The sequence below is a fragment of the Amycolatopsis sp. NPDC003676 genome (genome assembly GCF_053587275.1).
The window spans coordinates 1-53,193 of sequence record NZ_JBSFNS010000049.1; the positions used below are offsets into that span (position 1 = coordinate 1).

The 53,193-nt window shown below is 70.0% G+C and carries 43 protein-coding genes; 23 read left to right on the forward strand and 20 right to left on the reverse strand.

The features are described 5' to 3' along the window. Nucleotides 1-57: 57 nt before the first annotated feature. The 3 genes from ACWDNU_RS25955 to ACWDNU_RS25965 are packed head-to-tail and all read right to left on the reverse strand — an operon-like array spanning nt 58 to nt 2,135. Nucleotides 58-1,248: a cation:proton antiporter gene (locus tag ACWDNU_RS25955; protein WP_370936349.1), complete on the reverse strand. Its 1,191-nt coding sequence runs from the start codon at nt 1,246-1,248 to the stop codon at nt 58-60. Then, on the reverse strand, nt 1,248-1,730 hold the full coding sequence (locus ACWDNU_RS25960) for a cation:proton antiporter regulatory subunit (RefSeq protein WP_009079551.1): 483 nt from the start codon (nt 1,728-1,730) through the stop codon (nt 1,248-1,250). The genes ACWDNU_RS25955 and ACWDNU_RS25960 overlap by 1 nt, the downstream gene beginning before the upstream one ends. A gap of 36 nt (nt 1,731-1,766) precedes the next feature. Then, a complete protein-coding gene (locus tag ACWDNU_RS25965; protein ID WP_449670801.1) occupies nt 1,767-2,135 on the reverse strand; it encodes a DUF4267 domain-containing protein in 369 nt (122 codons plus the stop codon). A gap of 194 nt (nt 2,136-2,329) precedes the next feature. Between ACWDNU_RS25965 and cmk the strand changes: the two genes are divergently transcribed. From cmk to ACWDNU_RS26010, 9 genes are all read left to right on the forward strand, one after another. Then, a complete protein-coding gene (gene cmk, locus ACWDNU_RS25970; RefSeq protein ID WP_370940426.1) occupies nt 2,330-3,055 on the forward strand; it encodes a (d)CMP kinase in 726 nt (241 codons plus the stop codon). Next, on the forward strand, nt 3,052-3,708 hold the full coding sequence (locus tag ACWDNU_RS25975; RefSeq protein ID WP_378399885.1) for a lysophospholipid acyltransferase family protein: 657 nt from the start codon (nt 3,052-3,054) through the stop codon (nt 3,706-3,708). The genes cmk and ACWDNU_RS25975 overlap by 4 nt, the downstream gene beginning before the upstream one ends. Nucleotides 3,709-3,723: 15 nt before the next feature. Then, complete coding sequence (gene der, locus ACWDNU_RS25980; RefSeq protein WP_370936353.1) at nt 3,724-5,205, forward strand: ribosome biogenesis GTPase Der; 1,482 nt, start codon at nt 3,724-3,726, stop codon at nt 5,203-5,205. Between the two features lie 318 nt (nt 5,206-5,523). Beyond that, on the forward strand, nt 5,524-9,411 hold the full coding sequence (locus tag ACWDNU_RS25985) for a Pls/PosA family non-ribosomal peptide synthetase (protein WP_449670802.1): 3,888 nt from the start codon (nt 5,524-5,526) through the stop codon (nt 9,409-9,411). A gap of 76 nt (nt 9,412-9,487) precedes the next feature. After that, the gene (locus ACWDNU_RS25990; RefSeq protein WP_449670839.1) at nt 9,488-10,849 is read left to right on the forward strand and encodes a M1 family metallopeptidase; all 1,362 of its coding nucleotides are present in this window, start codon (nt 9,488-9,490) and stop codon (nt 10,847-10,849) included. Nucleotides 10,850-10,973: 124 nt separating this feature from the next. Next, nucleotides 10,974-11,396, forward strand: coding sequence for a VOC family protein (locus ACWDNU_RS25995; RefSeq protein WP_449670803.1), 423 nt, complete (start codon nt 10,974-10,976; stop codon nt 11,394-11,396). Then, the gene (locus ACWDNU_RS26000) at nt 11,393-11,974 is read left to right on the forward strand and encodes a dihydrofolate reductase family protein (protein WP_449670804.1); all 582 of its coding nucleotides are present in this window, start codon (nt 11,393-11,395) and stop codon (nt 11,972-11,974) included. Before ACWDNU_RS25995 ends, ACWDNU_RS26000 begins: the two co-directional genes overlap by 4 nt. A gap of 179 nt (nt 11,975-12,153) precedes the next feature. Further along, nucleotides 12,154-14,451 carry a glycosyl hydrolase family 95 catalytic domain-containing protein gene (locus ACWDNU_RS26005; protein ID WP_449670805.1) on the forward strand — a complete coding sequence of 766 codons (2,298 nt, stop codon included), beginning with the start codon at nt 12,154-12,156 and terminating at the stop codon, nt 14,449-14,451. 20 nt (nt 14,452-14,471) lie between these two features. Beyond that, nucleotides 14,472-16,760 carry a glycosyl hydrolase family 95 catalytic domain-containing protein gene (locus ACWDNU_RS26010; RefSeq protein ID WP_449670806.1) on the forward strand — a complete coding sequence of 763 codons (2,289 nt, stop codon included), beginning with the start codon at nt 14,472-14,474 and terminating at the stop codon, nt 16,758-16,760. A 1-nt stretch (nt 16,761) separates the two neighbouring features. Here ACWDNU_RS26010 and ACWDNU_RS26015 read toward each other — a convergent pair whose 3' ends face one another. The 5 genes from ACWDNU_RS26015 to ACWDNU_RS26035 form a co-directional block, all read right to left on the reverse strand. Then, nucleotides 16,762-18,492, reverse strand: a complete 1,731-nt coding sequence (locus tag ACWDNU_RS26015) for an FAD-dependent oxidoreductase (RefSeq protein WP_449670807.1) — start codon at nt 18,490-18,492, stop codon at nt 16,762-16,764. Then, a complete protein-coding gene (locus tag ACWDNU_RS26020) occupies nt 18,479-20,404 on the reverse strand; it encodes a maleylacetate reductase and hydroxyquinol 1,2-dioxygenase domain-containing protein (protein ID WP_449670808.1) in 1,926 nt (641 codons plus the stop codon). Before ACWDNU_RS26020 ends, ACWDNU_RS26015 begins: the two co-directional genes overlap by 14 nt. A 94-nt stretch (nt 20,405-20,498) precedes the next feature. Then, complete coding sequence (locus tag ACWDNU_RS26025; RefSeq protein WP_449670809.1) at nt 20,499-21,380, reverse strand: helix-turn-helix domain-containing protein; 882 nt, start codon at nt 21,378-21,380, stop codon at nt 20,499-20,501. Between the two features lie 42 nt (nt 21,381-21,422). Beyond that, complete coding sequence (locus tag ACWDNU_RS26030) at nt 21,423-22,247, reverse strand: NAD-dependent epimerase/dehydratase family protein (RefSeq protein ID WP_449670810.1); 825 nt, start codon at nt 22,245-22,247, stop codon at nt 21,423-21,425. Nucleotides 22,248-22,295: 48 nt separating this feature from the next. Then, nucleotides 22,296-23,093, reverse strand: coding sequence for an IclR family transcriptional regulator (locus ACWDNU_RS26035; RefSeq protein ID WP_449670811.1), 798 nt, complete (start codon nt 23,091-23,093; stop codon nt 22,296-22,298). A gap of 129 nt (nt 23,094-23,222) precedes the next feature. Here ACWDNU_RS26035 and ACWDNU_RS26040 point away from each other — a divergent pair, with 129 nt between their 5' ends. The 7 genes from ACWDNU_RS26040 to ACWDNU_RS26070 all read left to right on the forward strand — a co-directional run bounded on the left by ACWDNU_RS26040 (nt 23,223) and on the right by ACWDNU_RS26070 (nt 32,502). After that, nucleotides 23,223-24,155, forward strand: a complete 933-nt coding sequence (locus tag ACWDNU_RS26040; protein WP_370936364.1) for a 5-dehydro-4-deoxyglucarate dehydratase — start codon at nt 23,223-23,225, stop codon at nt 24,153-24,155. Further along, nucleotides 24,155-25,411, forward strand: coding sequence for a glucarate dehydratase family protein (locus ACWDNU_RS26045; protein ID WP_449670812.1), 1,257 nt, complete (start codon nt 24,155-24,157; stop codon nt 25,409-25,411). Before ACWDNU_RS26040 ends, ACWDNU_RS26045 begins: the two co-directional genes overlap by 1 nt. Nucleotides 25,412-25,415: 4 nt before the next feature. Further along, nucleotides 25,416-26,558, forward strand: coding sequence for a hypothetical protein (locus tag ACWDNU_RS26050; protein ID WP_449670813.1), 1,143 nt, complete (start codon nt 25,416-25,418; stop codon nt 26,556-26,558). 370 nt (nt 26,559-26,928) lie between these two features. Further along, nucleotides 26,929-27,054 carry a hypothetical protein gene (locus tag ACWDNU_RS26055; RefSeq protein ID WP_449670814.1) on the forward strand — a complete coding sequence of 42 codons (126 nt, stop codon included), beginning with the start codon at nt 26,929-26,931 and terminating at the stop codon, nt 27,052-27,054. A 23-nt stretch (nt 27,055-27,077) separates the two neighbouring features. Then, nucleotides 27,078-28,532: an aldehyde dehydrogenase (NADP(+)) gene (locus ACWDNU_RS26060; RefSeq protein ID WP_449670815.1), complete on the forward strand. Its 1,455-nt coding sequence runs from the start codon at nt 27,078-27,080 to the stop codon at nt 28,530-28,532. A 78-nt stretch (nt 28,533-28,610) separates the two neighbouring features. Next, nucleotides 28,611-30,929 (forward strand): polysaccharide lyase 8 family protein, encoded by a 2,319-nt coding sequence (locus ACWDNU_RS26065; RefSeq protein ID WP_449670816.1) that lies wholly within the window; start codon nt 28,611-28,613, stop codon nt 30,927-30,929. Between the two features lie 109 nt (nt 30,930-31,038). Beyond that, nucleotides 31,039-32,502, forward strand: a complete 1,464-nt coding sequence (locus tag ACWDNU_RS26070) for a flavin-containing monooxygenase (protein WP_449670817.1) — start codon at nt 31,039-31,041, stop codon at nt 32,500-32,502. Between the two features lie 613 nt (nt 32,503-33,115). Here ACWDNU_RS26070 and ACWDNU_RS26075 read toward each other — a convergent pair. Further along, on the reverse strand, nt 33,116-33,559 hold the full coding sequence (locus ACWDNU_RS26075) for a VOC family protein (RefSeq protein WP_370936370.1): 444 nt from the start codon (nt 33,557-33,559) through the stop codon (nt 33,116-33,118). An 81-nt stretch (nt 33,560-33,640) separates the two neighbouring features. On the opposite strand from ACWDNU_RS26075, the gene ACWDNU_RS26080 reads away from it, so the two are divergent. Then, nucleotides 33,641-33,778 carry a hypothetical protein gene (locus tag ACWDNU_RS26080; RefSeq protein WP_449670818.1) on the forward strand — a complete coding sequence of 46 codons (138 nt, stop codon included), beginning with the start codon at nt 33,641-33,643 and terminating at the stop codon, nt 33,776-33,778. 218 nt (nt 33,779-33,996) lie between these two features. Here the strand turns inward: ACWDNU_RS26080 and ACWDNU_RS26085 are convergent, their stop codons facing one another. Further along, nucleotides 33,997-34,377 (reverse strand): helix-turn-helix transcriptional regulator, encoded by a 381-nt coding sequence (locus ACWDNU_RS26085; RefSeq protein WP_449670819.1) that lies wholly within the window; start codon nt 34,375-34,377, stop codon nt 33,997-33,999. A 500-nt stretch (nt 34,378-34,877) separates the two neighbouring features. Next, entirely contained in the window at nt 34,878-35,621 is a 744-nt protein-coding gene (locus ACWDNU_RS26090; protein ID WP_449670820.1) for a maleylpyruvate isomerase family mycothiol-dependent enzyme, read from the reverse strand. 44 nt (nt 35,622-35,665) lie between these two features. Here ACWDNU_RS26090 and ACWDNU_RS26095 point away from each other — a divergent pair, with 44 nt between their 5' ends. Beyond that, nucleotides 35,666-36,556 (forward strand): MerR family transcriptional regulator, encoded by an 891-nt coding sequence (locus tag ACWDNU_RS26095; protein WP_449670821.1) that lies wholly within the window; start codon nt 35,666-35,668, stop codon nt 36,554-36,556. 201 nt (nt 36,557-36,757) lie between these two features. Here ACWDNU_RS26095 and ACWDNU_RS26100 read toward each other — a convergent pair whose 3' ends face one another. From ACWDNU_RS26100 to ACWDNU_RS26125, 6 genes are all read right to left on the reverse strand, one after another. Beyond that, a complete protein-coding gene (locus ACWDNU_RS26100) occupies nt 36,758-37,918 on the reverse strand; it encodes a VWA domain-containing protein (RefSeq protein ID WP_449670822.1) in 1,161 nt (386 codons plus the stop codon). Further along, nucleotides 37,915-40,095: a DUF5682 family protein gene (locus ACWDNU_RS26105; RefSeq protein WP_449670823.1), complete on the reverse strand. Its 2,181-nt coding sequence runs from the start codon at nt 40,093-40,095 to the stop codon at nt 37,915-37,917. The genes ACWDNU_RS26100 and ACWDNU_RS26105 overlap by 4 nt, the downstream gene beginning before the upstream one ends. Then, nucleotides 40,092-41,177 carry an ATP-binding protein gene (locus ACWDNU_RS26110; protein WP_354745875.1) on the reverse strand — a complete coding sequence of 362 codons (1,086 nt, stop codon included), beginning with the start codon at nt 41,175-41,177 and terminating at the stop codon, nt 40,092-40,094. The genes ACWDNU_RS26105 and ACWDNU_RS26110 overlap by 4 nt, the downstream gene beginning before the upstream one ends. Continuing rightward, a complete protein-coding gene (locus ACWDNU_RS26115; protein WP_449670824.1) occupies nt 41,174-42,616 on the reverse strand; it encodes a DUF5691 domain-containing protein in 1,443 nt (480 codons plus the stop codon). The genes ACWDNU_RS26110 and ACWDNU_RS26115 overlap by 4 nt, the downstream gene beginning before the upstream one ends. Then, nucleotides 42,613-43,926 carry an SWIM zinc finger family protein gene (locus ACWDNU_RS26120; protein ID WP_449670825.1) on the reverse strand — a complete coding sequence of 438 codons (1,314 nt, stop codon included), beginning with the start codon at nt 43,924-43,926 and terminating at the stop codon, nt 42,613-42,615. The genes ACWDNU_RS26115 and ACWDNU_RS26120 overlap by 4 nt, the downstream gene beginning before the upstream one ends. A 147-nt stretch (nt 43,927-44,073) precedes the next feature. Then, nucleotides 44,074-45,231: an NAD-dependent epimerase/dehydratase family protein gene (locus ACWDNU_RS26125; protein ID WP_449670826.1), complete on the reverse strand. Its 1,158-nt coding sequence runs from the start codon at nt 45,229-45,231 to the stop codon at nt 44,074-44,076. A 188-nt stretch (nt 45,232-45,419) separates the two neighbouring features. On the opposite strand from ACWDNU_RS26125, the gene ACWDNU_RS26130 reads away from it, so the two are divergent. Next, nucleotides 45,420-45,926, forward strand: a complete 507-nt coding sequence (locus ACWDNU_RS26130) for a GtrA family protein (RefSeq protein WP_449670827.1) — start codon at nt 45,420-45,422, stop codon at nt 45,924-45,926. Here ACWDNU_RS26130 and ACWDNU_RS26135 read toward each other — a convergent pair. Next, complete coding sequence (locus ACWDNU_RS26135) at nt 45,856-48,030, reverse strand: glycosyltransferase (RefSeq protein WP_449670828.1); 2,175 nt, start codon at nt 48,028-48,030, stop codon at nt 45,856-45,858. The genes ACWDNU_RS26130 and ACWDNU_RS26135 overlap by 71 nt on opposite strands. Continuing rightward, on the reverse strand, nt 48,027-48,971 hold the full coding sequence (locus tag ACWDNU_RS26140; RefSeq protein ID WP_449670829.1) for an NAD-dependent epimerase/dehydratase family protein: 945 nt from the start codon (nt 48,969-48,971) through the stop codon (nt 48,027-48,029). Before ACWDNU_RS26140 ends, ACWDNU_RS26135 begins: the two co-directional genes overlap by 4 nt. A gap of 236 nt (nt 48,972-49,207) precedes the next feature. Between ACWDNU_RS26140 and ACWDNU_RS26145 the strand changes: the two genes are divergently transcribed. The 3 genes from ACWDNU_RS26145 to ACWDNU_RS26155 are packed head-to-tail and all read left to right on the forward strand — an operon-like array spanning nt 49,208 to nt 51,340. Further along, nucleotides 49,208-49,651, forward strand: a complete 444-nt coding sequence (locus ACWDNU_RS26145; RefSeq protein ID WP_354745888.1) for an XRE family transcriptional regulator — start codon at nt 49,208-49,210, stop codon at nt 49,649-49,651. Beyond that, nucleotides 49,648-50,256, forward strand: a complete 609-nt coding sequence (locus tag ACWDNU_RS26150; RefSeq protein WP_370936382.1) for a hypothetical protein — start codon at nt 49,648-49,650, stop codon at nt 50,254-50,256. The genes ACWDNU_RS26145 and ACWDNU_RS26150 overlap by 4 nt, the downstream gene beginning before the upstream one ends. A 7-nt stretch (nt 50,257-50,263) precedes the next feature. Beyond that, the gene (locus ACWDNU_RS26155; protein WP_449670830.1) at nt 50,264-51,340 is read left to right on the forward strand and encodes an MAB_1171c family putative transporter; all 1,077 of its coding nucleotides are present in this window, start codon (nt 50,264-50,266) and stop codon (nt 51,338-51,340) included. Here ACWDNU_RS26155 and ACWDNU_RS26160 read toward each other — a convergent pair. Then, nucleotides 51,282-51,803 carry a 2'-5' RNA ligase family protein gene (locus ACWDNU_RS26160; RefSeq protein ID WP_449670831.1) on the reverse strand — a complete coding sequence of 174 codons (522 nt, stop codon included), beginning with the start codon at nt 51,801-51,803 and terminating at the stop codon, nt 51,282-51,284. The two genes, ACWDNU_RS26155 and ACWDNU_RS26160, sit on opposite strands and share 59 nt — an antisense overlap. A gap of 455 nt (nt 51,804-52,258) precedes the next feature. Between ACWDNU_RS26160 and ACWDNU_RS26165 the strand changes: the two genes are divergently transcribed. Then, the gene (locus ACWDNU_RS26165) at nt 52,259-53,059 is read left to right on the forward strand and encodes an alpha/beta fold hydrolase (RefSeq protein WP_449670832.1); all 801 of its coding nucleotides are present in this window, start codon (nt 52,259-52,261) and stop codon (nt 53,057-53,059) included. Nucleotides 53,060-53,193: the final 134 nt, after the last annotated feature.

A 53,193-nucleotide genomic window follows, 5' to 3' on the forward strand; every position in this document is an offset into this window, starting at 1 on the left:
AAGCCGTGAGGGGAACCCTGAGGGAATCAGATTCCCTCAGGGTTCCCCTCACGGAAGTCAGTTGGCGGTGACGGTTTCTTTCGAGGCTGCCTTGCGCTGCAAGGCTTTCGCGACCGGCTCGACCACTCGCGCCGCGGTCGGGCCGAGGATCGCCATCAGCAGCACGTACGCCGTAGCGAGCGCGGCGAGTTCGCCGTCCACTGCGCCAGCGGTGACCGCCAGTCCGGCGATGACGATCGAAAACTCGCCCCGCGCCACCAACGCCGCCCCGGCACGAGCCCGGCCCAACCGGCCGATCTTCTGCCTTCGCGCGGCCCACCATCCGGTGGCCACCTTCGTCAGCGTCGTCACCACGGCGAGCACCGCGGCCCAGCCGAGCACCGGCGGGATCGACGCCGGGTTGGTGTTCAGCCCGAAGACCACGAAGAACATCGCCGCGAACAAGTCCCGCAGCGGCTCCAGCAACCGCGTCGCGTTGTGCGCGGTCGAGCCGGACACCGCGATGCCGAGCAGGAACGCCCCAACGGCCGCGGAAACCTGCAGCGCGGACGCGATCCCGGCCACCAGCAGCGCCGCGCCGAGGATCTTGAGCAGGAACACTTCCCGGTCGTCGCTGTCCACCAGCGCCGAGACGTACCGGCCGAACTTGAGCGCGATCACCAGCACCACGGTGATCACCAGCAGCGAGATGCCGACCGCTTCCAGCCCGCCGAGCAGGCTGACCCCGCCGAGGATCGCGGTGAGGATCGGCAGGTACAGCGCCATCACGAGGTCCTCGAACACGAGGATCGACAGCACCACCGGCGTTTCCCGGTTGCCGAGCCGGCCGAGGTCGCCGAGGACCTTCGCGATGATGCCGGAGGACGAGATGTACGTGACGCCCGCCATGACGAACGCGCCGATCGGGCCCCAGCCGAGGATCAGCGCGACCGCCGCGCCGGGGGCGGCGTTGAGCACGATGTCCACCAGCCCGGCGGTCCACGACCGCCGCATGCCGGTGAACAGTTCGGCCGCGGAGTACTCCAGGCCGAGCAGCAGAAGCAGCAGCACCACGCCGATTTCGCTGGCGAGGTGGGCGAAATCGCCGATGTCGGCGAGCGGGATCAGGCCGCCGGAGCCGAAGCACAGGCCGCCGAGGAGGTACAGGGGGATGGGGGAGAGGCCGATCCGGCCGGCGAGCCTGCCGAGCGCGCCGAGCACGAAGAAGACCGCGCCGAGTTCGACCAGGGAGAGTGCGGTGTGATCCATCAGCCGTGCTTGAGGATCTTGGCGGCGGCTTCCAGGCCCTCGGACGTGCCGACCACGACGAGCAGGTCGCCCGCGGTGAAGAGGAAGTCCGGCGTCGGCGACGGGTGCACCTGGCCCGCCCGCATCACCGCCACGATCGAGACGCTGGTGCGCGTGCGCATCGCGGTGTCGCCGAGCGAACGGCCGTCGAACGGGCTGTCCGCGGTGATCGGCAGCTGCTTGGTGTTGATGCCCGGCAGCTCGCGGTGCTCCTCGTTCAGCTGTGCCACCAGCTGCGGCGCGCCCAGCAGGTTCGAGAGCGCGCCCGCCTCGTCCGCGGTCAGCGGCAGCGAAGCGAGGCAGGCGTCCGGATCGTCGGATTTGGAGACGATCAGCTCGATCTTGCCGTCCCGCTGGGTGACGACGCCGATGCGGCGGCCCGCGCGGGTGGCGAAGTCCTTGCGGACACCGATTCCGGGAAGAGGGGTGACTTCGACGTTCACGTCAGCCACGGTAACTCATTGTCCGATTCGCGGAGTTCAGCCCAGCAGGAACAGCACCGCCGTCACGGCCATGAACGCGGCGGTCGCGCCGTGCACTCCGTAGGCCATCCCCTTCTTGCCCTTGTGCCGCAGGATGATCAGCATGTCGCAGAGCGGCATGACGGTCGCGGCCAGCAGCAGCCAGCCGACCAGTTGCGGGCTGCCCGCCAGCATCGCGACGCCGAGGATCAGCCCGGTGCCGAGGTCGCGGTCGCCTTTGATCTCGAAGAACGCCGTCGAGCCGGTGGGGATCTCCCGCAGGCCGAACGTGGCGGCGCTCTTCGCCGGAGCGAACAGGTAGCCGAACCCGACGTAGATGATCCCGAGCACGGGGATGGCGGCGAGGACGTAAGCGGTGATCAGCATGGGAACCCCAGTGAGTTAGCAGTGCTAGGAACAAGTGCAACGCTAACTTAGCGACGCTAGCTTGTCTAGCGCCGCCTGACCCTTGCGCCGCGGACACCGCCTGAGGTGGCGCGACCGGCTACCGGCAGAATGAACCGGACCGGGAGTGCGGGACGAACGTGAGGAGAACATCGGTGACGGGAGCCCTACGTGGGGTGGTCGCGCTGGACGGCCCGTCGGGAACCGGCAAGACCACGGTCGCGCGCAAGCTCGCCCGGCGGCTGAGCGCCCGCTACCTCGACACCGGAGCGATGTACCGCGTCGTCACGCTGGCCGTGCTGCGGGCCGGGGTCGACCTCGCCGACGAACACGCGATCGGCGCGCTCGCGCACGACGTCGACTTCGCGCTCGGCACCGACCCGGAGCGACCCGACGTGCGCCTGCACGGCGAGGACGTGGCCGCCGAGATCCGCGGCCCCGAGGTGACCGGAGCGGTGTCGCCGGTGTCGGCCGTGCCGCAGGTGCGCGAGGTGCTCGTCGCCCGCCAGCGCCGGATCATCGCCGACGCGATCGAGGACGACGGCGGGATCGTCGTGGAGGGCCGCGACATCGGCACCACCGTCGCGCCGGATTCGCCGCTCAAGATCTACCTGACCGCCTCGGCCGAGGTCCGCGCCGCACGGCGGAACACCCAGGACTCCGCGGCGGGCCGGGCCTCGAGCGTCGAATCCGCCCGCGAATCGGTGGAGCGCCGCGACCGGATCGACTCCACCCGCGCCGCCTCGCCGCTGCGCGCGGCCGGGGACGCGGTCCAGGTCGACACCTCCGAGCTGACCATCGACCAGGTGATCGTCGCGCTGGCCGAACTCGCCCGCGGCCGGGGCCTGCTGGGCGACTGCCCGGCCGAACCGGCCGCCGCCGAGGCCGGGGTCAGCCGGTGAGCGGGGCCCTCCCCGAGGGGGCGAACGGCCTCCTGCTCGACATCGGGCGCACGGCGGGCCGGTATTATCTGCGTCCGGCCTTCCGGATCCGGGTGCACGGGCGCGACCGGACACCCGCGGACGGCCCGCTCGTGGTGATCGCGAACCACAGCTCGAACGCCGATCCGCAGCTGGTGATCGGAATGCTTCCGAGGCGCAGCGCGTTCTTGGCCAAGGCCGAGCTGTTCAAAGGGATCGGAGGCTGGTTCCTGCGGGCGATCGGCCAGATCCCGGTCCGCCGGGGCGAGATCGACCGGACGCCGCTGACCACGGCGGTCGGGGTGCTCAAGGCGGGCGGGGCGGTCGGGATCTTCCCGGAAGGCACTCGCGGCGAGGGCGACGTCGGGGCCGCCGAGCGCGGCGCGGCGTGGCTGGTGCGCGCTTCGGGAGCCACGGTGCTGCCGATCGCGATCCGCGGGACGCGCAAGCCGGCTGACGGCAAACGCCGCTGGCGCCCGCGCGTGGACGTCCTCTTCGGGGAGCCGTTCGCGATGAAGGTCGGTCCGGGTCGCAAGGGCCTGGACCAGGGCACCGAAGAGCTCCGCGCGCAGCTCGCGGCGCTCGTGCAGGCTTTGGACGACTGGCGCGGCGAACACGGGTTCGCCACGCCGTAGGTGAAGTGGGAAACGATGACAGGGTTTGACGCCGCCGACAGTGCGGTGGACGGTCTCGGCGAAGTCGACGGAAGCTGGTCGGACGAGTCCGAGTTCGCCGCGCTCGACGCGCAGATCGAGGCCGAGGAAGCCGACGGCCGGGCGGCCGCCGCGCAGCCGGTGCTCGCCGTGGTCGGGCGGCCGAACGTGGGCAAGTCCACGCTGGTCAACCGCATCCTCGGCCGCCGGGAAGCGGTCGTGCAGGACGTGCCGGGCGTGACGCGCGACCGCGTCGCCTACGACGCGTTCTGGGCCGGTCGCCGGTTCACGCTCGTCGACACCGGCGGCTGGGAGCCCGACGCCACCGGCCTGCAGGCCTCGGTCGCGACGCAGGCCGAGATGGCCATGCAGACCGCGGACGCGGTGCTGCTGGTCGTCGACGCGACGGTCGGGGCCACCGCCACCGACGAGGCCGTCGCGCGCGTGCTGCGCCGCTCCAAGAAGCCGGTGCTGCTGGCCGCGAACAAGGTGGACGACGACCGGCTGCTGGCCGACACCGCGTCGCTGTGGTCGCTGGGCCTCGGCGAGCCGCACCCGGTCAGCGCGCTGCACGGGCGCAGCTCGGGCGACCTGCTCGACGCCGTCATGGCCGCGCTGCCCGAGGCGCCGCGCGAAGCCGGCACGGTGACCGCCGGGCCGCGCCGCGTCGCGCTGGTCGGCAAGCCGAACGTCGGCAAGTCCAGCCTGCTCAACAAGCTCTCCGGCGAGCAGCGCTCGGTGGTCGACTCGGTCGCGGGCACCACGGTGGACCCGGTCGACTCGCTGGTCGAGCTGGACGGCGAGGTCTGGCGGTTCGTGGACACCGCGGGCCTGCGCAAGCGGGTCAACTTCGCCGACGGCGCGGAGTACTACGCCTCGCTGCGCACCAAGACCGCGATCGACGCGGCCGAGGTCGCGCTCGTGCTGCTGGACGCTTCCGAACCGCTGACCGAACAGGACCTGCGGGTGCTGACGATGGTGGTCGAAGCGGGCCGCGCGTGCGTGCTCGTGTTCAACAAGTGGGACCTGGTCGACGAGGATCGCCGCTACGCCATGGTGCGCGAGCTGGATCGCGGCCTCGTGCGGGTGCCGTGGGCGGAGAAGGTCAACGTCTCCGCGCTCACCGGGCGCGCGGTGCGCAAGCTCGCGCCCGCCCTGCGCACGGCGCTGTCGTCGTGGGACCAGCGCGTCTCGACCGGCCAGCTCAACGGCTGGCTGTCGGACCTCGTCGCGGCCACGCCGCCGCCGGTGCGCGGCGGCAAGCAGCCGAAGGTGCTGTTCGCGACGCAGGCGGGCATCCGTCCGCCGACGCTGGTGCTGTTCACCACCGGCTTCCTCGAGGCCGGGTACCGCCGGTTCATCGAGCGGAAATTCCGCGAGCAGTTCGGCTTCGCGGGAAGTCCCGTCCGGGTGAATGTGCGCGTCCGCGAAAAGAAGCAGAAGCCGAAGGCGGGCGGAAAAGCGGCTCGCAACCGCTGACCGGCAAACGCCCCAATGCCACATTGGGTGCATTGGACGCACCCAATGTGGCATTCGGTGCGTGAGATGCACCCAATGCCACATTGGGGTTATCCCTTGCCGGACCTGCGGGTGGTGACGTCCGACACGCGGCCGTTACCCTGACGCGACCTGGGCTTGATTGCCGCGTAAGGTGGACGGTCGCTACGGGCGCCTCATTCGGACGGCAAGCCCGAATGACGCTCGCGAAAGGTGAGTGATGGGCTTGCGCGCCCAGAGTTCGTCCCTGTTCACGTCGTTCCGGAATACCGGAGCGCGCCCGGCCGCCGAGGTGGCCCGGTGACGCTGACCGCCGATTCCGGCAGCACCGAAGCCCTGACTCTCGCCGTCGAGGCCGCGCTCTCGCCCGCTCTGTTCGAGACCGCCGCCCCGGCCGCCGAGCGCACCCTTCTGGACATCCTCACCGCCACCGCCGAGAAGCACCCGAATGCTGCGGCGCTCGACGACGGCACCGGCCCGCTGAGCTACCGCCGGCTGATGGAAGAGATCGACGCGTACGCCCGCAAGCTGCGCGAACACGGCGTCGGCCGCGGCGACCGCGTCGGCATCCGGATCTCCTCCGGCTCCGCCGAGCTGTACGTCGCGATCCTGGCGACCCTGTCGGTCGGCGCGGCGTACGTGCCGGTCGACGCGGACGACCCCGACGAGCGCGCCGAGCTGGTGTTCGGCGAGGCCGGCGTCGCCGCGATCGCCACCGACGGCGAGATCACCGTCGCCGGGACCCCGAGCGGAGCCACCGGCGAGCCCGGTCCGGCCGACGACGCGTGGATCATCTTCACCTCCGGCTCCACCGGCAAGCCGAAGGGCGTCGCGGTCACGCACGCCTCGGCGGCGGCCTTCGTGGACGCCGAAGCACAGCTTTTCCTGACCGACGAACCGATCGGCCCCGGCGACCGGGTGCTGGCCGGGCTGAGCGTCGCGTTCGACGCCTCCTGCGAAGAGATGTGGCTGGCCTGGCGGCACGGCGCCTGCCTGGTGCCCGCGCCGCGCGCGCTGGTGCGCACCGGCGTCGACCTCGGCCCGTGGCTCGTCGCGCAGGGCATCACTGTCGTGTCCACGGTGCCGACGCTGGCCGCGCTGTGGCCGGCGGACGCGCTGGAAGACGTGCGCCTGCTCATCTTCGGCGGCGAAGCCTGCCCGCCGGAGCTGGCCGAGCGCGTGGCCGTCGAAGGCCGCGAAGTGTGGAACACCTACGGCCCCACCGAGGCGACCGTCGTCGCCTGCGCCGCGCAGATGACCGGCGAGGGCCCGGTGCGGATCGGGCTGCCGCTGGTCGGCTGGCAGCTCGTCGTGGTGAACGAAGAGGGCGAGCCGGTCGCCATGGGCGAGACCGGCGAGCTGGTCATCGGCGGGGCCGGGCTGGCCCGCTACCTCGACGCGGAGAAGGACGCGCAGAAGTTCGCGCCGCTGCCGTCGATGGGCTGGGAGCGCGCCTACCGCAGCGGCGACATGGTCCGCGCGGAGCCGGAAGGCCTGCTGTTCCTCGGCAGGCTCGACGAGCAGATCAAGCTCGGCGGCCGCCGGATCGAGCTGGGCGAGGTCGACGCGGCGCTGCAGGCGCTGCCCGGCGTGCGCGGCGCGGCCGCCGCCGTCCGCCGCACCAAGGCGGGCAACCAGGTCCTGGTCGGCTACATCGTCCCCGAGGACGGCGAAACCCTCGACACCGACGACGCCGCGACCCGGCTGCGCGCGCAGCTGCCCGCCGCGCTGGTGCCGCTGCTCGCGACGATCGAGGACCTGCCGACCCGCACGTCCGGCAAGGTCGACCGCAACGCGCTGCCGTGGCCGCTGTCCACTGTGGACGCGAGCGCGGCCGGGCTGTCGCCGACCGAGGCGTGGCTCGCCGAGGGCTGGAGCGAAATCCTCGGCGTGTCGGTGAGCAACGCCGGTGCCGACTTCTTCACCAACGGCGGCGGCAGCCTCACCGCGGCGCAGCTGATCGCGCGCATCCGCACCCGCCACCCCGAGGTGTCGGTGAGCGACATCTATCAGAACCCGAAGCTGGGCGCGCTGGCCGCGAAGCTGGACGCGCTGAGCGGCGAGGAGACCGAGCGCCGCGAGATCGCGCCGACGCCGCGCCGCGCCGGGCTCGTGCAGTCCCTGCTGATGGTCCCGCTGATGGGCCTCGTCGGGCTGCGCTGGACCACGCTCGCCGCCGCCTGCTCGAACGTGCTGGCGCTGCTGGGCGTTTCCTGGGCGCCGACGTTGAACTGGGCGTGGCTGGTGTTCGCCTGGCTCGTGCTGTTCACCCCGGCCGGCCGGATCGCCATTGCCGCGGGCGGCGCGCGCGTGCTGCTGTCCGGCGTACGCCCGGGCACCTACCCGCGCGGCGGGAGCGTCCACTTGCGACTGTGGACCGCCGAGAAGCTGGCCGAGTTCAGCGGTGCGGACAGTGTCGCGGGCGCGTCGTGGATGACGACGTACGCGAAGGCTCTGGGCGCGCGCATCGGCAAGGACGTCGACCTGCACTCGCCGCCGCCGGTCACCGGTTTCCTCAAGCTGGGCCGCGGCGCGGCGGTGGAGCCCGAGGTCGACCTGTCCGGCCACTGGGTCGACGGCGACGTCGTGCACATCGGCAAGATGCGGATCGGGGCCGAGGCCCGGGTCGGCGCGCGCAGCACGCTGTTCCCCGGCGCCCGGATCGGCAAGGGCGCGGAGATCGCCGCCGGTTCGACCGTGCGCGGCGCGGTTCCGGCCGGTCAGCGCTGGGCCGGTTCGCCCGCGGTGCGCTCGGACGTCAAGGACGCGCTGAAGTGGCCGTCGAGCCGTCCGCCGCGGTCGCGGTTCTGGGCTTCGGTCTACGGCGCGACCTCGGTGTTCCTCGGGCTGCTGCCCGGGATCGCCGCGCTGCCGGGCGTCGCGGTGATCGGTTACGCGGTCGCTGGCACCTCGAGCTTGAGCGCCGCGCTGGGCCAGGCGCTGCTGTTCGTGCCGGTCGCCACCGTCGCGTACTTCCTGACGTACGCGCTGCTCGTGCTGGCCGGTGTCCGCGCGCTGGGCGTCGGCATGGTCGAGGGCTACCACCCGGTGCACGGCCGCGTCGCGTGGCAGGTCTGGGCGACCGAGCGGCTGATGGGGATGGCCCGCGAAGGCCTGTTCCCGTTGTACGCCAGCCTGTTCACGCCGGTGTGGCTGCGGCTGCTCGGCGCGAAGGTCGGCCGCAACGTCGAGGCGTCGACTGTGCTCGCGCTGCCGAAGATGACCAAAGTGGACAGTGGCGCGTTCCTGGCCGACGACACCATGGTCGCCACCTACGAACTGGGCCACGGCTGGCTGCACGCCGCCCCGGCGCGGATCGGCAAGCAGGCGTTCCTCGGCAACTCGGGGATGACCGCGCCGGGCCGTTCGGTGCCGAAGCGCGGGCTGGTCGGGGTGCTGTCCTCGACGCCGGCGAAGGCGAAGAAGGGCTCGTCGTACCTGGGCATGCCGCCGCTGCCGGTGCGCCGCGCGGTGGAGGAGAGCGACACCAGCCGCACGTACACGCCGCCGCTGCACCTCAAGGCGGCGCGGGCGCTGGTCGAGCTGTGCCGGATCCTGCCGGTGATGTGCGCGGTCGCGCTGACCGTCGGCGTCGCGTTCGCGCTGCTGGCACTCGCGGCGTGGGGCGGTTTCTGGGCCGCCGCGCTGCTGGCCGGGCCGGTGCTGCTGACCGCCGGGATCGTCGCGGCGCTCACCGCGACCGCGGCGAAGTGGCTGCTGGTCGGGAAGTTCCGCGAGATCGACCATCCGCTGTGGAGTTCGTTCGTGTGGCGCAACGAGCTGGCCGACACGTTCGTCGAGGCGCTCGCGGTGCCGTGGCTGATCGGGTCGCTCGGCGGTACGCCGCTGCTGCCCGCGTGGCTGCGCACGATGGGCGTCAAGATCGGCCGCGGCGTCTGGCTCGACACCTACTGGCTGCCCGAGTCCGACCTGGTCTCCCTCGGCGACGGCGCGACGATCAACCGCGGCTGCGTGGTGCAGACGCACCTGTTCCACGACCGGATCATGACCATGTCGCGGGTGACGCTCGAAGAGGGCGCGACGCTCGGCCCGCACGGGATCGTGCTGCCGGGCGCGAGCATCGGCGCGCGCACCACCGTGGGCCCCGGCTCGCTCGTGACGCGCGGCGACGCGGTGCCCGCCGACAGCCGCTGGCTCGGCAATCCGATCTCGGCCTGGCGGCGGTGAGGGCACGACCGTTGCGGACCCTCTCTCGGTGCCTCATCCTGGAGAAGATCACGGCGGCGGGCGAAAGCGGGTTTCGGTGCGGGTGAACGGGAAAACGGCCGCGCCCGGAGCGGAGACCTCGGGCGACGGGTACCTGCCCGCGCACGGGAACGGCGGCTACCGGGTCCGGCATTACGACCTCGATCTCGACTACCGCATTGGTCCGAACAGGTTGTCCGCGACCGCGGTGCTGACCTGTGAAGCCACCCAGGCGCTTTCGCGGCTGACGCTCGATTTCGGCGAGTTCCGGGTGTCGCGCGTGCTGGTCGAGGGCAAACCGGCGAAGTATGTGCGGCGCGGCCTGAAGCTGCAGGTCAAGCCTGCGCGGTCGGTGCCGGCCGGGACCGAGTTCGAGGTCGAGATCCGCTACGCGGGCAACCCGAAGCCGGTCGGCAGCCGGTGGGGCGACATCGGCTGGGACGAACTGACCGACGGCGCGCTGGTGGCGAGCCAGCCGGTGGGCGCGCCGTCGTGGTTCCCGTGCAACGACCACCCCGCGGACAAAGCGAGCTATCGGATCGCGGTCGCGACGTCGTCGCCGTATCTCGTTGCGGCGACGGGGAATCTCGTGTCGCGCTACCAGTCGGCGAGCACCACGAAGTGGGTCTTCGAACGGCCGGAGCCGACCTCGACGTACCTGGTGAGCGTCCAGATCGGCCGCTACGAAGACCTCGAATTGTCCGACGGCGCCTGGGTTCCTGAGCTGACCGCAGACCGTCCGGGCGGCGTCGTGCAGCGAGCCGCGGTGCCGCCTCGGCTGCGGCGGGCGTTCGCGCGGGACTTCGGCCGCCAGGGCCGGATGATGGACGCACTGGAGGACTGGTTCGGGCCGTACCCGTTCGGCGAGTACGTGGTGGTCGTGACCGACGACGACCTCGACGACCCGATCGAAGCGCAAGGGATGGCGATCTTCGGCGCCAACCACGTGGACGGCAAGCGCACCCACGAACGGCTCGTCGTGCACGAACTGGCGCACCAGTGGTTCGGCAACAGCCTGACTGTCGCGGACTGGCAGCACATTTGGCTCAACGAAGGCTTCGCCACCTACACCGAGTGGCTGTGGTCGGAACGGTCCGGCGGCGAGCCGGCGGAAGCGCTGGCCCGGGCGTGGTACGCGCGGGTGCGGGCCAAGCCGGCCGACGTCACGATCGGTGACCCCGGCGTGGCGCGGATGTTCGACGAGCGGGTGTACAAGCGTGGCGGGCTGACGCTGCACGCGCTGCGCGGGGAGATCGGCGATCCGGCGTTTTTCGCGCTGGTGAAGGCGTGGGCGGTGGAGAACCGGCACGCCGCGGTGACGACGGAAGAGTTCGTGTCGCTGGCGGAGTCTTATGCGGGGCGGTCGTTGCGGGAGTTTTTCGCTGCTTGGCTGGAGCGGGTGGAGCTGCCGCCGCTCTGAAGTCCGTGCCGCCGGGCGCGCAGAACAGAAATTCTCCTCCGGCTGTCGAATCCGGTGCCGTGCGATCGACGCACCGGTGAGTGCGGCTGGCAGCGGGCCAGGCGCACGCTAAGGAGGCATCGGAATGCGGACCCTGCACCTCGGATTGCGGGTGACCGATCTTCCCCGGTCACTGGAGTTCTACTCGGCGCTCGGCTACGAGGTCGTCGGCGCCGTGCCCGAGACGCCGATCGGGCAGTTGACCATGCTCAAGCTCCCCGGCGACGAGTTCGTCACCCTTGAGCTGGTGCACGACGGCGAGCCGGTCGAGCGCGGCACCGACCTGAGTCACCTCGTCGTGCAAGTGGAGTCGTTGACCGCGAAGCTCGACGAACTGGCCGCCCGCGGGATCGAGCCGGTCACCGCGGTTCAGGACCACGGGCACGGCATGAAGACGACGTTCCTCGCCGATCCCGATGGGCGGCGGATCGAGCTCGTCCAGTGGCCCGCCGGGCACCTCGACGGCATGACCGCCGCCGACTGGCCCGAAAGCGGGGCGGGACGATGAGCCGGACACCGCTGCGGCTGTACATGTCCATGTCGGTCGACGGGTACATCGCCGGGCCGGACGACCGCCCGGGACAGGAACTCGGCCGCGGCGGCGGACGGTTGTTCGACTGGCTCGACGACCGCATGGCCGAGGGGATCAACGGGCAGGTGTACGCCGAGGCCTCGGCCACCGGCGCCGTCGTCTCCGGACGTCGCACGTTCGAGCTGGCCAAGCGATGGAACGGCGACCACCACGACGGCGTGCCGATCCACGTCCTCACCCACCACGTCGATCCGGCCGACGAGCCGCCGGGCAGCGCGCGGTTCTACACCGACGTCAACGCGTGCGCCGACGAGGCCCGGGCCAAATCGGGAGGCCGAGCCGTGCTCGTCCACGGCGCGGGTGCGGCGCAGGCTCTGCTGGCAGCGGGCCAGCTCGACGAACTGGAACTGCACCTCGTCCCGGTGCTGCTGGGCGAGGGACGGCGGCTGTTCGAACCGGCCGGACTCGGCCGCGTCGAACTGGAACCCGTGCGGCGGCTCGAAGGCCGCGGCGTCACGCATCTGCGGTACCGCGTGGTCCATCCTGCTCGGTGATGGTCCCGATGCCGCAGCGGGCTTTCAGGTATCTGAACCCGCACCCGCCAAATCCCAGTCATCGGATGTCTGTAGGGCTTTCCGGGTGAACAACTCTGGCTTTCGCCTGCTCTGTCTGGATATATTCCGCTCACCTCGCGCCAGTGAGGGCGAAACGTAATATGAATCCGGAGGACCTCATGGTCGAGGTGTCGCGGCGGACGGTGCTTCGATCCGTGTCGATCGCAGCCGGAGCGGCGGCCTTCGGCGGGCTGTGGGCGCAGGGTGCGCCGCCCGGATCGGCCGCGCAGCGCAGCAGCCCGCATCGGGACGTCGCGATGGATGCCCGAATGCGCTGGCAGCGGTTGCCGAAGAACTGGCAGGAAGCGCCGTTCCTCGCCAACGGCTATCTCGGCGTGCAGGCCTACGCGGGCGCGACGCCGCAGGTGCTCAAGTTCATGCTCAGCCACACCCAGGTCCAGGACCAGCGCAACCAGTGGGAAGCCGGAATCGGGCTGTCGAGGCTGCCGATCGGCGCGATCACGCTCACCTTCGCGGGAGCGATCACCGGCGTCGACTGGACCCTCGATCTGTATAACGCTGAACTCGGCGGCACCATCACCACCACGCGCGGCCAGGTCGCGTTTTCCGCGGTGGTGCACAACGATCTCGGCGTCCTGCTCGTCTCGCTCGACCCGAGTGCGGGCGAATCCGGCGCGGCCTGGGGCTTCGCGCCGCTCGTGTCGGCGACCACCCGCACGGTGCGCAAGCCGCCGGAGTACACCGCGAATCCTGAACCTGAGCAGGCCAACGGGTATTGCGCGCAGCCGTTGACCGCTGGCGGCGGGTATACGACGGCGTGGCGGGAAAAGCGAGTCGGCACGAAGCGGTTGTTCGCGGCGACCGTTGCGTACTCGTTCCCGCGTTCCACGCACACCCGCGACGCCGTGTCGCTGGTCGATCGCACGCTCGCGATGAACCCGGATCTGCTGCTGGCCTGGCACCGCCGTTGGTGGAACAGCTTCCATCAGCGCAGTTTCGTGTCGGTGCCGGACAAACAGGTCCAGCGCTTCTACTGGATCCAGCTCTACAAGATCGCCTCGGCGACCCGCAAGGACGGCCCGGTGACCGCCGAATGGGGGCCGTGGTTCCCGGAGGTCGGCAACAGCTGGACGGCGGTGTGGTGGAACCTCAACGTCCAGGTCACCTATCCGATCGTGAACAGCACCAACCATCCCGAGCTGGACGCGGTGACTGAGACGTTCCGCCGCGACCACCCGAATCTCGAGGTGTCCGTGCCGCCTGCGTACCGGGATGGCGATACCTACGCGCTTTCGCATCCGGGGGACTGGCGGTTGCGGCCGGGCGGCGTCCGGACGGTCGGCGTTCCGGGGACCACGTCCAAAACGGACCAGACCGGGAACCTGTTGTGGGGCTTGCACAATGTCTGGCTCGCGTACCGGCATCACCTCGATCAGTCGGTGCTGCGCGATGTGCTGTACCCGACGCTCGCGAAGGCGCTCAACTTCTACCGGCACTTCCTCTTCACCGGACCCGACGGCCTGCTGCACCTGCCGCTCACACGCTCCCCGGAGTACGCCGACGCGACTGACTGCACATATGACCTGTCGTTGATCCGCTGGGCCGCGACGACATTGGTCGACTCCGCGCGGATCCTGCGGCTGAACGAGCCGCGGGTGCCGATGTGGCGGGAGATCGCGGCGAAACTCGTTCCGTACCACGAGGATCCGGCCGACGGCGTGCTGATCGGCGACGGCGTCCGGCTCGCCGATTCGCACCGGCACTTCTCGCATCTGCTCTGGCTGTACCCGCTGCGGGAGCGCAACTGGGAGCGGCCCGCTGACCGGGACATCATGACGCGCACCTTCCGGCATTGGTCGGCGGACCAATCGGCCTGGCACGGCTACAGCTACGCGGCCGCGTCGTCGATGAACTCGGTGATGGACCAGCCCGAGGAAGCGTTGCGGTACCTGAAGTTCTTCCTCGACCGGAACATCGTCGCGGACACCGAACTGACCGCGAACACGATGTACCGCGAGGGTTCGAACTTCGCTATCGAAAGCCCGATCACCGCCGCACAGTCCGTTGTGGACATGGTGCTGCAGGGTTCCGGGGGAGTGGTGAAGGCGTTCCCGTCGGTGTCGGCGAAGTGGCCGGACGCGTCGATCGCCGGGCTGCGCACCGAGGGCGCGTTCCTGGTGGACGCCTCGCGGCGGCGGGGAGCGACGGAATTCGTGCGGGTGCGCAGTGAAGCCGGTGCGCCGCTGGTTCTGGACCACGGGATCGACGGCGACATCGACGTGCGCGACGAATGGGGCAGGCGGTTGTCGTGGCGGCCGGTGGGTCCGCGCAGGATCACGCTGGAGTTGCGGCGGGGCGGCACGGTCACTGTCACCCCGCGCGGTGCCCGGCCGGACTTCGGGCCGCGTGACGTTCCTTCGCTCGGCACCGTTCCGGCATGGGGTTTGCCTGACTAGCAGCCAGGAGGTTGACGGACATGGACATCTCGCGCCGGACAGTGCTCGGCGGAGCCCTCGCGGGAATCGCCGCCGGAGCGGTCGGGCTGCCCCCGGCCAGCGCCGCGGAGATGAGCGGCGACAGCGTCGACTGGGCGGGTTTCCTGGCGACAGCGGACCTTCGCTGGCGGCGGATGCCGAAGACCTGGTACGAGGGACCGTTCCTGGGCAACGGTTTCCTCGGCTCCGGCATCTACGCCGAACCCGGTCGCAACGCGGTCCGCTTCAACGTCCAGCACAGCCAGGTGCAGGACCACCGGCCGCAGTTCGGGTCGTTGTTCGGCCTGGCGCGGCTGCCGATCGGGTACTTCACGCTCGAACCGGTCGGCGCGATCACCGGTCTCGACTGGCGGCTCGACGTCTGGAACGCCGAGCTGACCGGCAGCATCACCACGGCGGCGGGCAGCCTGGAGCTGCGCGCGCTCGTCCACACCGGACAGTCGCTGCTGGCAGTGGAAGTGCGCCCCTCGGAAGGCGAACGCGGGTTCCAATGGGTGTTCCATCCGGCGAAGGCGATCAGCCCGCGAGCTGATCCGGTGTGGAAAAAGCCGCCGCCGGACGGGTATCTGGAGAATCCGCCGGTCCAGTTGCAGCAGGCCGGTGACGCGCATCTTGCGGTACAGCCGCTGCTGGCAGGCGGCGAGCACGTGACGGCGTGGCGGGAGGTGACCCGGGGCGGCGCGCGGACGTTGTACACGTCGGTCGCGTGGTCGCATCCGGAGAAGACCTCGGCGGTCCGGGCATTGCAGACGGTGCGGCGGGCGACCGCGCTGGAGGTGCTGACCTGGGATCACCGCCGCTGGTGGCACGACTACTACCGGCGCAGCTTCCTGTCCATTCCGGACACTCGGCTGCAGAGTTTCTACTGGATCCAGCTGTACAAAGTCGCGTCAGCCGCGCGGAGGGAAGCGCCGGTGATGGCGACTTCCGGCCCGTGGCTGGAAAACACGCCGTGGCCCGCGACCTGGTGGAACCTCAACGTGCAGCTGGAATACTGGCTCATCCAGGGCTCCAACCACCTCGAACTCGACGCGGTCAGCTACGCGCTCGGCAAGTACCGGGACCGCCTGACCAGCCAGGTCGCCAAGCCGTACCAGGCCGATTCCGCGGGCATCCCGCGTACCACGGACATGACGCTGCTCAACGGGCTCGCTGACTCGACCAGCGGTTATCCGGTCGGCATTCCCGGCCAGGACACCCCGACGCCCGAGGTCGGCAACCTCACCTGGGCGCTGCACAACGTCTGGCTGACCTGCCGGCACACCATGGACCGCCGGCTGCTGCGCGACACGCTGTTCCCGTTGCTGCGCAAGGCAATCAACTATTATCTCCACTTCCTGGCTCCAGGCTCGGACGGACGTCTGCATCTCCCGGCGACCTTCTCGCCCGAGTACGGTGTGAACGCACCGGACACCAACTACGACCTCGCCCTGATCCGCTGGGGCTGCAAGACATTGCTGGACACCTCGCGCGAATTGCGCATCGCCGATCCGCTGGCGGGGAAGTGGCAACAGGTCCTGGCGACGCTCACCGACTATCCGGCCGACGAGAACGGCTACATGATCGGCGCGGGCGTCCCGTTCGCGAAATCGCACCGGCATTACTCGCATCTGCTGCAGATCTATCCGCTGTACGAGATCACCTGGGAACAACCGGAACACCGCAAGATCATCGAAACGTCGCTCAACCATTGGGTCGGCTTCGAGGGCGCGTTGCAGGGCTACACGTTCACCGGTGCCGCGTCGATCTCCGCGCAGATGCTTCGTGGCGAGAAGGCCGCGTATTACCTCGGCGAACTCCAGAAGCGTTATATCCAGCCGAACACCATGTACAAGGAATCCGGCCCGGTCATCGAAACGCCGTTGTCAGCGGCGAAATCCATGCAGGACATGCTGGTGCAGAGCTGGGGCGGCGTCATCCGGCTGTTCCCGGCGGTCCCGGACGCGTGGGGCGACATCGCGCTGCGCGACTTCCGGACCGAAGGCGCGTTCCTGCTCAGCGCATCGCGTGAAGGCGGGAAAACGCGCTGGCTCAAAGTGCACAGCGAGGCCGGTGCGCCTTGTGTGCTGCGGCCTGGGATCGAGGGTGAGTTGACGGTGACGGATGCTCATGGCCGTCCGCGACGCTGGCGGCGGTTGGCGAACGGTGATGTGCAGGTCGATCTGGGACGCGGTCAGGACGCGTATGTGTATCGCCGCGGCGACCGGCCGGACTTCACGGTCCGGCCAGTCGCGCCGGGCGGGGCGAGCGATCCGTGGGGGATGCCGTGAGCTAGCGGTCGAGGAGACTGCGAAGTGCTTCCAGCAGCCCTGTTCCGGCGGCGGAGTGCCGCCAAGCGATGTAGCCGTCCGGCCGGATGAGGAGGCAGCCGTCTTCCTCGATACCGCTGATGCGCGCCCAGTCTCCATAGGAATCGCGGGCCTCGGATGAACCGACGGTCACGACCCTTAAGCCCAGCCCGAGGTCCGCATCGGCTTTCGCGGCGGCGTCGCGCCAGGCGCCGCCGGTGAGTCCAGTGAGGACAGTCCACCGGCCGCGGCCGACTAGATCCAATGTGGACACTCGACGACCGTCGGGCCCGACGAGCCAGACGTGCGGCAGTTTGGCACCCGGTGTGGTCGTGGGCCGGTGGTACAGCTCAGGATCCCTTACCGCCTCAATCTCGGCGCCATCCGGGATGACTGCCGAAGAGACGTACCGCTGATCCATCTCCACGCCGTGCGCGTTGAACTCGTAGTTCTTCAGTTCAATTGCTTCCTGCAACCGCTTCCGCCGCAGCGCTCCGTCCTCAGTGGAGGCGGTGCAGGCAGCGAGACCAGCCGTGATGGCATCCGAATCAGTGTCCCCGTCGACGCCGAGCGCGGCGAAGATCGGCCCGAACTGATCCCGGCTGAGGTTCGCCCGGTCCACAATCTGCTTCCCGACCGGCGCTCGCTCGGCGCTGTAACTGTCGAGGAGTCCTTCGCCAGCCTCGCCGCGGACGACCATCGCGAGCTTCCACGCCAGGTTGTACGCGTCCTGCACCGAGGTATTGGACCCGAGCCCGTTGGACGGCGGATGCCGGTGCACCGCGTCTCCCGCGCAGAAAACGCGGCCGGACGAGTACTGCGTGGCGTAGCTGTGGTTGACCGTCCACAGTGAAGTCGACGTGATCTCCACCGGCAGGTCCGGATCGCCGACGAGATCCCGCACGATCCGTGTCGCCTCCGCACCGTCCACTTCGGGCGGTGGCTGCGCGATGTCGTAACCCCAGGTCAGCAGCCATTCGTTCCACGGCCGCACCATCCGCACTAAGCCCATTCCGATGCCGCCGAGGTGCGCGCCCGGCCGCATCACCCAGTACAGCACGCTCGGCCGGTGGGCGACGTACTCGGAAAGGTCCGCGGTGAAGGTGATGTTCATGCTGCCGGCCTTGCCGGACTGGCCGTCGATGGGCAGCCCGGCCTGCTCGGCGACGCGGCTGCGGGCGCCGTCCGCGCCGATCAGATAGCGGGCGCGCAGGGTGAACTCGTCGCCGCGAACCCGGTCCAGCAAGCGCGCGGTCACGCCGTCGGCGTCCTGGGTGAAGTCGAGGAATTCCGTGTCCAGTCGCAGTTTCGCTCCGCGCGCGGCGGCGTTCGTGACCAGGATCGGTTCCAGATAAGTCTGGGGCAGGTCGATCATGTGGCACGGGCTCGCCGACGCGTATTCGGTCGCGGAGCGATCGGCGGTGCCCCAGCTGGCGATCCGGCCGATCTCTTCCCCGGCGAGCGACGTGCACAGCACGGTGTCGCCCATCAGCTCCGGGGGAGTGCCCTGCGCGAGCGCCTGGTCTTCGAGTCCGAGGTCGCGCAGGACCTCCATCGTGCGCTGGTTGGTGATGTGCGCGCGGGGCGTGTGCGCCGTCCAGCCGTATTTGGTCGCGAGCACGGTGCGGACGCCGTAGGTCGCGAGCAGCAGCGCGGCGGAACCGCCCGCCGGGCCGCTGCCGACCACGAGGACATCGGTGTCATAACTGGTCATGGCTGGTCTCCGGGGAGATGCGGAAGGTGAAATCGAGACGGCGCCAGGGTTCGCGCCCGTCCGGCGCGGGGCCGGTCTGCTCGGCGAAGTCGACGATCAGGCCGTCTTTCACGCCGAACACAGTGTCCGAATCGAGGTACTCGCCGCCGCGGACGAACAGCTGGGTCACGAGCGTGCGATAGCCGGGTTTGGCGATCATGAAGTGCACGTGCGGCGCGCGGAACGGATGGCGCTCGACGGCGGTGAGCATCTGGCCGACCGGTCCGTCGTCCGGAATCGGATACGCCGACGGCACGATCGTCCAGAACCGCAACCTGCCCTCGGCGTCGGTGCGGAACCGGGCGCGCAGCACCGGACCGTCGAGATCGGGCAGCTGGACGTCGTAGAAACCGTCCTCATTGGACTGCCAGACGTCCACGACCGCGTCCGGCACCGGGGTTCCGTCCGGTTCGGTCACCTGGACATCCGTCCACAGCGGAGTTCCGGGCAGTCCTTCGGCGAGATCCGCGCCCTGCTCGGTTTCCGGCGGGCCCTCGACGTAGAACGGACCCAGCACCGCCGACGGCGTGGTGTCCGGCGTGCGCGAGTTCGTGAGCACGTCGACCACGCTCGAGACGCCGAGGGTGTCCGACAGCAGAATGAACTCCTGGCGCGTGTCCGAACTGATCTGCCCGGTGCGGGTGAGGAAGCCGATCGCGTACTCCCATTCCTCCTGCGTGAGATCGGTGCGCACGACATAGGAATGCAGCGTGCGGACCAGCTCGGACAGCAGTTCGCGCAGCCTTGGATCCGGCGTGCTGGCGAAACTGTCCACGACCTCCTGGGTGAGCCCGCGCAGATCCGGGGGTGTGCCTTCAGCGGGTGCCGGACGGGCGCCAGACCACGCGTGTCGCAGCAAATCTTCGATGCCGTCCCGGGTGAGTTCGCGTGGATTCGGGTATGGCGCGGCGGTGGCCAGCTCGGCGGCCTTGGCGAGATCTCCTTCGGCCAGGCCGATTTCGGCCAGCGAATGCGGTACCGGCAGGCTGGCGATCAGGTCGAACACCGCCGTCGGGGCGTCGGGCGCACCGAGCGCTTCGGCGATCCGCTGCATCGCGTCGACAGCGTTCGGCGCGTTGTACGCCATGGCGTACGGAAGGACGATCGTGTGCGTTTCCGCGTGCGGCAAACCGAAACTGCCGCCGAGGGTGTGACACAGCTTGTGGTGCAAGCCCATCCCGACCGAACCCAGGCACGAACCGGCCAGCCACGCGGCGCGCAACGCGTCGGTCCGAGCGTCCACATCGGACGGATCGGCGGCGATCCGCGGCAGCGCGGCGGCGAGCAACCGGATCGCTTCCAACGCGAACTGGTCGACGATCGGGTTGGCCTGCGCCGAATAGAGCGCCTCGACCGCGTGCGCCATCGCGTTGACACCGCTGGTCAGCGAGGTCGGCACGGGCAGGCCGAGGGTGAGGTCCACGTCGTAGACGACCACCTCGGGCAGCACCTTGGGCGACGACTGGGTGGTCTTGCGGCCGTTCTCGGTCTGGCCGACCACCGGCGTCATCTCGGACCCGGCGTAGGTGGTCGGCACGACGATCTGCGGGATGTCGGTGCGCAGCGCGAGCGCCTTGGCCAGCCCGGTCGCCGACCCGCCGCCGATCGCGACGACGCAGTCCACCGAATGTTCGGTGGCCAGCGCGAGCGCGCGTTCGGTGACCTCGACCGGTGTGTGCATGGTGGGCTCGCCGAAGCGGGCGGCGAGCAGCGGGCCAAGTGCCTGAGCCGTTTGATCGGCCGCCGTCGCGGCAGACTTTCCGGCCACCAGCAGCACCCGGCTGGCCTCGAGCCGCCGCACCTCGTCGGGGACGACGGCGAGAGTGCCGCTGCCGAACACGACCCGGGCCGGGTTGGCGGTGTAGGTGAACATCGACGGTCCTTCCACGCGGGTACGTCGAGTATCCGGGTGGCGACGACCCCGCGCCTGCACAGACGTGCTGAGCGGGCTGCACGAAACGCGCGCGTCAGCCGTCCCGGCGAAGCGCGGCGGGTGTGGTGCCCAGGTGGGCGCGCAGCACTCGGGTGAGGTGTTCCTGGTGGGAGAAACCGCAGCGCACAGCGATGTCGGCGATGGGTTCGGTGCCGGTGCGCAGCAGTAACCCAGCCTGATCCACGCGCAGCCGCAACAGGTACCGGTGCGGAGGCAGCCCGGTGCGCGCCTTGAAGCGGCGAGCGAACCGGCTGACGCTCAGCCCGGCCGCCGCGGCCAGCTCAGCCAGCCCGAGCGGTTCGGCCAGGCGTTCGTCCATCAGCTCGCGCACCTGGGCGAACTGGCGGTCCGTCAGTGCCTCGACCGATCGTGTCGCTGTGGGAACGCTCCGCCCAGACCGGTGCTGACGCGCGAGCTGCGCGGCGACAAGCGCACCGAGCTGATCCGCGTACGCGCGAGCGCCCGGCTCCCACTCCCGCACGACGCCGTCGAGCGCGAGAACCAGCTGTTCGAGCAGCGGGTCGACGCTGCCGAGTTCGTCGGCCAGCCGGACCGGGGAGTCCGATCCGGCGGCCTCCTGCACCGCCGAATCCGGCAGGTACACGTGCAGCGTGTCCAGCTCGCCGCCGAGCTCCACCGACAGTTCCTGGTGCGACGGCTGGAGAAAGAGCCCGCCCGCCGGGATCCGCCGACTGCGCTCGCCAGGGGACCCAACACCGCGGCGAACGGTGACGGGACCGGCGAGGTGCAGGATCAGCTGGTGCGTGCGAGCGGGCCCGAACTCCGCGCGATACGGCCGTTCGCGCTGTTTGGACAGGTAGATCCGGTCCCAGCCGAGACCCGCGCTCGTGCGTTCCGGGCGGATCCACGGCAGGGAAAGGATGCCGTTCGTGTCGGCAGGCCCGAGCTCGCCCACGGCTTCCTCCTCTTCGAGGGTCCCCGTGGGCGAGGGTACCTCTCAGAGCGGGTTGAACACGCCCAGCGGCGCGGTGCAGAACGGCCCGCCGATGTACTCGGCGGCCGCCCCGGTCGGCGCGGGCTTGTCCGCCAACTGGTCGGCGTAGACCTCGGCGTTGTCGTGGGACTTGTAGCCCAGCGCCTCCGCCTCGGCGAGCGAGTAGACCCGGCGGGTGTTGTCCGAGACGCCCCAGATCATCCGGTAGCCCGGCGACGGCGCGCTCAAGCAAGCCTCGAACAGCCGCGCCCCGTCGTCCGGCGACAACCAGCTGGTCAGGCCGCGGATGCCGAGCGGCAACGGGGTCTCGAAGCACGAGCCGATCCGGATGACGATGACGTCCATGTCGAACCGCGACGCGTACAGGCTGCCCAGCGCTTCGATGGCGGCTTTGCTTACGCCGTAATAAGTGTCCGGCCGGGTGCTGGAGTCGGCGGGCAGGCCATTCTCGCCCGCGTCGGCGTTCCGGCGGAAGCCGACGGCGTGGTTGCTCGACGCGAGCACGACCCGGCGGATCCCGGCTTCTCGCGCGGCTTCGAGGACGGTGTGCGTGCCGTTGATGTTGACGTCGAGCGTCGCGTCCCACGACGCTTCGCGGCTGAGCCCGCCGAGGTGGATCAACGCGTCCGCGCCCGCGCAGGCCGCGGCCATCGCTTCGGGGTCGGTGACCGAGCCGGTCACGATCTCGACCGCTTCGCCGTCCTTGGCGGCGGGCTGCTCGGCGAGGTCGAGCAGCCGCAGCACCCGGCCTTCCCGGCGCAGCCGCGGCCGCATCAGGGTGCCGACGACGCCGGCCGATCCGGTGATCAGCACACGCTGGTCTGGCATGGATTTCCTCTCACGAAAGCCCGCGGGCGGGCGACACGGTGGCGGCGGTCAGCGGATTCCGGCGCGGCGCAGCTGCTGGCCGAGCTCGGCGGTGGTCTCGGCCAGCAGTTCGCCGACGCGCTCGACGTCGGCGTCGGTGACCTTGCCCAGCGGCATCGAGCAGCTCATCGCGTCGGTGCCGGGAATGCGGTACGGGATCACCGCGGCCACGCAGCGCACGCCGAGGGTGCCCTCTTCGATTTCGGCGGCGTACCCGCGTTCCCGGGTCCGCGCGAGGTCGGCGTGCAGCGCGTCGAGCGTGGTGATGGTGTTCGGGGTGAGCGCGACCAGTTCCTCGGGCATGAGCGCCTCGACCTCTTCGTGGGTCAGCTCGGCGAGCAAGGCCTTGCCCAGCGCGGTCGCGTGCGCGGGCAGCGTGCGGCCGACGCGCGAGATGAGGTGCGTGGAGTGCTGCGACTCGCGCGTCTCCAGGTAGACGACCTCGGTCCGGTTGCGGCGCGCGAAATGCGCGGTGAAACCGGTTTTCTCGCGGATGCGCTCCAGCGCTTCGGTGGCGTAGGGGACGATCGCGTCGCGGTCGAGGTAGGCGGTGCCGCAGATCAGCGCGCGCACGCCGAGCCGGTAGCGCGCGGAGTTCGCGTCGGCCTCCAGCCAGCCCGCGTCCAGCAGAGTGCGCAGCAAACCGTGCAGACTGGAGCGAGGGAATCCGGTGCGCGCATGGAGATCAGACAGCGACAGCCACACGTCGTTCGCGGCGAACGTCTCGATCAGGTCGATGGCGCGCCGCGCCGACTTCACGCCCGCGGACTCCGCGGGAGCGGTGGCGGGGTCCGTCTTCTGCGCCATGCGCGTCCTCCAACCGGGCCGTTGACTTGTGAGTCCGGCCATATTAGCGTCCCGAACAGCGTTCTTGTGGGTGAACATAGTCACGATAACAGACTCCATTCAAGAATGTGAACATTGGAGCAGAAACTGATGGCACAGACCGCAATCGAGCTGGACGGCTTGCTGGCGTTCCCGCTGACCCCCTTCACCGAAGACCTCGAGCTCAACCTCGACGGGTTCGCGGAGAACGTGGAGAGCCACATCGCCGCCGGTGCGGGCGCGCTGTTCGTCGCGTGCGGCACCGGGGAGTTCAGCTCGCTGTCGGTCGACGAGGTCGCCGCGCTGCTGGCGAAGGCGCGCGAGGTCGCTGCTGGGCGGGTGCCGGTGTGGGTCGGCGCGGGCGGCGGCGCGGCCACTGCGCGCGCGGGCGTCGCGGCGGCGCAGGCGGGCAACGCCGACGGCGTGCTGCTGCTTCCACCGTACCTGGTCACTGGGCCGCAGGAGGGGCTGGTCGACTACGTGCGCTACGCGGTCGGCGACACCTCGGTGCCGGTGATCGTCTACCACCGCAGCACCGGGGTTTTCACCGCGCCGGCCGCCGCGAAGCTGCTGGACATCCCGTCGGTGGTCGGGCTCAAGGACGGTTACGGCGACGTCGAAGCGATGACCCGGATCGTCACCACGATCCGCGCGCTCGGCACGCAGCGTTCCGCGGACTTCTTGTTCTTCAACGGTTTGCCGACCGCCGAGGTGTCGGCGAAGGCGTACGCGGCAGTCGGCGTCGCGCGCTACTCCTCGGCGGTGCACTGCTTCGCGCCGGAGATCGCGCACCGCTTCCACCGCGCGCTCGCGGAGGACGACAACGCGACGATGGACGCGCTGCTCGCCGGGTTCTACCTGCCGCTGGTGGCCTTGCGCGACGAGACGCCCGGCTTCGCGGTGTCGCTGGTGAAGGCCGCCGCCCGGCTGCGCGGCGACAAGGTCGGCACCGTCCGGCCGCCGCTGATCGAGCCGACCGCCGAGCAGATCGACCGGCTGGGCAAGGTCGTCGAGAACGGTTTCGCCGTGCTGAAAGGCCTCTGATGAAGATCCGGGACGTGGTGCTGACCCCGGTCGCCTTCGCGGACGCACCGCTGCTCAACGTGATGGGTGCGCACGAGCCGTACGCGTTGCGCAGCGTGGTCCAAGTGGTGTGCGACGACGGCGTTGTCGGCCTCGGCGAGTCGTACGGCGACGAGGCGTTCCTCGGCGAGGTGCGCAAGGTGCTGCCGGACCTGGCCGGACACGACATTTTCGACCTGCCGGGCTTGAAGCGGATCATCGCGCGTGCGCTGGCCGGGACCGTGCTGACCGACGAGCACGGCCTGATCGGCGGATTCTCCATCCGCAAGACGATCGCCAGCGTGTACTCGCTGTTCGAGGTCGCCTGCCTGGACGCGCAAGGACAGTTCCTCGGCCGTCCCGTCGTCGACCTGCTCGGCGGCAAGGCCCGCGATGCCGTCGACTTCTCCGCGTACCTGTTCTACAAGTACGGCGCGCACATCGGCGCGGACGAGGACAGTTGGGGCGACATCCTCACACCGGAAGCACTGGTCGGCTCGGCGCAGCGAATGGTCGACGAGTACGGGTTCCGCTCCATCAAGCTCAAGGGCGGGGTTTTCGCGCCGGAACAAGAGATCGAGGGCATTCGCGCGCTCGCCTCGGCGTTCCCCGGGCATCCGCTGCGCATCGACCCGAACGCGGCGTGGACGCCCTCGACGAGTGTCCGCGTGGCCGCCGAACTCGACGGCGTGCTGGAGTACCTCGAAGACCCGACACCAGGTATCGAGGGCATGGCGGAGGTTGCGCGCGAGGCGAGCATGCCGTTGGCCACCAACATGTGCGTGGTGAACTTCGGCGACCTGGAACCCGCGTTCCGGGCGCGCGCGATCGGCGTTCTCCTGTCCGACCACCACTTCTGGGGCGGAATGCGCGACACCCAGGCGCTGTCGGTGGCCTGCGAGAGCTTCGGCGTCGGGCTGTCCATGCACTCCAACAGCCACCTCGGCATCAGCCTCGCCGCGATGGTCCACGTCGCGGCGGCGACTCCGCATCTGACGTATGCCTGCGACACGCACTGGCCGTGGAAGACTGCCGACGTGATCGAACCAGGCGTGCTGACTTTTGTCGAGGGAGCGGTGGCCGTGCCGGACCGTCCCGGGCTCGGGATCACGCTGGACCAGGACGCGCTCGCCAGGGCGCACGAGGACTATGTCCGATGTGGACTGACCAAACGGGACGATGTGACGTACATGCGCAAGTACCAGCCCGGCTTCGAACCGAACACGGGGAGGTGGTGAACCGGTGAAGGTGACCGGATACGCGTATCCGTGGGACGTGCTCGGCGACACCGCGTTCGCCGAGCGAGTGCGGGACCTCGGAGTGGACGAGGTCGCGGTGGCCTTGGCCTACCACAGCGCCCGGGCCGCGACACCTTGGTCGACGGAGCAGACTTCGGTAGTCGCGCGGACGGCCGCGCTCTACCGACCGGTGCGCCCTGAGGCGTGGTCGGATCTCGTCCCCGCCACGCCGGACTGGGTCTCCTCGGAAGACAGCGGCGGCGATGCGGTCCGACGGCTCAATGAGGCTGGAATCCCGGCTGCCGCGTGGATTGTGCTCACGCATAACTCGCAGCTGGGCACCGAATTCCCGCAGTACGCCGTGCGCAACTGCTTTGGTGAGACGTACCCGTGGGCGTTGTGCCCGGCGCAGCCCGTCGTACGCGAGTATGCGGCTGTGTTGACCGCCGAATCCGTTGCAGGACTTGATCTTTCGTCGGTTCTGCTGGAGGCGTGCGGCCCGCTCGGCGGCGTGCACCAGCACCAGCACGAGAAGACCGACGGCGTATGGGCTCCCGCCACCGCGCGGCTTTTGTCGATCTGCTGCTGCGACGCCTGCGCGGAGGGCTGGACCGGCCTCGACCCGTCGGACGTCCGGGAAACTTTGCGCGCCGAGGTGCAGCGGCTGATCGCTACCGCGGATTTGTCGGTGGCAGAGGATAGACTTCCGGCTGAGTTGAAGAAAGTATTGCTCTCCGGACGGCAGCAGTCGACCGATGCACTGCGCGCCGCGGTTCTGGCCGTGCTGGGGCCAGGTACGCGGATCGTGCTGCACGGCGCACTGGACCCGTGGGTCACCGGCGCACTGCCCGGCCTGACCCCGACAGCCGCCGACGACGCCGAGACGGTGGTGCTGCAGAACTGGGCCCCCGGCCAGGCAAGCGTCGACGCGGTTGCCGCTGCTCGGAAGGCACTGCCGGAACGGGTCGCGATCGGCAGCTACATCACCGCGGTCGCGGCGAGCGCGGTGCCGGACATCGAGGCGTACGTGCTCGAGTTGGCCAAGGCTGGTGCTAGCGAGCTGCACTTGTACCACCTGGGCCTGGCCGGACCTGCGCGCTGGCCGGATCTGCATGCCGCTACGGCTGCCGCGCACTCGGTGTCGTGAGGCTTGGGTGGTGGGGTGATGGGTTGAGTCGTGAAGCTTTTGCCCTGGGAAGGTGTGCTGGTTGCGGCAGTCCCCGAGACGGGTGGCTGGCCGTTGCCGCGAGCTTGGCGTCGTGAAGCTGTTTGACGAGGAGATCTGTTGAACGGCGAAGCTTCCGCACCGGAATGGGAAAGCGTGCTGGCAGCAGCCAGCCGAGTGGCTGGCTGCTGCTGGGCATCCGGCGTCGTGAAGCTGGTCGATGAGGAGATACGTTGAGTCGCGAAGCTTCCGCTCCGGGGTGGGAGATGCGTTGGCTGGGGGAGCCGCTGGGCCGAGTGGCTGGTCGTTGCCGCGCACTTGGCGTCCTGAATCTGTTCGACGAGGAGATGCTGTGAGCCGCGAAATTCCCGCCCCGGAACGGAAACGCGCGACGGCAGCCACCCGGCTGTTCGCGGCAAGCGCTCCGGCTGACCGTGCCGAGTGGCACCCCGCCGTTGCCGCGCACCCGGCGTCCTGAAACCTGTTTGACGAGGAGATCCATTGAGCCGCGAAACTTCCGCCACGGAACTGGAAAGCGTCTTGGCCGCCGCTGCGGCAGCCGCCCGGCCGTTCGCCGAGAGCACGCCTGCCGAGCGGGCACGCTGGCTGGCCGCCGCCGCGGACGCGCTCGACGCGGCCGCCGACGAGCTGATCCCGTTGGCGCATCAGGAAACCCGCCTCCCGGCCGCGCCGCGGTTGAAGGGCGAGCTGGCGCGCACGACGTTCCAGCTCCGGCTGTTCGGCGAAGTGCTGCGGGACGGCGAATTCCTGGGCGCGACCGTCGACCACGCCGACCCGGCCTGGCCGATGGGCGCCCGGCCGGACCTGCGCCGGGTGCTCGTGCCGATCGGGCCGGTGCTCGTGTTCGCCGCGAGCAACTTCCCGTTCGCGTTCAGCGTCGCGGGCGGCGACACGGCATCGGCGCTGGCGTCCGGCTGTCCGGTGGTGCTCAAGGCGCACCCGGGCCACGAAGAGCTTTCGACGCGGACCGGCGAGATCGTCGCGCGGGCGCTGACGGAGGCGGGTGCGCCGGAGGGTGCGTTCGCGGTCATCCACGGGGTCGAGCAGGGCGTCACTGCGCTCAAGGACCCGCGGATTTCCGCCGCCGCGTTCACCGGTTCCGTTCCGGGCGGGCGCGCGCTGTTCGACATCGCGGTGTCGCGGCCGACGCCGATTCCGTTCTACGGCGAGCTGGGCAGCGTCAACCCGGTCGTCGTCACGCCGGGTGCGGTCGCGGCGCGCGGCGAGGCGGTGGCGAAGGGCTATGCCGGGTCGTTCAGCCTCGGCGCGGGCCAGTTCTGCACGAAGCCGGGCCTGCTGTTCCTGCCCGAGGGCCACGGGTTGGACGACACGCTGCGCGAGGCCGTCGAAGCGGTGGCCCAGCAGGAAATGCTGAACGACCGCATCGCGGCCGGGTTCGCGCGGAAGCTGGCGGATCTGCGCGCGGTGTCGGGCGTCGAGTCGGTCGTGGAAGGCGCGCAGGACGGCGACGCGTTCACTCCGTCGCTGTTGGCGACCACGGCGAAGGAATTCCTGGCTGGCGGCGAGGCCGTTCGCGAGGAGCACTTCGGCCCCGCGTCGCTGATCGTCACCTACTCCGACCAGGCAGAACTGACGGAGGTGCTGGACAGCCTCGAACCCGGCCTCACCGCGACGGTCCAAGGCGAGGAGAGCGACGCCGACTTTGTGCGTCCGCTGTTGCCTTCGCTCACCCGGCTCGCCGGACGGCTGCTGTGGAACGACTGGCCGACCGGCGTCACGGTCAGCTGGGCGCAGCAGCACGGCGGCCCGTACCCGGCGACCACCGCGCCGACCACGACCTCGGTCGGCACCGCCGCGATCGAACGCTTCCTGCGCCCGGTGGCGTGGCAGAGCTTCCCGGACGCGCTGCTGCCGGAAGCCCTGCAGGAAGCGAACCCGTGGCAGCTGCCGCGCCGGGTCGACGGAGCGCGCTGAACAGACCCCCTCGTGAGTGGCGATCCCGGTTCTAACCGGGATTGCCACTCGCAACCAACCCCACTGGGAGGCACCGTCATGCCCGTTAACCGCAGAACCGCACTGCGTGGCGGTGCCATCGCCGCCGCGTCGGTCGCGCTGGCCGCCACCGCGCGCCCGGCCTTCGCCGCACCTTCCGCCGATCCGTTGAAGACCATCGTGGCCGGCTACCGCGAGCTGCAGACCGGCATCAACCGCCCGTCGCCGGAACGCTCGGCCGCGCTGAAGAACCTCGGCCGGGTCGCGAAGTCGTACTACGACAGCATGACGGTGTCCGGAAACGGTCCACTGTGGACTGACCTGCCGCTCGGACCGGGCAGCGACTACACCACGTCGATGTACGCCCGGCTGCGCGCGATCGCCGTCGACTGGGGGACTCCGGGCAGCACGCTTTCCGGCGACCCGAAGGTGCTCGACGGGATCAAGAAAGCGCTGGAGCTGATTTACGCCAGCCAGTACAACCCGCAGGTCGGCGAGATCGGGAACTGGTACACCTACGAAATCGGGGTGCCGTACTACCTGCTGCACACGCTCGTCACGGTCGCCGACCAGCTGACCGCTGAAGAGTCGGCGCGATATGTCAGCCCGATCAAGCGGTTCGTCGGCAACCCGAACCTGCGCGCGAACAACCCGAAGGTCGTCGAAACCGGCGCGAACCGGGCGGACAAGGCGCTGATCTCGATCGTGTCCGGCGCGCTGACCGGCGACACCGCGTGGATCCGCACCGGCATCGACGCGATCACCGACGTCGCCGGCGGGGGAGCAGCGAGCGTCCTGGCGAAGCTCAATCGCGCGGCGGGCGACGGTTTCCACGCCGACGGTTCGTTCATCCAGCACGACACCATCCCGTACCCCGGGCACTACGGCATCGTCCTGCTGACCGCGCTCGCCGGGACGATCCACGTCACCGAAGGCACCGAGTACGCGCTGCCGGACGACCTGAAGCAAAAGGTGTACGCGCTGGTCGGCGACACGTTCGCGCCGTTCGTCTACGCGGGCGCGCTGATGGAGCCGGTGCGCGGGCGGATGCTGTCGCGCCAGGGCGAAACCGCGCACGACATCGGACATCAGCTGACCGTCGCGACTTTGGTTCTCGCCCGCTCGGCGACCGGAACCGTGAAGACGGAACTGTCCGGCCTCGCCGCCAAATGGATCAAAGAAGGGACGTACGCGCCGTTCCTGGAAATCCCCGATCCCGAACGGTTCGCGCCGGGCCCGGATCTCGTCGCGACGCCGGGCATCGAGTTCGCCCAGGACATGCTCGCCGGACCCGTTCGGCCCACGCCGATCGTCGCGACTCACCGGATTTTCGGGCAGCAGGACCGGATGGTGCACGTGACCGAGGGATGGTCCGCGTCGCTCGGCGTCGGCTCCATGCGGATCTCGCGCTACGAGTCGATCAACGGGATGAACCTGCACGGCTGGCACGTCGGCGACGGGGTGCTGTATCTGTTCCTTCCCCACGCGAAAGGCCACTACTCGGACGCCTATTGGCCGACCGTCGATCCGTCGCTGCTGCCCGGCACCACCGCGAAGGCCGGTCCGCCGGGACCGCTGGCCGCGACGCCGTTGACGACGAAAGCGCACGTCGGCGGCGTGCGCTGGGACGCCGGGCACGGCGCGTACGCGATGGATTTCGTCTCCGAAGACGGTTCTTTGTCCGCGAAGAAGTCCTGGTTCTTCACTCCGGCGGGCATCGTCTGCCTCGGCGCGGGGATCACCGACATGTCCGGGCAAGCGGTCCGGACGACGATCGAAAACCGCAACCTCGGCGAAAACGGACGCGGCACGCTGCGGGCCGACGCCCGCGTGGTCGGCGATTCGGCTGCGTTGCACCGGCCGCGCTGGCTGCACCTCGACCACGTCGGCGGGTACGTCCTGCTCGACAATGCCGAGGTCACCGCACTGCGCGAAGACCGGGTCGGCGCGTGGCGCGACGTCGACACCGGTGCCAACACGAAGGGCACCACGACGCCGAACACGCGGCGGTACCAGAAACTGGTGATCGAGCACGGCGCGAAGCCGGTGGATGCGAAGTACGCGTACGCGGTTCTGCCCGGCGCTTCGGTGGTGGGGACTGTCGCTTCGATGCTCTCGTGGCGCGTTCGGGCGAATACGGCCGCTGTCCAGGCCTTGCGGCTGTGGGATAACACACTGCTCGCAAACTTCTACAGTGCGGGTACCGTGGACGAAGTATCCGTCTCAGGACCCGCTTCGGTGGCGCTCGGCAGGGACAGTCTCGCTGTTTCCGACCCGACGCAGCTGCAGGACAGCGTCCGCGTGACGGTGCGGCGGCGCACCGTGGAGGTTCCGCTCAAGGACACCTTCGGCGCCACCAAGATCGTTCCCCTGCGGTGAGCACGGTTTTCCCCGCCGGGCCGGTGGTTCCCGGCCTGGCCCGGCGGGGCCCCACTTGAGTCGGCCTCGGCCGTAAAGTGGGCGGAGCTGTACCGAGCGGGGAGGAACTGTGGCGCATTTCGATGTCCTGGTCGTCGGAGCCGGACTGTCCGGCATCGGCGCGGCGTGCCGGCTGCAGCAGCAGGCGCCGGGCCGGACGTACGCCATCCTCGAAGCGCGCGACACGATCGGCGGAACCTGGGATCTCTTCCGGTACCCCGGCGTGCGCTCCGACTCGGACATGTTCACGCTCGGCTACCCGTTCCGCCCGTGGCGCAAGGAACAGGCGATCGCGTCCGGCGCGGAAATCCTGGAGTACATCCGGGAGACCGCCGCGCACTACGGGATTTCCCAGCACATCCGGTTCGGCCACCGGGTAGTTCGGGCGTCCTGGTCGTCAGCCTCGGCCCGCTGGACGGTGGAGGTCTCCCGCGACGGCGAGCTTCTCGTGTTTACCTGCTCTTTCTTGTACCTCTGCAGCGGCTACTACAGCTACGAAAACGGCCACGTCGTCGATTTCCCGGGCCGCGACGCGTTCCGCGGCGAGATCGTGCATCCACAGTTCTGGCCGGAGGACCTGAACCTCTCCGGCAAACGAGTCGTCGTCATCGGCAGCGGCGCCACCGCCGTGACCTTGGTGCCGGAACTGGCTTCGCGCGCGGAGTCCGTGACCATGCTGCAACGCTCGCCAAGCTACGTCCTCTCTCGGCCCTGGACGGACTCACTCGCCCGCCGCCTGCGGAAATATCTCCCTTCGCGACTCGCCTACCACGTCGTACGGGCAAAGAACGTCCTGGTGACGACGCTGCTCTACCAGTTCTCCCGGCGGCAGCCCGAGCGCGCGGCAGCCTTCTTGCGGGATGCGGCCGCTCAGCAATTGCCTCCTTCAATTCCGGTAGATCCCCATTTCTCGCCCCGCTACCAACCCTGGGACCAGCGGCTCTGCCTGACCCCCGGTGCGGACTTCTTCCAAGCGCTCCGCAGCGGAAAAGCGGACATCGTCACCGACCGGATCGATCGCTTCACCCCCGAAGGCATCACTCTGGAATCAGGCGCGCGACTGCCCGCGGACGTGATCGTCACCGCGACCGGCCTGCGGGTGATCGCGTTCGGCGGAATCGACCTGAGCGTGGACGGTGCGGCGATCGAGCCTTCGGAACAGCTGGTGTACAAGGGAATGATGCTAGGCGGGGTGCCGAACTTCGCGTGGTGCCTCGGTTATGTGAACGCGTCCTGGACACTGCGGTCCGATCTCGTCTCCCGCTATGTGTGCCGCTTGCTGAACCACCTTTCCCGCAACGGGTTCGATGCGTGCGTGCCCCTCCCTCCCGCAATCCCGGAAGCGACGCGGCGACCGATCATGGACCTGACATCGGGCTACCTGACGCGCGCCGCCTCAGTCCTGCCCCGTCAAGGCAACCGCCGCCCCTGGCTGATGCGGCAAAACTACGTACTGGACGCGGCCGACCTCCGGCTGAGCCGAGTCGACGACGGGGTGCTGCGATTCGAGCGCGCTTCGCGGCGCAGTGCTTGACCTCCTGTTTCCGTGCTGCTCGGCTTTCGTGGTTCTGCGGGGGTGCGCGGCGGTGGTGTGGAGGTCCTTTTCGGCCTGGTCTGTTGGGCGTTGCTGAGCTGCTCGGCTTTCGTGATTCTGCGGGGGTGCGCGGCGGTGGTGTGGAGGTCCTTTTCGGCCTGGTCTGTTGGGCGTTGCTGAGCTGCTCGGCTTTCGTGATTCTGCGGGGATGCGCGGCGGTGGTGCGGAGGTCCTTTTCGGCCTGGTCTGTTGGGCGTTGCTGAGCTGCTCGATTTTCGTGATTCTGCGGGGATGCGCGGCGGTGGTGCCGAGGTCTTTCCGGCCCAGCCTGCTCGGCGCCGCTGATGGCCTGGCGGGGGAGTGCCGCGATGGCGCCGAGCTCTGCTGTTCTTGCTTCCGTTGGCTTTTCCGGCGATGTGGAGGGGAGCCGCGGAGGCCTTGCCGAGATCGTTCCGGGCTGGTCTGCTCGGCGCTTCTGACGACCGGGCGAGCGAAGCACCGCGACGGTGCCGAATTCCCGGCCCCGCCCCCGCTCGGCATTTCGCGATGACCTGCCGAGGGAGCCGCCGCGGTCCCGCTGAAATTCTGCCGGTCCGGCCGCGGCACCGGTCCGTCAACAGCTCCAATCTTTGTCCAGATCGAGGTTTTCCCGGCGCTGGGTGAAGGAGAACCAGTTGCCGGAATCGTCGCGGAAGATGGCCTCAGTGCCGTAGGGACGTTCTTGCGGCTCCTGCACGAACTCGACGCCGCGCGCCTTCAGGGCTTTGTAGTCGGCGTGGATGTCGTCGGTCCCGAAAACCCCGGCTCCCAGCACTCCCTTCGCGACGAGTTTCTTCAGCGCTTCGGCCGATTCCGGGTCGAGCGCCGGCGCGCCCGGGACCATCAGCGTGATCTCCAGGTCAGGCTGGTCCTTGGCCCCGACGGTCAGCCAGCGCATCCCGCCGTCGCCCATTGTCATGTCGGTGCGGACTTCCAGGCCGAGCTTCCCGGTGTAGAACTCCTTGGCCCGGTCATGGTCGAGGACCCAGACGTTGGCGATGGACAGGCCCTTGATCACAGCTGACTCCTTGTGTCCGGCAGGCGCTGTTCGCCCGCTCTCTGTGATCAACCGTAGTTACTGCCGGGGCCGCTCGGCTTCTTGAAAATTGCGGTCCTTGGCCGGGCGTCGCGGCTACGTACCGGTGCCACGGTGCTGCGGATCAACGACGAGCCGGACCTGGGGCACTACGCCGCCGCCATGCAGGACCCGGAGGGCGACGAATTCGACATCGTCTGAGTGGCGTCTCGGCAGTGCCGGTCACCCCCTTGCTTCACGGCCGCGCCCAACGTCGGCGGTGATCCGCGCGAACAAGGCCTGTTTCCTTGGCCGGCAACGGCTTCGTCACCGCACATCCACGAGATCGGCCCGCGGCGGGATCCGAGGTCAGTCGAGGCGCGGTCCTTGCTCGGCGACGGCTCCAGGACGTCCGTGAGATCGACGCGCCAGGGACTTCGTCACTCAGGACCCGGTTTGGATCTCTGAGTCAGTCCCTTGAACCCGCCGTGCCACAGAAGCGCGTAACACCCGGGGACGAGGGCTGAGCCCTGGCTGACATGTCGGGCACGGTATTCGCTCGGGGTCAGGCCGGTGTGTTTCTTGAAGCTCGCGGAGAACGATCCGAGGCTGCTGAACCCGACCAGCGCGCAGATTTCGGTGACGGACAGGTCGGCGGTCCGCAGCAAATCCTCCGCGCGTTCGATCCGGCGGCGGCTCAGATACTGTCCGGGTGTCTGCCCGTACACGGCGCGGAAAAGGCGCACGAAGTGGTAACGCGAGTACCCGGCGTGCGCGGCGATCGCGCCCAGGTCGAGGGGTTCGGCCCAGCCGCGGTCCATGGCGTCCTTGGCCCAGACGCAGCTGCCGCAGCTGCGAAAGCGGGACCGCGGGCACCGGGCCGGGGGTGGTTCCCATTTCCCGATGGTGACACAGCCGCCGGGGCAGCGGTCTCGGACTGGCTGGGACGGCGGGCCTGCCCGTGTGCGTCGGCGGTGACGTCTGCGCCACCGACGCTGTCTCGGGCTCGCCGGGAGTCCGAGACCGCCAGTGTTGGCCAAGACTTGTGCCGTGTCAGCGGTTCCGGGCTAGTGGGGAGTCCGAGGCCGCCGGCGTTGGCTAAGACTTGTGCCGCGTTAGCGGTTCCGGGCCCACGGGGGAGTCCGAGGCCGCCAACGTTGGCCAAGACTTGTGCCACGCCAGCGGCTCCGGGCTCGCCGGACAGTCGAGGGCGCCCATGGTGTGTCCGGCGGTCTTCGCCGTCCGTCCCGCCTGCCTTGCTCCGTCTCCTGGGCTCCTGAGCCAGGCATCGAGCACGTCGGCTTCCGAACCGCCGGAGCCCTCACGCCGCTGTGTGCGCCAGCCAGTGGTCGGCAAGGTTGCGGTCGCCGGTGATCGTGACCTGGCCGGGTGGCAGCCGTCGGGTGAGCACGAGCAGGAGATCTCCGGCGGAACCCGTCAGGGTCACGTCCGCGGTGTCCGTGGCCCGCGTCCACCGCGCACCGCCGGGGGTGCGGGTGATGAGCCAGCCCACTCCGGCGCCGGGGCGGAGCTGGAGCGTTTGGCCGGTGCCGCGCAGCGCCGCGAAAGCTGGTCTCAGCGTCGCCATGACCGGGTGGGACAGCATTTCCAGCCACTCGCTGATCGCGTCGTCCGCGAGGTCCGGAGCGACCTCGAACGCGGTTCCGGTGGCAAGGGCCGCGTCCGCGTGGTGCACCGTCGTGTCGTGGAGCATGCGGCGCAGCCAGAACGTCGCCGGTCGCGGGCCGAAGAATGTCCACACTGGACTGTCGGCGGCGGCGAGCACCGCGGCGGCGAGTTCCGCGGCTCCCGCGTGCAGCCAGCCGGACCACTCGCCGGGCGCGCCGAGGTCCGCTTCGAACGGGTCCGGCACCGGGGCCGGGCCTGACCGGATCAGGCCCGCCGCCCAGCGGTGCGCCTGCCCGACGTGCCCGGCCAGCACCCGCAGCGGCCACTCCGGGCAGGTGGGCACCGGAGTCTCCGGATCCGCGCCGGCCACCGCCTTCGCGAACCCGGCGGTATGGTCGTGCAAGCCCTGGACAAATCGTGCGGTATCGAGATCCATGGCCGTACCGTAGGAACTCCACCCGGCTGGAGGTTCCATCGGAAGTGACCGGCGACACACTCGGAATCGGCGACCTGGCGCGGCGCACCGGCGTGCCCGTCCGCACGATCCGCTTCTACTGCGACGAAGGACTGCTGACCTCGGCACGCAGCGCCGGCGGGCACCGCCGGTTCGACCCGGCGCAGGTGCACCGCCTGAACCTGGTGCGGCGGATGCGCGGACTCGGGCTGAGCCTGAATTCGATCGCGGACGTCCTCGCCGGAGAGCGCTCCCTCGTCGAGGCAGCGGCCGCCGAGCGCGCCGCGCTCGACCGCGAGGTGACGACGCTGGCCTGGCGGCGCGCAGCTCTCCGCGCCGTCGAAGAGGCACCGCCTGCCGACCGAGCTGCTCGGCTCGAGCTGCTGTACGCCGTGACAGATGGCTCCGCCGGGCACGAGGCCCTCGTCCGCCTCTGGCACCCGATGGTCACCGGCACGGTTACGCCGGACACGGCCGACATGTTCCTCGCCGTGAGTGCGCCGCAGCCCCCTGAGCTGCCGACTCCGGCGCAGGTCGTCGCGTACGCCGAGCTAGTGCTGCTCGCCGCCGACCGAGCGTTCGCCGCCCGGCTGCGGACCAGCACGCTGGTCACTCGCCTCGGCGCTCTCCACGACGGCGTCGGCGCGGCGTGCGAGCTGGCGTCCCCGCAGGTGGCGGCGGGAGCACGACCGGAACCGGGGCCTGCGCTCGATCTGTTCGCCGCAGCCCACGCCGCCGCGTCCGGCACCGGCGACACCCCGGAGTTCCGGGGCGTGCTGCGGCGGCGCACGGCCGCCGACCGGCATCCGCAGGTACGCCGCTACTGGCATGTCGCGGGGGAGATCACCGGTGAAGCCGTGCCGGTCGGAGTCGCGCACACCTGGCTGCTGGACGCACTGGATCGCTCGGCCGGCTGAGACTTTCCGGGCAGCGGGCGCGTCTGGTGTCCACTTCACCGCAAGGCAGGAAGGGCGCCCACCAGTCAAGCGACAACAGCGCGACGGAACTGTCCGCGGAAGGCGAACCTTGTGCCGCAGGATGTCGCGCGCGCCGAGACCCTCGGTATTCGCCTGTCAGCCCGCGCCTGGGTCCCTGCGCACTCAGCGTGGCGTTCCGGGTTATTGCGCGGTCGCCGCGGCCGCCCAGCGGCTCAAGTCCTCCCTTCGGAGCGCGGCTGCCATCAGGTCCGGGAAAAGGTCCGGCGTGCAGGCGAAAGCGGGAACCCCCAGCTCAGTGAGCGCGGCCGCGTTCTCGTGGTCGTAGAACGGCGCTCCGGAGTCCGACAGCGCCAGCAGCGTGACCACCTGCACCCCGGAACCGACCAGGTCCGCGACCCGGCGCAGCAGGTCGTCGCGCACTCCGCCTTCGTACAGGTCGCTGATCAGCACCAGGAGTGTCTGTTCCGGGCGCTCGACCAGTCCTTGGCAGTACGCCAACGCGCGGTTGATGTCGGTGCCGCCGCCCAGCTGGGTGCCGAACAGAACGTCGACGGGGTCGTCCAGATGGTCGGAGAGGTCGGCGACCGCGGTGTCGAAGGCGACGAATTTCGTGCTCAGCGCGCGCATCGAGGCCAGGGCCGCGCCGAAGACGCCGGAGTACACCACGGATTCTGCCATCGAACCGGACTGGTCGACAGCCAGGATCACGTCGCGCCGGACGCTTTGTTCTCGGCGGCCGAAGCCGAAAAGCTGTTCGGGCACAATGGTTTTCAGGTCGGGAGAATAGTGTTTCAGGTTCCGGCGGACGGTGCGGTTCCAGTCGATGTCCGCGCCTCGGGGGCGCTGGGTGCGGGCCGCGCGGTCCAGGGCACCGCGTATCGCCGCGCGGGTGCGTTCGGCCAGGCGTTCCTCCAACTCCGTGACGACCTTGCGCACGACAACCCGGGCGGTTTCCTTTGTCTCCTCCGGCAAAACATTGTTGAGGGACAACAGGGTGCCGACTAGGTGGACATCCGGTTCGACGGCGCTCAGCAGCTCCGGTTCCAGCAGCATCCGGGTGATGCCGAGCCGGTCCACGGCGTCGCGTTGCATGACTTGCACGACCGAGCCGGGGAAGTACTTCCGGATGTCGCCCAGCCAGCGGGCGACGCGCGGCGCGGAGGCTTGCAGACCACCGCTGCGGTCGCCGCTGCCGCGCGGGTTCTTGGGGCGCTCGTCGTAGAGGGCGGCCAGTACGTTGTCGACACCGGTGTCCCCTTCGGACAGTGCGTGGCCGGTGCCGTCGGAGTCGCCGCCCAGCACTAGGCGCCAGCGGCGGAGACGTTCGGGATCGGTGGTCACGGGGCGGCTCCCAGGAGGGTGGCGAAGACCGGCAGGGCTGCTGCGGCGCGGAGTTCGTCCAGGTCTTCGACCACTGTGGACTCGACCCGGCGAGCGCCGGACAGGGTTGCGGCGCGTTCGCCGATCGCGCGTTTCTCGGGACCGGCGAAGGCACCGAAAGTGCGGCGCAGCAAGGGAAGTATCTCGGTGAAGACCTCAGGCGGGATCGAGGTCAGCCAGGTGTCGACGACGCGCAGCATGCGTTCGTCGTGGACCAGCAGGAGTGCGCCGCCGGAGAAGAAGCCTTCGACGTAGGCGGCGCCGTCGGTGGGTGCGATGCCGGGGGTGAGCATCCGGCCCAGCCGGAGTTCGACCTCGGCGCCGTCTAGGAGGTCGGCGTCGTGCAGGAGGCGCACGATGCGGCCTGCCAGCAGCGGCGGCAGAGAGTCGCGAGTGGACAGCTTGGCGAGGGCGGCGAACCAGCGGTCGCGGGAGGCGTCGCCCAGGAGGTCGGTGGCTTCGTGGACGTCGTCGACCAGTTCGCAGAACTGTGCGGCGGCCTCCTCGTCGATGCCGTGGACCGCGGGCGGGAGCCCGGCGCAGACCCGAATGAGGATCCGGTCGGCGACTTCTCGAAGCCGTCCGGTGTCGGTGCCGCGGACGTCGCCGTAGCGGGTCGCTCGCGCGAGCGGAGGCAGGGCCGTCATGAGGTGTGCGACGTCCGCGTCGGCGGCGGCGCGGGTGTCCAGTGCGGCAAGGGTTTCCGGCAGGGCGTCGCCCAGGTCGGCCAGAAGACAGCGTTCTACCGCGGCGGTGATGTCGGCGAGCGGGGGTGATTCGGCGACGGTTTCGCGCACGACCGCGGTGGCGGCGGCGGGCACCGTGGTTCCGTGCACGGCGGCCGCGACCAGGTCGACCTCGAAACCTGGTTCCCAGCACAGGGTCCAGGTCTCGCGGAAGGTGCCTTTGTTCCGCACCGAAGACAATTCCGGCTCGCCCCAGGGGATGCCGAGGATCTGCAGGCGGTGCAGCAGGCGGGAGCGGTCCAGGCCGCCGGGGGTGCGCAGGTCCAGATCGAGTTCGCGGGCTTGCGGTTCGCGTTTGAGCCGGAGCCGCCGGGCGGTGGCGATCAGGTCGGCGGCCAGCGGCGCTTGCGGAACGCTGTCGGGCACCTCGCCGAGCAGCTCGCCGACCACGAGCCGCCGGGTGACCAGGTCGGCCTGGACGTCGTCACCTCCGCACAGGACTGCGCGGGTGGCGGCGTCGACCTCGGCCAACCCCGCCGACGACCGCCCGCGCAGTGCGGCCAGCGTGTCCGCCAGCCGCACTGCTTCGATCACGTGCGCGGTGGAGACGGGCAGGTCTTCCTCGCGCAGCACTCCGGCGACGGCGGTGAGCCATCGGGTGGTGACGTCGTCGGCGGTGCTGAACAGGTGGTGATACCAGCCGGGGGAGCGGACGCCCGCGCCGTAGCCGGTGACCGACGCGAGCCTGCCGTGCGTCCACGGCACCCACGTGCACACGACCTTCCGCTTCGGAAGTCCTTTGAGGACAGCCTGGTCCTTGGACGCGGGCGGCAGCGGATCGGCCAGCGCGGGCACGTGCCAGGCCCCGCAGACCACGGCGATCCGTTCGTAGCCTTCCTTCCGCGTCTTGCGCAGCACGTTCCGCATGTACGCCTCGCGCCGCTGCTCGTGCGGATCGTCCGGCCGCTCGCCCTCGCGCAGCGCGGTCATCGCGTCGGCGATCACCTCGAACGGCGATTCCTCGCCCCGGCGGGACTCGACGAAGTCGTCCCACCAGCGTTCCGGATCGTCGTAGCCGCCCGCCGCGGCGAGTTCCGCGAGCGGGTCGGCGCGGGGTGCGGTCCGTTCCTCGCCGAGCGCGAATTGGTGTGCGGCCGGGAGATCGCAGAACTTCACCGGGACGCCGGCCGCGGCGGCGTACCGCAGCGCCTGCCATTCCGGGCTGAACACCGCGAACGGCCAGAACGCCGCGCGCGACACGTCGTCGGACGCGTACGCCAGCAACGCGACCGGCGGCCGCATGTCGTCGTCCGCGGCGAGATCGACGAGCTGGTCCGCTTCCGGCGGTCCCTCGATCAGCACCACGTCCGGTTCCAGCTCGGCGAGCCGGGCGGCCACCGCCCGCGCCGAACCGGGACCGTGGTGCCGGATCCCGAGGAGATGAGTGGTCATCCGGCGATCTCCTGGCCTGCCCGGTAGAAGTCGGCCCAGCCCTCCCGCTCGCGCACGACGGTTTCCAGGTACTCGCTCCAGATCGCGCTGTCGGCCACCGGATCCTTCACCACCGCACCGTGAATCCCGGCCGCGACGTCCTGCGCGCGCAGCACGCCGTCGCCGAAGTGCGCGGCCAGCGCGAGTCCGCCGGTGAGCACGCTGATCGCTTCCGCCGTCGAGAGCGTGCCCGACGGGGTCTTCACCGCGGTGCGGCCGTCTTCGGTGCGACCGGCGCGCAGTTCGCGGAAAACCGTGACCACGCGGCGGATTTCGGCGAGATCGGCGGCTTCGGCGGGCAGCGACAGCGCGGCGCCCAGCTGCCCGACCCGCCGCCGGACGATGTCCACCTCGGCCTCGGCGGTGTCCGGCAGCGGGAGCACCACGGTGTTGAACCGCCGGCGCAGCGCACTCGACAGTTCGTTGACGCCCTTGTCCCGGTTGTTCGCCGTGGCCACCAGCGTGAACCCGGGCCGCGCCTGGACTTCGGCGCCCAGTTCGGGGATCGGCAGCGTCTTCTCGGACAGGATGGTGATCAGCGAGTCCTGCACGTCCGCCGGGATGCGGGTGAGCTCTTCGAGCCGCGCGACCTTGCCGTCCCGCATCGCGCGCAGCACCGGGCTTTCGACCAGGGCCTGGTCGCTCGGACCCTCAGCGATGAGCCGCGCGTAGTTCCAGCCGTACCGGATCTGTTCCTCGGAGGTGCCCGCGGTGCCTTGGACGAGCAGCGTGGAGTCGCCGCTGATCGCCGCCGCGAGGTGTTCGGACACCCAGGTTTTCGCCGTGCCCGGCACACCGAGCAGCAGCAGCGCGCGGTCGGTGGCGAGGGTGGCGACCGCGACCTCGATCAGCCGCCGCGGCCCGACGTACTTGGGGCTGATCTCGGTGCCGTCGTCGAGTTTCCCGCCGAGCAGGTAGGTGACGACCGCCCACGGGGACAGCCGCCACGACGGCGGTTTCGCCCGGTCATCGGCCGCGGCGAGAGCGGCCAGTTCGCCGGCGTATTCCTGTTCGGCGTGCGGCCGGAGGACGGGGGACGTCATGCGAGCTCCTTGTGCATTTCACGGCGGAAGGACAGGGTTTCGGCGACTGCGCGCCGCCACGGGGCGGCCTCGCCGGGAAGCGGGATCTCGGCCAGCGGATGGCCGAGGCAGGCGACGGGCACGGCTTTCGCGATCAGCGCGGCCGCGTGCGCGACGAGCCGGTGGTCGCGTTGCCCGGCGACCCAGTCGAGCAGCACCGTGCCGAGCGCGGCGGGCCACGGCTGGGGCAGATCGAGGATGAGCCGGGTGAGGGCTTCGACCGGCAGCCCGCGCGTCAGCTTCGCGACCGTGGCGGCCTGCTGTTCGGGCGACAGCACGCCGATGAGCGCCGCGGTGCTGCGTCCGCCCGGTTCGGCCTCGACGAGGGCCTGCGCCCACTGCTCGTTGCGTTGCCGAAGCGCGGCGGTGGCCCAGCTTTCGCGCACCACGTTCAACGGCGGGCCCTCGACAAGCATCCCGGCCAGTTCGCCCGGACTGCCGTACTCGGCCCAGAACCGCAGGGGAGTGGCGGCGATGATCGCGCGCAGCCGGGCGGTGCCTTGCCCGGGACCGGGCGGGACACGGATGCCGTCGCGGATCAGGTCGTCGTCCGGCTCGGGCGGGGTGAATTCGAGGACGTCGGCCCGCAGCGCGCGGCTGCGCACGGTGACGCAGGCCCGCAGCCGTTCGATCATCCGCTCGCCGGACGCCGAATCGGGATACCGGCCGATCAGCCGCAACGCGATCTCGCGCACCCCGGCCGCCCGGTCGCCGAGCGCGGCTTCGACGAACGGCTCGTCCTCGTCGGTGAGATGTTCGCCGAGCAGGGTCAGGAAAGTCGCGCGGACGTCGGCTGGTTCGTTGCCCCAGGCCGCGGCGAGCGTCTCCCGCGCGCGGGCGGGTTCGGCGACGAGCACGCGTTCCAGCCAGGCCTGCCGTCGTGCGGCGGTGCCGAACTGCCAGGCGTTGTCGCTGGTGTCGTCCGCGGCGGCGACCAGGAACGCCCACTCCGGATTCCGCTCGCCGAGCCATGCCCCGACCGGCCCGGCGACGGTGGCGAGCGGTGCCCGCAGCGACACCCGGGTCCGCGCCGCGTCGGCCAGCGCGGGCAGCCGGTCGGCCGGGACGCGCAATCCCTTGCCCGCCACCGTGGTGAGCCATTCCTCGACCAGTTCCGGCCGGTTGGCCGACAGCAGGTGCCCGAGCCGCGCCCGCGCGACGGCCGGGATGAGCGGGCGGTTGTCCGCTGCCGCGGCGGGCTCGGGTTCGATGCCGGTGAGCGGTTGCTGCCCGGCCCGGCGATACCCGGTGTACGCCGCCGCGGCGACGAGCGCCTGGTCGGCGGGTTCGGTGCGTTGTTCGGCGATTTCCTTTACCCCGGGCGGTAATCCGGCAGGGTCGAGGGTTCTGCGGCGAGTGCCGAGCAGGACGGTGCCGACGAGGTCGTTCCAAGTGGTCACAGTCGCACCATCCCGTCGCGGTGCCAGCAGCTCAACGGCCGCAACCCCGCCGTCGTCCATTCCGCGGCCACCGTCACCGGTTGCTCCGCCGCGAGGGCCAGCAGCGGCCAAGGATCCACCGTGGGCGTCAACGGCAGCGCCGCACCGTCTACATCGGACAGTGCCCAGCTGTCCCCGTGCCGCGCTGGGCGGAGATCGGACAGCAGCACCGGCCACCGGTCCAGCCAAGGATCAGCCGCGAGCGCGGCAGCATGGTCGGCGAGCGCCGAAGCACAAGTGCCGCCAACCGGACCGCTCACCGGGACTGCGGGCTCCTCTCGATGGTCGAACACCGCCCGCAGCGGCACCGCGCCCGGGTGGAACACCAGCTCCCCGGCGACCTCGAACCCGGGCGGCAGCGAACTGTCCAGCGGACGCCCGGGCGGCGCGAACGACAGCACCAGCGCATCCCGGCCGCTGCGTTTGCCCCGCAGCCACGTGCGCCTGCTGCGCAGCGAGTCCTGTTCCTCGTCGATCGCGCCGGTGACCAGCCATTGGTCCGGCACGCGTTCGCCGGACTCCAGCACCTGCGCGTTGCCTACCGAAAACCCGAGCCGGGTCCGGACCGTGTCGGCGAGCCCGGCAGGCAGCGATTCCAGCCGATTAGCCGCGTCCGCGAGCACGTACACCAGCGACAACTCGGCCAGCAGCCGATCCGGCCAGTCCCGGCCGCGGCCGACCAGCGCGGCGGCCCGGCGCAGGCCGTTCGCCAGCCCGGGAGCTTGCGCGTCGACCATGCGCGACGCGACCGTGTACAGCTCGTCGGCGCCGCCGCGTTCGAACGTCGCGAACCCGGCGGACACCCGATCGGCGAGCCATCCGCGCAGCTCAGCGGCCCCGGCGGTGACGCGCGCGAGCCGCTCCTGCGCCCGCTTGGCCGCCGCCTCGAGATCCTTCGGCGCGTCCGTCTTCTTCTCGGCCCGCTCCGCTCGCGCGGCCCGTTCGTCGAGCCATTGGTGCACCCATCCGGGCTCCTCCGCGCGGGGGAGTTGTCCCTCCGACCAGAGCAACAGCAACCCTAGCGCGTGCTTGCACGGGAACTTCCGGCTCGGGCAGGTGCACCGGAACGCGGGCCCGGCCGTTTCCACCGTCGTCTGGTACGGCCGCTTCCCGCTGCCCTGGCACGCGCCCCAGACGGCACGGCCCGACGCGCCCGCGTCCGACCACTTCGCCGGCGCCGCCTGCCTGCGCCCGGCTTTCGCCGACGCGGCGTCCGGCGCGAGTTCGAGCACCCGCTCCGGGCTCCACCGCGCCGCTGCTTCGTCCCCCACGTTTTCCTTGCCGCTCTCCCGGTTCCGACCCCTCGAGGGGCTGACCCGAAGAGCATCCCACCCGCCACCGACAATTTCCGCGACGGCGGCGGAACGAGGCGGCGCGCGGGACTTCCCGGCGCGAGACCAGAACGGCCCAGCCCGAGGTCAGGACGCTTCGACCGCCCCGCGCCAGCGCACCGTCGGACGCAGCCGCTCGTCGTTCACCCGGTGCTTGTTCGCCCCCACGATGTCGAACATCGACTCGATCAGCGTGTCCGACAGCAGGTGCGGCTCCAGCCCCAGCCCGACCAGCCCGGTGTGCTTGACGTTGTAGTAGTGCTCGGGCTGCTCGACCCGCGGGTTGTCCAGGTTCTCGATCTGCACCGGCCCGGGGAAGCGGTCGGCGACGAGTTCGGCGATCTCCCGCACCGACATGCTCTCGGTCATCTGGTTGAACACGCGGAACTCGCCCCGCTCGGCCGGATTCTCCACGGCGAGCCGGATGCATTCGACGGTGTCGCGGATGTCGATCAGCCCGCGCGTCTGCCCGCCCTTGCCGTACACCGTGAGCGGCTGGCCGAGAACGGCCTGGATGACGAACCGGTTGAGCACCGTGCCGAACACCGCGTCGTAGTCGAACCGCGTGGCCAGCCGGGGGTCGAGCGCGGTCTGCGGCGTCTGCTGGCCGTACACGACGCCCTGGTTGAGGTCAGTCGCGCGCAGGTCCCAGATCCGGCAGGCGAACTCGATGTTGTGCGAGTCGTGGACCTTCGACAGGTGGTAGAACGAGCCTGGTTTCTTCGGGTACAGCATCCGGTCGCGGCGGCCGTTGTGCTCGACCTCGAGCCAGCCTTCCTCGATGTCGATGTTCGGGGTGCCGTACTCGCCCATCGTGCCCAGTTTGACCAGGTGGATGTCCGGGTCGAGCTCGGCGATCGCGTACAGCAGGTTCAGGTTGCCGACGACGTTGTTGTGCTGCGTGTAGACCGCGTGCTCGCGGTCGATCATCGAATACGGCGCGGACCGCTGTTCGGCGAAATGCACGATCGCGGAAGGACGGAAATCGCGCACCGCTTCGAAGAGGAATTCCGCGTCGAGCAGGTCGCCTTCGTAGCTCGCGATCCGCTTTCCGGACACCGCGTGCCACGCGTCGGTGCGGGTGCTCAGGTCTTCGATCGGGACGAGGCTCTCGGCTCCGAGCTCGACGTCGTACTGCCGCCGCGCGAAGTTGTCCAGGACAGCCACTTCGTGGCCTCTGTCGGACAGGTGGAGCGCAGTGGGCCAGCCTAGGTAACCGTCACCGCCGAGAACCAGCACTCGCATCCGGAGCACCCTTTCCTTTCGTCTTCGCGACAAGCGCGGCGTTTCGTTGTAACACGGCGCGCGGTGTCGCGTGGCAGATCCGAACCTAATCGCCGACCGCTGATGTTCGGCTGGCAGTCAGCTGTGAATCCGCTGTGGGCCGGGGGGTCGCGCGGCGGAGCCGGCGGCCCGAGGGGAGACTGGGGACTATGACGACGGTAACCAACCCGGCGAACCCCCGCACGACGGAAGAATCGCCCAAGCCGCGCCGCCGCGGCCTGGCCCGGTTCGTCCGCGCGGCCGCCAGTTCGGTCGCCGCGACCCTGCTCAGCCAGGCCGCGCTGATCGCGGTGCTCGCCGCGAACGGCGCCCCGTGGCTCGCCAGCGCGTGCGCTTTCGCGGCCGGGGCGGTGCTGAACTTCTTCCTCACCCGGCGCTGGGTGTGGGGCCGCCGCGGCCGTCCGGAAGTGGGCCGCGAGCTGCTGCCCTACGTCCTCGTCATCTCGCTCGGCGGCCTCGCCTCGGTCGGCCTCACGACGCTCGCGGGCCACCTGCTCGCACCGCTGCACCTGCCGCATTTCTGGTGGGTCGTGCTGCTCGACGCGGCGTACGTGCTCAGCTACGCGCTGGTGTTCGTCGCGAAGTTCACGATGCTCGACCGGTTCGTTTTCGACCGCGGCGCAGCACGTACCCCCGCCACCATGTCCCCGTCATGACCCGCGCGTAGTTCGCGCCGTACACGACGCTGCCGCCCTTTTTGCTCTTGCCAGCCTTGCGCAGCCGCATGCTCATCGGCCGTTCGAGCACGCGCGCGCCCTGCGCGGTCGCGCCCAGCAGCAGTTCCGACGACTGGTACTGCGGTTCGTTCAGCGGGATCGCGCACGCCAGTTCCGCGCGCAGCGAACGGAATCCGAACGACGTGTCGGTGATCCGCCGCCAGGTGAGCACCGAAGCGAGCCACGCGAACACTCGCACGCCGACCCAGCGCATCCGGCTGTCGGCCTCTTCGTGCCCCAAACGCCGTGAGCCGGTCACGAAATCCGCGGTGCCGTCCAGAAGCGGCGCGAGGAGTTCGGCCATTTCGCTGTTGTCGTACTGACCGTCGCCGTCGGTCGTCACGATGTACTTCGCGCCGTTCTCGGCCGCGAGGTGATATCCGAGGCGCAGCGCGGCGCCCTGGCCGCGGTTAGTCGGCGCGACGCAGACGTACGCGCCATGGTCTTCCGCGATGGCCGCAGTGTTGTCTGTACCGCCGTCGACGACCACCAGGACGTCTACAGACAGCCCGAGACATTCGTCCGGCATCTTCTCCAGCACCTGGCCGATGCCGTCGGCTTCGTTGTACGCGGCGATCACCACGGTCAGCTCGGACAGCTTCGCGCCGGGATGCCGGTCGTGGAAGTCCGCGATCGCGCCTTCGTCGACAGCGTCGGGATAACTGGCGAGACGACGACGGCTCGCGACAGTGAGCGTGGTGAACCCGAGCGCCCCAGCGACCGGCAACAGCACGAGCGCGGGCAGTTGGTAGCGCCAGGAAAACTCGAACACCGCGGACCCGAACAACAGGAACAACCCAGTGCCAGCAGCGAACAACGCGCCGCTGCGAGCTGGGTGGCGCGGTTTCTTCCGCCGCAGCACGGTCAACAAGCCGAGCAGCGCGAAGAATCCGAGCACCGCTCCGGGCACGAACCCGCCGTTGATCTGATAGTCGCGCAGGAACGCCGCGATCGGCTCGTTGACCTTGGGGTCCGTGCCGTCGTACTGCTGCGTGACCGCCTTGAGCGCGGCGGGATCGGCGAATTCCGGGTAGGTCAGCTGGAACTGCCACCGGTCGATCGGCACGTCGGTGGCCGCGGTGTAGCGGGTGAACTGGAAGCTCTTCGCGAAGTCGCCGAGGATCGACGTCGCGACGTCCCACCACTGCGCTTTCAGCGTGGTCATGGCGAATTCGTGTGCCAGCGCGCCTTTGTCCGCGCCGGGCGGCAGCGGACCGGGCCACGCCGGGTCGAGATCGGCGTGCGTGTAGTTGTCGACGAGCCGGTTCTCGACCGGTTCAGTGGGACAGAACGGTTGCACGGCCGGTTCGAGCTGGAGTTTCGCGCAGTCCGCGACAGCGGCGGTGCGGCCGTACAGCATGCTGCCGGACGGCCCGCTCAACCCCCATTTTCCGGTCTCTGCCTTGACTTGCGCCGCGTACGGCACCACCACGACGAGGATCGCGAGCAGCCCGATCCCAGCGTTGCGCCAGCCGCGCCACGAACGCCAAGCGCTGCCCGCGGCGAGGAGGTACAGCAGGAACGGAGCGGCGATCGTGATGCCGATCAGCCGCACCAGCACGCCGAATCCGACCACCAGCCCGGCCAGCGCGATCCGCCGCCAGTTCGGCTTTCCCTTGGCCAGCACCAGCCACAGCAGCCCGAACAGCAGCGCCTCGAACAGCACCTCGGCCATGATGTTCTGCTCGATCTGCACCTGGTACGCGTCGAGCAGCAGCGGCGCGGCGGCCAGCGCGCTCACCCAATTGCGCGCGCCGAGCCGCCGGGCCAGCGCGTAGATCCCGACCGCGATCGCCAGCCCGGCCAGGTGCTGCAAGGCGGCGACGAACGACAGCCCGCCGACCGCGAGCAACGGCTTCAGCAGCAGGTCGTAGCCGACCGGGTTGATCCCGTCGGCGCGCAGGCCGTGCAGATTGTCCAGGTACCGGAAGGAATCGATGTACAGCAGCGCCGGCTGGTACGCGAGCCAGGACAGCACCCGCAGCGTGGTCCCCGCGGCGAGGAGCACCAGCAGCAACGCGTGCCGGCGGAGGAATCCGGTCACGGCGCCTCGGCCCGGTCCAGGCCGGAGAAGTACTTCCAGGCGGTGGCGAGACCGTCGGCGAGGGCGATTTCCGGCTGGTAGCCGATGGTTTCCGCGCTCGCCGACACGTCCACGACCACCGCGGGCATCTCTCCGGCGGGCGCGGGCACGTGCTCGATCGGCAGCTCGGCCCCGGTCACCGCGCGCACGGTCTCGACCATTTCCAGCACTGACACCGAATGTCCGGCACCGACGATCGCGCGGCCGGTGTAGCCGCTCTCGTACGCGAGCGCGATGGCGCGTACGACGTCGTCGACATGCACGAGGTCGCGACGCTGCTCGCCGGTGCCGTATACACGCACGCCTTCATTATTCAGCGCCGCGCGCATCATGCGTGGGACGAAGCTGTCTTTGTGCGACATGCCTGGCCCGTACACGTTGGTGAAGCGCAACGCGCACGTCGTCATTCCGTACGCGCCCGCGTAGCCCGACAGCAGCATCTCGCAGGCCGCTTTCGTGGCACCGTACGGCGTAAGCGGCTTCGTGGGCAGGTCGACCGTGATGGTGTTAGTGCCGACGTTGCCGATCACTGCGTTCGTCGAAGCGAGAATGAAGCGCGGTACGTCGTGTACGCGGCACAGTTCCAGAAGTTCTTGTGTCACCGCGACGTTCTCCGCGTACGTGTCGCGCGGCAGCTCTACTGACTTCAGCACGGACGTCAGCGCGGCGAGGTGCACGATCCCGCCGACGCCTGCTTCGACAGCTGCTTCGCGGGTTTCGGCAGCACGCAGATCTCCGACGACGACGCGCACTCCCTCGTCCGTCGTCTCGTAGCGCACGCGGTCGACAACAGTGACCGGATAGCCGCGCTCACGAAACTCGCGCACGACAGCGCGACCGATGAAGCCGCTGCCGCCCGTGACGACGACGGGTGTCCTTTCGGGACTGTGGGGGAGTGTCATGGCGCACAACCTACCTCCGCAGCCTGTGCGTCACTTGTGCGTCCCTCGCGCACTCGAGGCTCGGACGAGCACGGGACCGCGTGCGGTCACCCCCAGCGACCGCACGCGGAAACCCGGTGTTTAGTTTTCTAAACGATGCGCGGGGCGAGTGTAGCCGGAACGGGACGGCTGGTGTCAAGTTTTCGGGACGGTTATGCTGGAGGCTGTTACGGAGACGGAACGGTGGTGGGGGCGGCATGGCCGAGCAGGCGGAGGAGCGCAGCTTCGCGCAGCGGCTGGCGCACCTGATCGCGACTGTCCACCCGCCGGACCGCAAGCCCTACTCCTACCGCGAGATCGCCCAGGGCGTCGCCGACGTCACCGGCGTCAGCATGTCGGCCACGCACGTGCAGCAGCTGGCCGTCGGGGCCCGGCGCGACCCGAAGCGCTCGCACATCCAGGCGCTCGCGCGGTTCTTCGGCGTGCCCGTCACCTACTTCTTCGACGACGAGGTCGCCGGCCGGGTCGACGAGCAGGTCGCCGACGTCGTCGCCTGGCGCGACACCCAGGCCCGCGACCTGGCGCAGCGCGCGATGCGGCTTTCCGAGCGCGACCGGCGCACCGTTTCCGCCCTGATGGACCAGCTCGACAGCTACACCGAAGGACGCGACCGCACCCGGCGCGGACGCAAGCCGGAGTGAGCCGGGCGGCTATGCTGGCGACGGCCGGAGCGCCGGGGACCCCCTGGTGCACCAGGCTGGTCCAGCCGCCGATCGCCTCGGGAGGGGACATCGACCCGACCGTGCGAGTGCGCGCCCGCGACCGGGTGCGCGACCTGCTGCGGCACGTGCCCGCGCCGCGGCCGTGGTCGATGAACGCGTGGCTCGACCGGCTGGAACGGCACCGGGGCCGCGACATCGACCTGATCGCGGTCGACTACGCGCCCGGCCAGCCCTCCGGCGCCTGGCGGCGGCACGAAGACTTCGACCTCATCGCGTACGCGGCGGGCACGTCGTCGCTGCACCAGGACCACATCATCGCCCACGAAATCGCGCATCTGCTGTGCGACCATCGCGGCGAATGCGTGCTCACCGACGCCGAAGCGGCGACAGTCGCGCCTGACCTCAGCGCGCACCTGCTGTCGCATCTGCTCACCCGCGTCACCACGAATTCCGACGAGTACGAAGCGGAGCTCATTGCCGTGTTCCTGATGAGCGCTGCCACCGAGGACGGCGCGCAGTTGCGGCCAGGCGCTTCCGGCCCGGCCGCGGACCGCGCGCGGCGCTTCGCGTCGCTGCTGGGATAGCGCGCGGATGATCGACGTTCTGTTCTTCGGGGTCGGCCTGCTCGCCCTCGCGGCCGGGATCTGGCGCGCGGCGCGAGCGCGGCGAACTGGTGCGGGCGCGGGGCTGGCGACCAGCCTGATCGCCCTCGGCGTCGCGTTGTGCTTGCTCGCCGACAGTGCGCAGGCGATCGAAAGCCAGCTGTACCCGAGCCTGGGGCGGCTGCTGTCGAACCTCGCGACGATGGTTGCTGCGTACGGCATCGAGGTCACTGTTGCGGAGATCGGTGGCGTGGCAGAGCGTCGACGGCGCGCGCGGCTCGGGGCGTTGATTGTCGCGCTTGTCGTGCTTACTGCGTCGTTCTTCGCGACGCGCGGGCTGCCGACAGGTGTCGGGCTCTTCGACGAGCTGTACCGGTCTAATCCGTCGCTGGTCGTCTACATCGTGGTGTACACGCTGTACCTGGGCTTCGCGGTGGCGGACATAGCTGTGGTGTCGGCAGGCGCGGTGCGCGCGGGCACGGGTGCGTTGCGGGCCGGGCTGGGCATCATGCTCGCGGCTTGTGTGTTCGCTTTCGCTTACCTGGTCGGGAAAATCGTCGATCTGATCAGCGATCTGACTGCCGAACATCCGGTCACGAAACTGTGCCGCGGCGCGTTTTCCACGATTCGTTGCACACTTGCGGTCGGCTTTCCTGCGGTTTCGGTGCTGCTGATCGTGGTGGGGCTGACGGTGCCGGCGTTGCCCGCGTTGGGACGGGCCGTGCGCGACGCGCGGACGCGGTCGGCGCTGCGGCCGCTTCGGGAGCACCTGGCTTCGCGGTACCCGGACGTCGTCCGCCTTGACGACGCGGCGGGGACCGGCCGGGAGCGGCTGTTGACCATGATGAGCGAGATCAACGACGGGCTGCTGCTGTCCGGCGTCGGGCCCGAGCTGTCGCCGAACGCGGCTGCGCAGGTGTTGCGCACTTCGGTCGCGGCGGTGCCGGACGAGCCCGCGGAACCCCCTGGAGAGACCGCTTTCGCCGCCGACGTGGCTCGGCTGCGGGCTATCGCGCAGGCGTTCCGAGCGGAGCCGACAGCCGGAGCTGCCAACCCTGCTCCGTGAGCACGACCAGGTGCAGCGCGTCCGTCTGGGCGGTGATCGGCAGCGCGGCGCGTGCCCGTTCGGCGACCTCGGCGCGCTGGTCGTCGGTGCCGCCGAGAGCGATCGTGAGATGCGCCGGCGGGTGCGCGCCGAAACGGCCGCCGTACGGGGGTGCTTCGGGCCAGCGATCGCACACTGCGTCGGCGAGAGGCTGTAGCGCGGGGGCGGCCGCGGCGACGAATCCGGGCGCGGTGACCAGGTCGGTCAGCTGCACTTCTGCCGCCGGAAAGCTGGCGGCGAGCTGCCGGATGCCGGCGTCGGTCTGTTCGGTGAGCCGGTCGGCGGGCAGGAACGGGTACAACGCGGTGACGTGCGGCGGAAGGCCGGGCCGGACGAGCCCGGGATCGACGGCCGCTGCGGTTTCGAGCAGGACGGCGGCGGACGGGAGCGTGACGACGAGCGCGCTGGTTCCGGGCGTGGGCACGGCCCCGATCCTGCCGGACCGCCCCCGTCGCGCGGGAAGGGCCCCTCGCGGACCGGAAAGGAAAGGCAACCCTTTCCTTTCCGCTTCTTCCGGGGAATTCCGCTTAACCGAACCCTAAGTCTTCCCCAAGTTCGCCGTCGGCTATTCTCCGCGGTCCTACACTCGGTGGATGAAGATCGTCCTATGGACCGCATTGTGCGGATTGTGCGCCGTCGCCGGCCACGTGCTCCTGGGCGTCGTGGCGGGTTTCCTTCTACTGGCTTGTGTTCCGCGCCGTCCCGCTCAGGGGCGCCCGGTACCCGAAAGAGAATTGATCAGCTCGCGCGGCTGACTTTCCGGGGAATTCTCCCGGAATACGCGCTTCCCGCGGCCGGCGCCCCCTCCTCCCGGCCGCCGCGTCCCGGAATTGTCGGTGCCGTGCGGTACAACGGTGTCCGGCGAACAGGGAGGGAACGATGCATTACGTCGAACACGGTTCCGGCACGCCGGTGCTGGCCGTCCACGGCTGGACGCCGGACCACCGCCTGATGACCGGCTGTCTCGAGCCGGTCTTCGCGCGGCGGCCCGGATTCCGGCGGATTTACCCGGATCTGCCCGGGATGGGCGAGTCGCCCGCCGGGTCCGCGCGCGGGTCGGACGACCTCGTCGCCGCGCTGGAGGACCTGGTGGACGACCTGATCGGCGACGAGCCGTTCTTGCTGGTCGGAGAGTCGTACGGGGGTTATCTGGCGCGGGGCCTGGTGCGTGCGCGGCCCGCGCAGGTGGCCGGGCTGGCCTTGGTGTGCCCGGTCGGGCGTCCCGTGCCGGTGCTGGAGCGGGACGTGCCCGAACACGAGGTGCTGCGCGCCGATCCGGAGCTGCTGGAAAGTCTCGATCCGGAGGAGGCGGCGGAGTACGCGGACATCGCGGTGGTCCAGTCCGCGGAGACGCTGGCGCGGTTCCGGGCGGACGTCGCGCCCGGGCTGGCGGCCGCCGACCGGAGCGCGCTGCAGCGGATGCTGGCGGGCTGGCCGTTGTCGGCCGATCCGGAAAGCGGTCCGGCGTACCGGAAACCGGCGCTGATCGTGTGCGGGCGGCAGGACTCGTCCACGGGATTCGCGGAGCCGTACGGGTTGCTGGGGCACTATCCGCGGGCGAGTTACGCGGTGCTCGACCGGGCGGGGCACAACCTGCAGTTCGAGCAGCCGGCGTTGTTCGAGGCGCTGGTGGAGGAATGGCTGGACCGGGTCGTGGAGGGGAGTGGTGCGGTGGAGTGAGGCCGGTGGGGTGAGGTCGGTGGTGGTCGTGCTTGCGGCGGTGGGGTGAGGTCGGTGGTGGTCGTGCTTGCGGCGGTGGGGTGAGGTCGGTGGTGGTCGTGCTCGCGGCGGTGGGGTGAGGTCGGTGGTGGTCG

Excerpts from the sequence above, each read along its gene's own strand:
- ACWDNU_RS25965 (WP_449670801.1), bottom strand. The coding sequence starts at position 2,135 with ATGCTGATCACCGCTTACGTCCTCGCCGCCATCCCCGTGCTCGGGATC.
- ACWDNU_RS26065 (WP_449670816.1), top strand. The coding sequence starts at position 28,611 with ATGCCCGTTAACCGCAGAACCGCACTGCGTGGCGGTGCCATCGCCGCC.
- ACWDNU_RS26130 (WP_449670827.1), top strand. The coding sequence starts at position 45,420 with ATGACGACGGTAACCAACCCGGCGAACCCCCGCACGACGGAAGAATCG.
- ACWDNU_RS26030 (WP_449670810.1), bottom strand. The coding sequence starts at position 22,247 with ATGCCAGACCAGCGTGTGCTGATCACCGGATCGGCCGGCGTCGTCGGC.
- ACWDNU_RS25995 (WP_449670803.1), top strand. The coding sequence starts at position 10,974 with ATGCGGACCCTGCACCTCGGATTGCGGGTGACCGATCTTCCCCGGTCA.
- ACWDNU_RS25955 (WP_370936349.1), bottom strand. The coding sequence starts at position 1,248 with ATGGATCACACCGCACTCTCCCTGGTCGAACTCGGCGCGGTCTTCTTC.
- ACWDNU_RS26010 (WP_449670806.1), top strand. The coding sequence starts at position 14,472 with ATGGACATCTCGCGCCGGACAGTGCTCGGCGGAGCCCTCGCGGGAATC.
- ACWDNU_RS26040 (WP_370936364.1), top strand. The coding sequence starts at position 23,223 with ATGGCACAGACCGCAATCGAGCTGGACGGCTTGCTGGCGTTCCCGCTG.
- ACWDNU_RS26045 (WP_449670812.1), top strand. The coding sequence starts at position 24,155 with ATGAAGATCCGGGACGTGGTGCTGACCCCGGTCGCCTTCGCGGACGCA.
- ACWDNU_RS26000 (WP_449670804.1), top strand. The coding sequence starts at position 11,393 with ATGAGCCGGACACCGCTGCGGCTGTACATGTCCATGTCGGTCGACGGG.
- der (WP_370936353.1), top strand. The coding sequence starts at position 3,724 with ATGACAGGGTTTGACGCCGCCGACAGTGCGGTGGACGGTCTCGGCGAA.
- ACWDNU_RS26110 (WP_354745875.1), bottom strand. The coding sequence starts at position 41,177 with ATGACGTCCCCCGTCCTCCGGCCGCACGCCGAACAGGAATACGCCGGC.
- ACWDNU_RS26020 (WP_449670808.1), bottom strand. The coding sequence starts at position 20,404 with ATGTTCACCTACACCGCCAACCCGGCCCGGGTCGTGTTCGGCAGCGGC.
- ACWDNU_RS26085 (WP_449670819.1), bottom strand. The coding sequence starts at position 34,377 with ATGGACCGCGGCTGGGCCGAACCCCTCGACCTGGGCGCGATCGCCGCG.
- ACWDNU_RS26140 (WP_449670829.1), bottom strand. The coding sequence starts at position 48,971 with ATGACACTCCCCCACAGTCCCGAAAGGACACCCGTCGTCGTCACGGGC.
- ACWDNU_RS26015 (WP_449670807.1), bottom strand. The coding sequence starts at position 18,492 with ATGACCAGTTATGACACCGATGTCCTCGTGGTCGGCAGCGGCCCGGCG.
- ACWDNU_RS26145 (WP_354745888.1), top strand. The coding sequence starts at position 49,208 with ATGGCCGAGCAGGCGGAGGAGCGCAGCTTCGCGCAGCGGCTGGCGCAC.
- ACWDNU_RS26090 (WP_449670820.1), bottom strand. The coding sequence starts at position 35,621 with ATGGATCTCGATACCGCACGATTTGTCCAGGGCTTGCACGACCATACC.
- ACWDNU_RS26125 (WP_449670826.1), bottom strand. The coding sequence starts at position 45,231 with ATGCGAGTGCTGGTTCTCGGCGGTGACGGTTACCTAGGCTGGCCCACT.
- ACWDNU_RS26035 (WP_449670811.1), bottom strand. The coding sequence starts at position 23,093 with ATGGCGCAGAAGACGGACCCCGCCACCGCTCCCGCGGAGTCCGCGGGC.
- ACWDNU_RS26155 (WP_449670830.1), top strand. The coding sequence starts at position 50,264 with ATGATCGACGTTCTGTTCTTCGGGGTCGGCCTGCTCGCCCTCGCGGCC.
- ACWDNU_RS26105 (WP_449670823.1), bottom strand. The coding sequence starts at position 40,095 with ATGACCACTCATCTCCTCGGGATCCGGCACCACGGTCCCGGTTCGGCG.
- ACWDNU_RS26005 (WP_449670805.1), top strand. The coding sequence starts at position 12,154 with ATGGTCGAGGTGTCGCGGCGGACGGTGCTTCGATCCGTGTCGATCGCA.
- ACWDNU_RS26165 (WP_449670832.1), top strand. The coding sequence starts at position 52,259 with ATGCATTACGTCGAACACGGTTCCGGCACGCCGGTGCTGGCCGTCCAC.